A 57,671-nucleotide genomic window follows, 5' to 3' on the forward strand; every position below is an offset into this window, starting at 1 on the left:
GCGGCTCAAGTTTTGGGAGGTGGTCAAACACGCCGATTTTTCCACTTTAAGGCGGCTCAAGTTTTGGGAGGTGGTCAAAGACGGGCCGACACCTCGGCGACCGAATACTTCCGGTCAATCACCTGACGTACCGCTTCTTCTTTAAATTCAGGGGTAAAACGTTGAGTGCTCATGGGACCTCCTCCTATGCTCAAATCATAGGCGGGAAGTGCTTACGATTCCCGGGGCAGTCCAACGGCGGCTCTAATGGTGCGTCATTTTAAGATGTCGTCGGTGGTGGGGTTGTTCACAACGATAGCGGTACCGCACTGGAAACCGATCTTGGAATCGGCGGCGGTTCGACCGGGCACAGCGAAAGTTCGCCAGTTGGAAGCTTGGGGGAGGGATGGTGAAGAAATTAAGTAGGCGTTGGCTTCTGCTTGGTACTTGGTGGTGCGTGGCGGTCGCCGCTGTTGTAACTATCGGCGTAAAGATGGAGCGTAATGCAGAGGTACCTATGCCCGGAGAGCCTGGGAGGTCACAGCTCGAATCCCTTTTCAATACTGCAGCAACCGCCGTCGGCGGGAGCGCACTGAATGGTGGATCATACTTCCATCGCGGCGAGGCGGTCGGTGTGGATGGACACATATTGGCTAAATCGAAGACCTCGGCTTTTAAAATACTGACGGAGCAGTTTGTCGAAGATCATTGGGAAGTAAAAGATAACCAGCGGCAGGATGGCGAGATTGTCTACGTGAAGCTCTGTAAGGGTGGTATTGCCACTTTGCTTGATGGGCGAGGCGGTGTTGGTGGTGATTCGCTTTATCTGGGCGTGATTTGGGCACGCAATTCGAAGCATGTCGCTTGGTGCGAAAAATGAGGGAAAGGGCATGCGCGTTCAAGAGAATGAAATTTTTGCTACGCGTTACCCAAGCTTGACTCGTCGGCAACCGATGAGGAAATCTTTGAGTTTTACACCTTCGAGCTGCATACATTGGGTTGGATGCTATCGCCCCAAATTTCTGGGCGCCGTGAGATTCGATTTTGCGGGGATGGCGTTGGAGCCATCGTGAAGATTGAAGAGAATCCGGGGAAGGCCTATTACTTCGGTCTGGAATCCGGTAACCAAAAAAAGTCCTTGAGTTACCGCCGGGGGCCGGAGGTTCGCCGTGTTCGGGTGCCAAGGGTGATGAGCCTTCGGCGCCCAAGAAAAAAATGGGCGGGCGATTGACCACGTTGTCTGGTCTTCTAATGTTGACTTCTTTCCTCGGCTCTGCCCGAGTAGTCGCGACGGTTCGAACAACCGCACCCGCTTCTACGTCGTGCGGCAAGGCCTCAGACGGTGCCTATGTGCGTGTTTCCTTCGTATTCAGGGGTTACCATGTCGCGGTGGGAATTGGTGGAGCCTGACTTGTCGAGGGATCTCATCGCGATGGTTTTGCCATCGAGTTGAGGCCCAGAGTGGAGCAAGCGATGAAAGATTATTTTTTTGGCGGTAGTGGGTGGTGGTTCTTCGTCGTCTTCGGGTTGATTTGCCTGCTCGGGGGGATTCGCCAGATTATCGTGCGGAAAGGTCGGATACGTGGTCGTGGCGGCCACGTAACCAATTTCGAAGGGAAGGAGGCGGTAGCCCGGGGTGCGATCGCAGTCTTCATTGGTGCTGTCGTATTGCTTCTCTGCGCACTGGCACCTCACTAATGGGCTTTAGGCAGCTTGTCCGTTGTTTGGGGGGGCGGTTGCCTTTCGAACAGGGTATTGAAGTGAAAAAAAATCATAATATGAAATGGAGAATGAGCTTGCTGGCATTGTCCATTGCATGCTTACTTGGATCAGGTCACGCAGTTGCTATGGCCCGCACAACCGCACCCGCTGCAGGCATCGAGCCCTGGATGGTCGGCTACTGGAAGGTGTCAAAAAACGAGGACCCATTGCCACCCGATACCTTCGGCATCGAAGCGGACGGCACGTACATCATGCAGGGCGTCAATTGCCGGGCGGATATCCGGGGGAAGGCGCACGTGTTCGACGGGGAGATCTTCACCCGGCTTATCCTGCCCGGGAAAGGACCCATCGGGTTCATCCTCAAGCCCGACGGCCAAGGCAGCCTGACGTTCACCTCCACACGCACGCAACGCAATGCCACCTACAGCAAGCTTCCGGGAAATCCTTGTCCGAATGGCGTCGTTGGCCAGCCGGCGGGCGCCGCGACCCAGGAAGGCCACTGACAAGGCGCTGTCCAGGTCTTCCGACCTGTTGGGGTGGACCGGTTCGCGATCCCGAAGGGCGGCCGTTGCCGCCGTGCTGATGGGAGTTCTCTCTCTGGTCAGCGGCTGCGAGAGCGACCGGGCCATAGTCTGGCAGGCAGACGCGGTGTCACCAGACGGCGGATACACGGTGCATGCTGAAACCATCCAGCAAAGCGGGCCGGGAAATGCCTGGATATGGACAACGGTCAAGCTGACGCAGAAAGGACAGAAGACCGGTGTCGATATCCTCGGTCTTTCCCACGACCTGTTGCCTCGACCACCCGGGTATGCCGTTCAAATGAGATGGCTCGGGCCCCGTCGCCTCCGGTTGGCGTGGGCACCGGGAAGCAAGGTCAACTTCCAGGCCGTCAGGGCTATCACGGTGGACATTGAGGCGGGCCCAGGCGCTGGGAATTGAGCCACCATCCGTTCGCCTGACGATCGCAACTAGCCCTGCGGCAGCGCCACCGTCACGCGCAACCCGCCCTCCCTGCGGTTGCGCAGCGCGATGCTGCCACCATGGTCCAGCACGATGGCCCGCACGGTGGCCAGGCCCAGGCCGATGCCGCCGGTATCCCGGTTGCGGGAGGATTCGAGTCGGAAGAAGGGGGCGAACACCTGCTGTTGCATGGTCTCGGGAACGCCGGGGCCGTCGTCGTCCACTTCCAGCAGGCACTCGCCACGGCCGGCGCGAAGGCGAAGGCGGACGCGTTGGCCGTACTTCAGGCCGTTTTCGACGAGATTGACCACGGCGCGCCTCAGGCCGACGGGATCGCCATCAAGCGTGACGGGTGGGCCGGGCACGATCGACACGTCGTAGCCGACATCGACCAGATCGTCGGCCACGCTTTCCACCAGCAGGCGGAAATCCAGCGGTTGCCGTTGCGTGCCCAGTGACCGGTCGCGCATGAAGTCCAGCGCGGCGGCGATCATCGTTCGCATTTCGCGCAGGTCCGCGTCCACTTTTCCGCCCAGGGGCTCCGGCAGTCCATCCAGTCGAAAGGACAGGCGCGTGAGCGGCGTGCGCAGGTCGTGCGCGATGGCGGCGATCAGGTGCGTACGCTCGTGCAGCAGGCGATTCACGCGCGCCTGCATGGTGTTGAAGGCATCCACCGCGCGTTGCATTTCGGGCGGTCCCTCGCGCGGCACGGGGGGCGCGTTGGTATCCGCACCCAGGCGCTCGGCGGCCTCGGCGAAGCGGTGGATCGGCGCCGACAACGCGCGCGAAAACCACCAGGCCAGCGGCAGCAGGATCAACACGCCGGCACCCAGCAGCCAGAGCATGTCTTCCTGCAACAGATACGACGATGTCTCGCCCGGCACCCGGACGACGCGCCAGCGTCCGTCGGGCTGCTGCCATCCAACCACCGACGCGGCGCCTAGCGCCTTCCTCATGCCGCCGCGGTGGGGGTCGATGCGGGCGTCCGTCGCGTAGACGCGCAGGGCCTCTGGAAGCACGCCCAGAAGGGTGGCCAGTCGCGGCAAAAGATGCGACGAGAGTCGTGTGTCGGTGCTGTCGGGCGCCAGGGGAGCGTGGGCCTGCGTCTGTACATCCAGATCGACCGGTGGCGGCGGCATGAAATCCGCGCGGGCTGCCGGCGTGGCGCGGGGCGCACCGCGGTCCGCATGCGTGGGCTGGGTACCGGGGGTGTCCCCGTGGCCGATGTCCTCAGCCGGGGCGACCGGCATGTCGTCCATGCGCAGGGCCGTCGCCACGTCGAACAGGCTCACGGGGGGCGGGGCCATGGGCGGCTGCCAGGCCAGCAGGGCTATCCCGATCCCGGAGGCGACCAGCAGGGCGCACACGGTCAGCAGGAAGGTGCGTATGAAGATGGACGGTCCCGCCCTTCGGCTCACAATCGGATGACCTTCGGTAGCAGCATGTAGCCCTCGCTGCGTACGGTACGGATCATTTCTTCCTGCACCCTGTCGTTTAGCTTTCGGCGCAACCGGCTGATCTGGGTGTCGATGGCCCGGTCGTACACGTCCGCGCGCCCGCCATAGACCAGGTCGAGGAGCTGGTCACGGCTGAGGATCCGCTGCGGGTGTTCGACGAACGCGAGCAGCAGGGCGAATTCACCGTCGGAGAGGTTGATGAAGATGTTCGTCGGATCACGCAGGTCGCGGCGGGTGACGTCCAGCCGCCAGCCGGCGAAGCCGTAGGGCCGGGCTTCCTCGGCGTTTACCGCTTCGCCGCGGCTGGTACGACGGAGCAGGGCGCGCACGCGGGCCAGCAGTTCGCGTGGGTTGCATGGCTTGGCCAGGTAGTCGTCGGCACCCACCTCCAGGCCGATGATCCGATCGGTGTCGCTGCCCAGGGCGCTGAGGATGATCACCGGCGGGCCGTGGGCCGCGGCGAGGCGTCGCGCGGCGCTCAGGCCATCCTCCCCCGGCATCATCACGTCCAGCACGATGAGGTCGGGGCGCTCGCGCTCGATCGCCAGGGTCATGGCCGCGATGTTCTCGGCGGCGTCCACGCGGTAGCCGTGACTGCCGAGGAAGCCGGTGATGAGTTCTCGCAACTCGGGGTCGTCGTCGACGACCAGGATGAGGGGGTGCAGGTCCATGGGCATTAGATACCAGACGCGCGGGCAGGGCATTTGCCGACGGAGCAAAAGAGCCGACACACAACGACACATATCGGACACGTGCCGACATTCTCCCATGGCGCCGTCCGCTTAGCGTAATCCAGCGCAGCCATGAACCAGGGAAGACCATGACGCCGTCCACCGCACCCCCGTGTTCATCCGCTTACCGGAATCGCCGTCTTGCCGTTCCAGCCGCACGTTCTTGCCGAGCCGTTACCCATGGACGAGGGTATCGCCACTAATCGTCTGCTCGCCCGTCGTTTCTGGCAGGCCCTGGTCGAGCGGGACCCCAGCCGCTTGCAGACCTCCACCCTGATCGACGGATACGCCGGGGAACGCCTCCGCCTAGGCGTCTTTCGCCACCTGCCCCATGTGCTGACCGAGGCGGCGCTGTCGCACGATCACCGTCAGTCCGTGCTGCTCAGCCTGCAATTGGACGGTCAGGCCCACGTCGAACAATATGGGCGGCACGACGACCTGCGCGCCGGCGACTTCTGCCTCATCGACCTGTCGAAGACGTTCCGCCTGGATGTCGGCCGCTGCACCGTGCAGACGATCCATCTTCCGCTAGCCTTGCTACGCGATGCGATTCCCTCCGTGAGCGAGGTGGCCGCCATCGGGCTGCCCGGTCACCTGGCGTCGGTCGGCTTCCTGAGGGTGTTGTTCCAGGAACTGTTCGCTCACCCCGCGGGCCTGACGGAGCCGGTAGCCGACCGGCTGGCTGACGCCATCCCGCACATTCTTGCGGCGGCCCTGGCGTCGGTGGGAACCGGTGGCGACAGCGAGTCCCGGCTTCGCCAGTACCACAAGCGCCAGGTGCGTCAGTACGCGCGCGAGCACCTCACCGACCCCGAGCTGTGCATCGACATGATCGCCAAAGGGGTGGGCCTGTCATCCAGTCATCTATTCGACTTGTTTTCCGATGAAGACCTGACGCTCATGCGCTGGGTACGCCTGGAGCGCGTGATCCGCTGCCAGCGTGAACTGGCCGATCCGAGGTTGCGTCACCGAAGCATCGCGCAGATCGCCCATGCCTGGGGCTTTGGCGACATGACGAATTTCGGTCGGTGTTTTCGCGATTACGTCGGCATGTCGCCACGGCGATTCCGCCAGTCGGCCATGCTTGGCGACGTGTCGGCGCAAGACCTTACGGACGTCCAAACATTCAACCAATGGCCGAATGACGGGGAAGTTTTCGCCGAATAGGTGCATGTTCTTAACACTAGATTGATGTCGTGGCCATGCGCCACGCTAAGTTCGCACCGAATCACACGCCACGGTTACCGGGGGAAGAGCGCTTTGCCGAGCGCGGGCCCCGTGGCGTCGCTTACTAAAATTTTGGGGAGTTCCGACGTGAAGAATCCGACATCCATCCGGCTCAGCCGGATCAGCCTCGCCTTGGCGATGGCCCTGGGCAGCAGCATCGCCCTGGCCCAGTCGACCACGGGAAGCATCTTCGGCCAGGCGCCGACGGCCGAGGGCGAAACCGTCCAGGCCAAAAGCAGCTCTGGCGTCACCCGCGAGGTGACGGTCGGTAGCGATGGTCGCTATACCGTGGGCTCGCTGCCCCTGGGCACGTACACCGTCTCGCTGGTGCAGGGCGGCAAGGTCGTGGACACCCGTGCCGACATCACCCTGCGCGTGGGTTCGGGCACGGAGGTGTCGTTCGTTTCCGCGGGTAACGCCGCCGCCGCCACCAGCCTGGGCTCCGTGACGGTGTCCGCCAACACCATGCCGGCCATCGACGTTTCCAGCGTGGACGCGCGCACTGTCATCACGTCGCAGCAGTTGGCGAAACTCCCCCTGGCACGCAGCGCGGAAGCCATCGCCTTGCTGGCGCCCGGCGTGGTGCCCGGCTACAGCGGCTTCACCAGCGGCACGACCGGCACATCGCTGGTGTCGTTCTCGGGCTCGTCCGTCACCGAGAACGCCTACTACCTCAATGGATTCAACACCACCGATCCGCTCAGCGGCTTCGGCGGCATCAGCCTGCCGTACGGGGCGATCGACCAGCAGGAGATCCTCAGCGGCGGGTACGGGGCCGCCTACGGACGATCTGACGGCGGCGTGATCAGCCAGAGCGGCAAGCGTGGTACCAATGAATGGCACTTCGGCGCCCAGGTGCTGTGGACCCCGGCCTTCGCCCGCGGCACAAGCCCGGACAGCTACTACGTCACCGGCGCGAAGGACGGCGATATCTATCGTCGGTATTCGCAGAACAATTCGTGGGAGACCACCGAGAGCGCCTATGTGGGCGGCCCGCTGATCAAGGACAAGCTGTTCTTCTTCGCCGCCGTGGAAGGCGACAAGCGCTCGGGCAACAGCATCGGCCCGGTCACCTCGTCGTATAACACGCACTACCAGTACAACAACCCGAAGTGGTATGCGAAGGTCGACTGGAACATCAACGACAACAACATCCTCGAACTGACGGGTGCGTCGACGAAGACCTCGTACAAGGGCAACCTGTATAACTACGACTACGACACCAAGCAGACGAGTGGCCTGAACAGCTTCGATACCTCGACCAAGAACAGCGCCCAGGTATCCATCGCCAAGTACACCAGCTACATCACCGACGACATCACGCTGACCGCCATGTACGGCAAGCAGAAGATGACGTATTTCAGCCAGACGCCGGGCTACGATCCGACGCTGACGTATATCAGCGGTTCGGAGTTCGAGAATCCCGACATCACCGGTGGCAACTCCATCGTCAATTCACAGACGGTGCTTACCGCCAACAACCCCAACCATCGGGCCACCAGCAACAACCTGCGCCTGGATCTGTCGTGGAAGCTCGGCGACCACACGATCACGGCCGGTATCGATAACCTCGATTCGCACGACATCGACGACGGCCAGACGGGCAGCGCGTGGATCTACGCGTTCGGCGACCCGAACACGCCGATCAGCGGATCACCGTTCGTTGCCGCGCCCGGCACCGGCCCCGGTGGACAGACCGGCTACTACGTGTCCAAGTACCTCTACAGCACGTCCGCCTCGGTGCGTGTCAAGCAGCGCGCCCAGTACATCGAGGACAGCTGGCAGGTGGACGACCGCTGGCTGGTCAAGGTCGGCCTGCGCAACGACCAGTTCACGAACTACAACCCGGATGCCCAGGCCTACCTGCGCATGACCAAGCCGCAGTGGGCGCCGCGCCTCGGTTTCAGCTGGGACGTGCACGGCGACTCGACGCTGAAGGTGTACGCCAACGCCGGTCGCTATTACCTCGCCATGCCGGCGTCGGTGGCGCTGCGTGCGGCGGCGGGTTCGCTCTATACCAACGAGTACTACACCTACACCGGCATCGATGCCAACGGCAATCCGACGGGGCTCACCCAGTTGGCATCGGCAACGGGCGGCGCCGTATCGGCCAACAACGAGTACGGCCAGGCCCCCGATCCGAAGACGGTCGCCTCCAGCAACATTCGCTCGGAATACCAGGACGAATACCTGCTGGGCTTCACGCAGCAGATCAACCCCGACTACATCTGGGGTATGAAGGCCCAGGTGCGTAAGCTGCGCAACATCCTCGACGATATCTGCGACACCGGCACCATCGCGAACAAGGCGCAGGCGCTGGGCTACGATATCGACCCGAGCACGCTCAACGGCTGCTACCTGTCCAACCCCGGCCGGGTCAACACCTATCGCATCGTGAATCCGGCCGGTGGCTACTACAGCGTCGACGTGACGAAGGACGACTTCGGCATGCCGCACGCCAAGCGCAGCTATTACGGGCTGGAGACGTTCCTCGAGCATCCGTTCGACGGCACGTGGCAGGCCAAGATCGACTACGTCTACTCCAGGAGCTACGGCGACAGCGAAGGCCAGGTCCGGTCAGACATCGGCCAGTCCGACGTGTCGGCGACCGTGGACTGGGACTTCGGCAAGCTGATGGAGAACTCCAACGGCCTGCTGTCCAACGACCGCAAGCACCAGCTGAAGATCTACGGTTCGTGGCAGGTGGCGCCGGAATGGATGCTCTCGGGCAACATCGCGCTGCTTTCCGGCACGCCGAAGACCTGCCTGGGCTACTACGGCGCGGATGAAAGCAACCCGGTGGGCTACGGCAGCTACTACCACTACTGCGCTGGCATGCCGTCGGCACCGGGTGCCGCGGGACGCCAGCCGTGGCAGCACATCGTGTCCATCTCCGCGGAATATCGCCCGGTCTGGGCGGACAAGAAGCTGGGCTTCAACGTGATGATCTACAACATGTTGAACGAGTCGGTCGCGACGTCCACGTACGCCCTTTACGGCAACAGCAAGGCGCTCAACACCAACTACGACCGCATCAACTACTTCAGCACGCCGCGCTATGTCCGCTTCGGCATCAACTACGACTTCTGATCGTTCGACGGTTTAAGGCATTCCAACAATAAGCGCCGCGAGTCAGCCGACTCATCTCCTGCGGCGCGACGATCTCCCCAGATAAGGCTGCCGGGCTCCCACCCGGCGGCCTCTTTTTTTGCGTTTCCGCACGCTACACCGACCGCTTGGGCCGACGCTATTTCGGGGCAAGGCGGTCCAACGCGTGGATTCGCCGTCCGTTCGAGCGGGGCTCGCCCGATGAAGCAGGCCGTCATATCGAGTGCGCCACGGGCGACCGACGGCTCAATGCGACGACACGAAGGTCGAGCCCGGATGGGAGGGCGGCACCGCGAAGTCCGCTTTCATTCGCTTGGCTTCCGCCGTGGGTGGCAACCCAAACAGACGCTTGAATTCGCGGTTGAACTGCGACGCGCTTTCATATCCCACGGCGTGGCAGGCCGCCGCCGCGGTCATTCCCTCGCGGACCATGAGCAGGCGGGCCTGGTGCAGCCGGATCGATTTGAGATATTGCATCGGTGACGCACGCGTCACGGCCTTGAAGTGCGCGTGGAAGGAGGGCGCACTCATGTCGGCTTCCCGCGCCAGTTGCGCAACATCGAGGGGGAGGGCGTGGTCTTTGTGGATGCGGCGCAGCGCGCGCCCGATTCGTCCGAAATGACCTTGCTGTGCGAGGGCCGCGCGCACGTTCGGACCTTGGGGACCGGTGAGTGCGCGGTAGTAGAGCTCCCTGACGGCGGAGCGGCCGAGCACGGCGGCATCCATCGGGTGGCTCAGTACCCGCAGCAGGTGATGGACCGTTTGTCGCATGACGTCATCCATGGGGCTGGACACGAGGCTTTGCGGGCCACGGGCCGTCGGCGCACCGCCGGACTGCCCTATCTCGACCATGAGTTCGGCAGCGAGCGGAAAGTCCAGATGCAGGTACAGGGCGAGCAACGGCCGTTCGACGCTACCTTCGGACTGCATCGTGAAAGGGACCGGGGCGGCCACCGCCAGGTAGTGCTGTTCGTCGTAAAGGAACGTGGTGTCCCCGAAGTAGCCACGTTTCGCGCCTTGGCAAACGATCACGATGCCAGGGTCGTACAGCACCGGCGTATCGGCCAACGGGCGGTCGGAACGGAGCACCCGCACGTCATTGATCGCCGTGAGGTTGTATCCCTCATGAGGCGCCAGGGCGCGTAGCAATGCGACGTCGTCGGAATCGGATCTCATAGGATTGGGCAATGAGTAGCGGTTTTTCGGCATCATCGAAGCGCTTGCATCATCGCATTATTCAAGTCCCGCAAGCTCAGGAGAAGGCGATGGCATCCCGGAAAACGTTGCTCATTACCGGCGTCAGCAGCGGCTTTGGCCGCGCGCTGGCGCAGGAGGCGCTGGCTGTCGGCCATCGCGTCGTCGGTACGGTGCGGTCCGTCTCGGCTCAACGGGACGTCGACGCCTTGGGCGTGATAACCCGTGTGCTAGACGTAACCGATGTCGATGCGATTCCTCCCATGGTCGACGGGATCGAATCCGCGGTGGGGCCCCTGGACGTACTGGTCAATAACGCGGGCTACGGCCACGAGGGGCTGCTGGAGGAGTCGTCGCTCGACGATCTGCGACGGCAGTTCGACGTCAACGTGTTCGGTGCCGTCGCGATGATGAAGGCGGTGCTGCCCTGGATGCGGCCACGGCGCCGCGGGCATATCGTCAACATCACCTCCATGGGCGGCTTCATCACCATGCCGGGGATTGCCTACTATTGCGGCAGTAAGTTCGCGCTGGAGGGTATTTCCGAGGCCCTGGGGCAGGAGGTCGGGCCCTTGGGCATCCATGTCACCGCCGTGGCACCGGGATCATTCCGTACCGAATGGGCCGGGCGCTCGATGATGCGTACGCCGCGCAGCATCCACGATTACGACGCGGTTTTCGATCCTCTCCGCGAAGCACGCCGGGCCAAGAGCGGACGGCAGCTTGGCGACCCCGTGAAGGCGGCCCGGGCCATCCTGTCGCTTCTGGAGGTTCCCGCGCCCCCGGCCCACCTTTTGCTCGGTAGTGATGCATTTGGGCTGGTTCAAGGCAAACTCGAGGCCATGCAGGCCGATATCGCGGCATGGGAGGCGGTGACCCGTTCGACGGACGGATGACGGCGTGCCGCATCTCGCGCCATCGTGGATCGGTCAGCGCTCACATGCCGCAGCCATGGGTACGGCACCATCGGTTCCGCAACTCTCCATCGGACGCGGGCCAGAAGGCGCGGCACTTTCGCGGCACCCGTTCTGGGTCTATATATACAGATAAACTGTATATTGGTGAGCGGAAGCCTACCCATGGAGCAGGACGGCATGTCCCCGTCATTCAACAAGGCAATCATCCGTCGGTTCAACCAGGGCGTTATCGAACAAGGCGACCGCCGCATGTTCGACGAACTGGTGTCGCAGCGTTTCGTCAACCACAGTGCCCCGGCCGGAGCACCGGCTGACCGCGAAAGCCTATGGCATACCTTTCAGAACGTGCTCCGGCCTGCCTTCGGGCCGCTGACGGTGGTGATTCACGACCAGGTCGCCGAAGGAGACTTGGTCACGACGCGAAAAACGGTTAGCGGCGTCCATGTCGGCGTGCTGGCCGGCATCTCTGCGACGTTTCGCCAGGTCGATATTGAGGTGATCGATATCGTGCGGGTCGTCGATGGCCAATACACCGATCATTGGGGGGTGAATACCCTGCCTTCGGTGCTTGATTCGCTGCGTAAGACGGGTTGACGATCGACGGTAGCGCGCATATACAGGTTGCCTTCACGTTGCTGGAAGGGGCTGGATTTCGTGACCACATCGACCCTGGCGCCTGTGCGTCCTTCGGTGCCATGAGCACGGCGCGCAGACGGCGGGCCGCCGATACCGCGACGGATGAGGCGGCCGAAGAGGTCCGGGCAACCTTGAGCGCGTTCGTCAGGCACGTGCGTGGCGCCACGGGCTCGGTTCGTACGACACAAGGCGATACGTTGGAGGTTCTGGCTGCCCACAAGGGGATGTCCATCGCCGCGCTGGCGCGTGCGAGGGGGGTGAGACATCAAAGCATGCGCCTGGTCGTTGCCGACTTGATGTCTGAAGGCTTCGCGAAAAGCGCTCCTGATCCCTCCGACGCCCGTGCGCAACTCATCAGCATTACCGCGCTTGGACGGCGCAAGCTGGCATCCGGCCGCCGGGGGCGATCGGATTTCATTGCCGAGCGGATGAGCGAACGGCTTTCGCCGGGGGAGCAGCGGGAGTTGCTGGCGGGCATGGTTGTGTTGCGTAAACTGCTCTAGCGACCCACGTCGACAACGGGCGAGGTGGCCAGGCGAAGCACCCTGCCAAACCGCACGCGTACGTTACGCCTAGCGGCCGGCCCTGCCGTCGCAGAGGTTGTCGTGCATGCGCTTGAGATAACCCACCGCCGCGTGTCTTTCGTCAGCTGAAAATCCTGAGAAGCATCGTCTGCTGCCCTCCGCAAAGGCCTGCTGGGTTTGGGGAAGCAAAGCTATCGCGACCGGGGTCAAGGCGATGCGCTGCGCTCGACCGATCTCGGGATGGGGCGAGCGTACGATCAGGCCGTCCCTTACCAGGCGCGAGAGCATCTGAGCCATCGACGGTTGTTCGACGCCCAGCAGCCTGGCCAGCTAGGCTTGGGTGGTGGCTTGCCCATGGTTTAACGCCACAAGCACGTTCAGGCTGCCCAGGCCCAAACCCATGGGACAGTCTTGTTCGCCTGTCCCGCGACCTTCCATTTCTTTGTGCGATGTGGATAGCTCCACACTGTAGCAAGAGGATGATCGCTGAAAGCGCCATCTGATTCGCCACCTTCCGTGTTTTTTTCATGGGCAAGCGGTCTCCAGCGCTACCGAGCGATAGCCGCCTTCACGTGACAGACGCGGCTAACCCATCCGTCGTCGGGAAAGGCATCGGATACTTTCAGGTACGCGGCCGCGCTCTCCCGGTCGGCTGGCCGAGGAGGGGCGTCAGGTCGACGGTGCGATTGGCTTTGCTGGATCCGTCGGTGGTCGGGCGGTCTTCCATGCCGCGGCCGCTCCCCGGCGGCCGCGGCGTGCTCCTCAACGGCGGATCGCCGACGGCGTGTGTCGCCTCAGTGCCACGATGTTCGAGGCCTTGTAGAACGCGCGGTCCACGGCGGCATCGCCAAAGCGCTGGCTCACGGCATCCTGCACGCTGTTCGCCGTCACGCCTTCCCACTTGCCGGGCCGCAGCCACACCTTCACGTGATGCGCTTGGCTGGGGTCGGCGAACTTGCCGTCGCCGATGAATGCGTAGACGAAGTCGGCGATGGCCTTGCCGGTGACCTGGCTGGGTTGGGGGCCTTGGGCCTTCCACGTCTCAAACACCTTCTTCGCGGCATCGCGGATACGGCAAAGGGCTTCGTTTCCGGGCGGTTGGGTGAACACACTGGCGGCGCTGTCCGGCAGGCGAGCGCAATCCTTGAGCAGGTCGGTGGCGATCTCGATGAAGAACGGGTCGGGTACCACGACGCGCTCGCCCTCGTCCACGAGGAAGCCGTAGAGATGACGTTCGAAGGTATCGCCTGTCTTGAACACCGGGTGAGAGGCGAAGCTCCACTCGGCGAAGCGCGGCATGCCGATGCCGTCGCCCGGTAGCGGGAGACCGTGCAGACCCCACAGGATCAGGTCGCCGTAGTTGCTGTCGGAGAGCGTTTTCTGGCGAAGGTCGTCCTGGAATGCGTCGAGCACGGCCTTGTCGATGCTCAGCGGATCGGCGTTGACACGGGTGAGGAAACCCCGGGTAAGCACGGGCATCATCGAGCGGCTCTTAGGATCGCGGTTGACGCGTTCGAGCGCCATGGCGCGCATCGAGCGAAGTACCCAGTAGTCCTCCATGTTGCAACCGGTGACGCCGACCGCCGAGAACGCACGCTTCTGCTCTTCGCCGATGAACCACGGCGAGGTGCCGCTGACTTCGGGTGTGCATGTCGTGGTGGTGTATGACGTCACCAGGCGAGAAATGACGTCTTTCAGGGCGATCCCCACGGCCACCCAGCTCTCTTCGTTACGCTTGTAGCGCGGGTCGACGTCGACACGGCTCACGGCAAGGTCGTTGTGCCACTGGTTGAACCACGCCGCGAGTCCGTCGGTGGGCATCGGCGGCGCCTTGGAGCCGACCTTCGCAGCGAAGTGATATACCCCGCCTTGTGAGCCGATGGCGATCGACGGCTGGACCGGTCCGTCGCCATAGACAAGGCCGACGTAAAGGCTCGCGCAGATCGGCGACAGCGAGCCCGGCGGGCGGGACGTGGCGGCGCCGCCCTGTGCGCCAAAGCAGCTGAGGCGCACCGGCCATTCCACGTTCTGCGCGGCGGCGTGGGCCCATTGGCTCGATGCGGCCGAGACCGCCTTGAGGAGGAATTCGATGTACGGTGACATCAGGCTCGGCTGGAGCCCCATCTCCGGCGAGCGGATGACGATGATGGGCGCTTCCTTCGAACCCGTGGTGTCGTACTGGAAACGCACGACCGATAGCACGGGGTTCGCCAGGGACACCTTCGTCGGTTTGCCCGTGCTTTTCGCGTGCAGGTCGCGGACGTCGAACAGGCGAATGACGTCGATGCTCTTGCGGCGCAGCTCCGCGTCGCCGGGGTCGTCGCTTTGCAGGAAGATCGAAATGGCGCGTGCAAGCACGCCCTCGGCCGTGGCGTCCTCGCCCGGACGGTCGGCAGCGGCGGCACTGGCCTCCACGACCCGAATCTGCGGTGCGGCATACCGCGTCAGGGGCCACTCCAGCACGGGGCCGCGGGCGTCGACGGTGCCGCGCTCCACCAGCAGCACCGGTCGTCGCTGGGCCGCGGGTTTTTTCTGCTCGGCGGTGAGCAGGCCGTTCAATACGGTGTTGATCTCCTCGTCCATGAAGCCGAGGTAGACATCGATCAGGGGGTCCGACATGGCGTGTCTCGGTGGCACCGGCACATGCCGGTAAGCCAGCATCGCGAGGTGCACCCCCAACGCCGTATAGGCAAAGCACTGATTCGGAAGGGGCGGCGTGCGGGTCGTTGTCCCCGATCCGCCAAGGCGTCCGGTGTGCATCCGGACGCCGGCGCGATTAGCATGGCGGGGGCGTCGACCGGACGCCGGGAGGAGGACAGACGCGTGGCCCATCTCATATCGACGGACGTGCGGGCGTTCATTCCCGCCATGGACTTTGCCTTGTCCAAGCGCTTTTACGCTGCGCTGGGCTGGGAGACGCGCGACGTCGACCGGGGGCTAGCCCTCGTGCGCGTGGGCGACCGGCAGCACTTCTACGTGCAGGACTACTACCGCAAGGACTTCGCCGAAAACTGCATGCTGCATGTCACCGTGGAAAGCGTCGACGACTGGTATGCGCATCTTTCGACCGTGTTGGCCCACGACGACTTTCCCGGTGCGCGGGTCCAGCCGCCGTCGCACCAGCCCTACGGCGCGCGCGTGGTCTTCGTGCACGATCCGAGCGGGGTGCTGCTCCATTTGTGCGAGTGGGATTGACGCACAGCGGGGCCCACGACGGTGGGGGTGGGGAAGCGGCGTACGCAAGGGCGGGTCGCAGGAAATCGCGTCATGTGACGCTGTCATGTAAATGAAACAATTGAGTCACGGAAGCGAAATGGGGTTCACGCATCCTTCGCGCCGTTGGCCTGGGTTGAGATTTTTCGCATTCGCCCGGGGCACAGGGGACTACCAATCATTTCCATCGGAGAGATTTCCATGCGTTCCAAGTTGCTCACGGCGGCCATTGCCGCAGGACTGGGCGTGACGAGCTTCACGGCCATGGCTGCGACCAAGACCCAGCCGACGAAGGTGACGGTCGACGCCGCGACGCTCCAGCAGCTCCAGGCGCAGCTCGCTGCCCTCCAGGCCAAGGTGTCTGAACTGGAGAGCAAGCAGGAAGCCCAGGCCGACGCGCAGATCGAAACGGCCAAGGCCGTCAACGACGTGCAGGTCACCGCCTCCGACGCCGTGGCGGCCACCAAGAAGTCGTCCGATAAGCTGGCCTACAAAGGCGTGAACATCACGCTCGGCGGCTTCCTCGCCGCGGAAACGATCTACCGCACCCACCAGGAAGGTGCCGACATCGCGTCCAACTGGAATGGCATCCCGTACCGCAACTCGTCCGTCGGTCGCATGTCCGAAGGCCGCTTCAGCGCGCGCCAGAGCCGCGTCTCGATGCTTGCCCAGGGCGACGTGAGCCCGGATACGCACGTGGCCGGTTACATCGAGGCCGACTTCCTCGGTGGCGCCCAGACCGCGAACCAGAACGAATCCAACTCGTTCAACCCGCGCGAGCGCAACGTCTACATGACGGTCGACTGGGATAACCCGGGCCTACACCTGCTGGCCGGCCAGAGCTGGTCGATGCTGACGCTCAACGCCAAGGGCATCACCCCGCGCACCGAAGCGGCCCCGCCGCAGATCGACGCGCAGTACCTGCCCGGCTTCGCGTGGGCCCGCCAGACCCAGATCCGCCTGGTCAAGGATTTCGGCAAGCAATACTGGCTCGGCGTCTCGCTCGAGAACCCGCAGACCACCTTCTACGTGAGCCCCAACCAGGCCAAGGCGCCGGTTACGTCGATCTACAACACCCAGGCGGGCTCGGGCTACGACTCGGCCAACACGCTGTCGCTGAACCACATCCCCGACGTCATCGTGAAGTTCGCGGCGGATCCGGGCTTCGGCCACTACGAGATCTTCGGCCTTGGCCGCGCCTTCTACAACCGCTACAACTCGGGCGCCGGCAACAGCAACCACAACGTCTACGGCGGCGGTTTCGGTGTCGGCATGCTGCTCCCGCTGGTCGACAAGGTGCTCGACTTCCAGTTCACCGGCATGCAGGGTCGCGGCATCGGCCGCTACGGCTCGGCGCAGCTGCCGGACGTCACCTTCAAGCCCAACGGCGAGATCTCGCCGATCAAGGAAAACATGCTGCTGGCTGGCCTGACCTGGCATACCTCGCCGGACCTGGACATCTACGCGTTCGGCGGCCGTGAGCGTGAGCAGAAGCAGGATTACACCTACAACGGTGTCGCCCTGGGTTATGGCAACGCTGCCTACAACAATGCCGGCTGCAACATCGAAGGCGGCGCCTGCGTGGGTAACACCCGCCAGATCTGGAACGGCACGCTCGGCTTCTGGTGGAAGTTCTACCAGGGCAAGTTCGGCAAGGCTCAGTTCGGCGCGCAGTACTCGCACACCGTGCGCGAAGCCTTCGAAGGTGTGGGCGGCTCGCCGAAGGCGAAGGAAGACATGGTGTTCACCAGCTTCCGCTACTACCCCTTCTGATCGGTATCGTAAGGAGTTCGGCTCAAGGACGAACGAGGCGGTGGGCTTGTCCCACCGCCTTTTTCTTTTTCGGCGTTACCGGTTTCTGCGATGGGTTCCGGCGCCGTGGCGAGGGCGATATCGCGTCATCGCTGGCTGACGTCGGAGGACGGTGTCGACACATGCCGCCAGCCGCCCCCGAGGGCACGGATGAGGTCCACGCTCGCCTGCAGCTGGCGCGTACGCACGCGTTCGGCCGTGCGTTCGGCCTGCAGGGCGGCCGTCTGTGCGGTGACCACCTCGAGGTAGCTCACCACGCCCTCGTTGTAGCGGTTGGTCGCCAGCGCCTGCGACTGCTTGCCGGCGTCGGCTGCGGCCATTTCTTCCTTGGCCTCGCGGCCCAAGTCCTGCAGCAGCGACAGGTTGTCTTCCACCTGCTGGAAGGCCCGCAACACCACGGCGCGGTATTGCCCCGACGCGGCGGCGAATTCGGCCTTCGCCTCAGCGTCGCGACCTCGGCGCAGCCCGCCATCGAAGAGGTTCAACGCGGCGGCGGGGCCGAGACTCCAGAACGTGTTGCTGGCCGCGAGCAGGCCGCCATGGCCCATGTCCTGCCAGCCGAACGCGGCGCCCAGGCTGAGGGTGGGGAAAAAGGCCGCCCGGGCGACGCCGATGCCCGCGTTGGCCGCGAACACGCGGCGCTCGGCGGCGGCGATGTCCGGTCGGCGCTCGAGCAGTTCGGACGGCACCCCCAGCGGAATGGGCGGTAGCGTCATCGCCGTGGTTTTCGCGGGTAGCGAGAAACTCGAGGCCGGCACGCCGACCAGTGTGGCGATCGCGTGTTCGACGAGGGCGCGTTGCACGCGCAGTTCGGTGGCCTGGGCCTGGGCATCGGCGTATTGCGCGTTGGCGCGCGCCACGTCGAGGCCGGACGACACGCCGCCGTCCATCCGCTTCTGCGTGATCGAGCGGCCCTGCGCGTAAGCGCCGAGGGAGTCCTGCACGATGCGCGTTTCGACGTCCAGGCTGCGCAGTTTGATGTAGAGGTCGGCCAACTGCGCCTGCAGGCTCAGTCGTGCGGACGCGAGGTCCGCTTGCGCCGCCGCGCCCAGGGCTCGGCCCTGGGCCACTTCGTTGCGGATGCGGCCCCACAGGTCGAGTTCATAGCTGGCGCTGAGCCCGATCGTGCGCGTGTCGTATTCGTTCGGCTGGTTCGAACCGCGCAGCGGACGTTGGTCCGACTGGCGGTCGTGAGTCGGGCTCGCGTCGAGGTCGACGCGTGGCGCCTGCTGTGCGCCGAGCTGTTGCAGGTAGGCCTGCGCCTCGTCGCGTCGCGCCAGCGCCACCGCGATGTCGGGATTGTTCGCGTCGAGCTTGGACTCAAGGGTGTCCAGCGTATCGTCGCGATAGATGGTCCACCAAGGCGCGCGCTCCTCGGTGTCCTTCGGCGCGGCGAGCGCCCAGCCTTCCGGCAGCGCCGCGCCCTTGTAGGCGTCCGGCAGGGGGCCGACCGGCGGCTTGACGTAGGCGGGGGCGAGCGAGCAGCCGCCCAGGCCGAGGGCCAGCATCGCCCCCAGCGCACGGGGAGCGAACTTAGGCACGCTTGGCATGGGCGGCGTATTCCGGTTGGGGCGCGGCGAGGCGTACGAGGTCGCCCTGCGCGAGCGAGTCGGTCGGATGGTCGATGATGCGGTCGTCGGGGTGCAGGCCTTGGTCGATTTCCAGGGTGTCGCCGAGGTCCATCGCGATGTGCACGTCGCGCAGGATCACGCGGTTGTCCTTGCCCAGCACGGCGATCTGCGGCCCCTCGGCGCGGAACAGCAACGTGGTGGCCGGCACGGTCACCGTGTCGCCGGGCGCGTGCGTCGCCAGTTGCACCTGGGCGAAGTCGCCGGGAAGAAGGTCCTGGTGGGGGTTGTCCACTTCGAACTGGGCGAGCAGCGTCCCCGACGCGCGGTTGATCGCCCGCGAGGTACCGATCAGCGTGCCGTCCACGGTTTCGCCGCCGTGGCCGAGCACGAGCAGTTTCACCTTCATGCCCTGCACGATGGACGAGGCGTAGCCTTGGGGCACCTGGGTGTAGAGGCGCATCCTGCTCGTGTCGGCGATGGAGAACAGCGGCGCGCCACCGTCGTTGTTGGCCGTGATCAGGTCGCCGATGTCGGTGTTGCGCGCGGTGACGGTGCCATCGAAGGGGGCGGTGATCCGCTTGAACGACTCCAGTGCCGCGAGGCGGTCGACGTCGGCCTTGGCGGCGAGCACGTTGGCCCTGGCGGTTTCCGCCTCGCTGGCCTTTTCGTCGGCCTCCTGCTTGGACACCGAATGCGATTCGAGCAGGTTCTGCCAGCGCCGGGCCGTGATGTCGGCCAGGCGCACGCTCGCCTGGGCGCGGACGAGTTCGGCCTTGGCCTGTTCGAATTGCTGGTCGAGTTCGGGCGTGTCGATGAGCGCGAGCACCTGGCCCGCCTTCACCTTCTGGCCGATGTCGACGTTCCACTGCTTGAGATACCCACCGACCCGGGCGTGGATCGGCGTCGCGATCCAGGCGTCGAGGTGACCGGGCAGGGTGAGGCCTTGCGTGCGGCTGAGCGCCGAGGCGGATACCACCTGCACGCTGGGGGTCAGCTGGGCGTCGGTCCACGTGGTGAGGTCGCGCGACTCGACGGCGCGCAGCGAGAGGCCGGCGATGACCCCGACGGCGGCCAGCGCCGCGCCGATGGCGAGGGCCAGGCGAACACGGGGCGGTCGCCCCTGGGCGGGTACGGAGGCTTCATGCGACATGGGAGGGGTTTCCGATCAGGCGGTCTTCAGAAGGCGCGGGTGCGGTTCGGCCGTGGACGATGGCGAAGATCACCGGCACGAACAGCAGGGTGGCGAAGGTGGCGAAGAGCAGGCCGCCGATCACGGCGCGGCCCAGCGGCGAGTTCTGTTCCTGGGTGAGCGCCATCGGCAGCATGCCGATGATCATCGCCAGCGCCGTCATGCACACCGGGCGGAAGCGGGTGAAGCCGGCCTCCATCGCGGCCTTGAAGGCGTCGCCGTGTTCGTCCAGGCGCTCACGGCAGAAGCTCACCACGAGGATGGCGTTGGCCGTGGCCACGCCCATGCACATGATGGCGCCGGTCAGGGCGGGTACCGACAGACTCGTATGGGTCAGGAACAGCATCCACACGATGCCGGCCAGGGCCGCGGGCAGGGCGGTGATGATCACGAACGGATCGAGCCATGACTGGAAGTTCACCACGATGAGCAGGTAGATCAGCACCACCGCGCCAGCCAGGCCGAAGATCAGGCCGCTGAAGGCTTCGTTCATCGTGCCGACCTGGCCGCGCAGGCTCACCAGCGTGCCGGGCGGACGCTTCGCCGCGAAGTGGTCGAGCACGGTCTGCACGTCGGCCGCGACGCCACCGAGGTCGCGCCCCTGGATCGACGCGTAGATGTCGTACGACGGCATGATGTTGTAGTGCGACACCACGGCGTCGCTGGGGCCGCGGGTGAAGCTGGCGATGCCGCCGAGGATCTGCGTCGAACCGGTGCCCGCCGAGGTGACCGGCAAGGCCTTGAGGTCGGACATCGAATCCATGAGGTATTGCGGGGTGGACGCCACGATGGCGTAGGACACGCCGTTTTTCGGGTTCAGCCAGAACGCCGGGGCGACCTGCGAACTGCCGGCCAGCGAGGCGACCATGCTGTTGGTGACGTCGCGCTCGGTGATGCCCAGGCTATCCGCGCGCAGGCGGTCTACCTTGACGTTGAGCTGGGGATAGCTCGAGCTCTGTTGCAGGCGCACGTCCACGATGCCCCGGATCTGGCGCATCGCCTTGAGGATCGCTTCGGCATAGGCTTCGTTGGCCTTGCGGTTGCGACCGGCGATGGAGACGTCCAGCGGCGAGGGCGCGCCGAAGTTGAGGATCTGGCTGGTCATGTCCGCGGGCAGGAACGAGAACTGCGTACCCGGGAATTCGCGCGGCAGCACCTCGCGGAGCCGCTTCATGAAATCAGCGGCCGGACGATGGCCGTCCTTGAGCACGATCTGGATATCGCCGTCCTGCGACCCGATGGTGCCGCTGCTGCTGTAGACCAGGTTCACGCCGGACAGGGGCAACCCGATGTTGTCGATGATGGTATCCAGTTCACCCGGCGGGATCACCGCGCGGATCGCCCGCTCGATGTGATCGAACTCGGCGGCCGTCTCTTCCACGCGGGTGCCCATCGGAGCACGCACGTGCATCAGCAGCGAGTCGGCGTCCACGGTCGGGAAGAAGTCGCGGCCCAGGGTGGGCAGCAGCGCGAACGACGCCAGCACGAAGCCCAGGAAGCCGATGATGAAGCGCTTGCGATGGGCGAGCGCCAGGCCCAGCACGCCATAGTAGACGTCGCGCACACGGGTGAATCGGTGCTCGAAACCCATCTGGAAGGCGATGAGTCCCCGCACCAACGGGTTATGGCGCGTGCGGCCGTGCTGGTCGCCTTCGTGGTGGTTGATGAAAGCGTCTTCGGGATGATGGCCGGCGCCGCCTTCGACGTGGTGCGGCTTGAGCAGGAACATCGCCAGCGTCGGCACGAGGGTGCGCGACAGGATGAACGACGACACCATCGCGAAGATCACCGCCAGGGCCATCGGGCGGAACAGAAAGCCCGCGATGCCGTCGAGCATGAACATCGGCACGAACACGATGCAGATGCAAAGAAGCGAGACGAAGGCCGGGGTCACGATCTGCCTGGCGCCGTCCATGATGGCGTCCATCACGCCCTTGCCTTGCTCCAGGTGCCAGTTGATGTTCTCGATGGTCACCGTGGCGTCGTCCACGAGGATACCCACCGCGAGCGCCAGGCCGCCGAGCGTCATCACGTTGAGCGTCTGCCCGAACGCCGCCAGCAGCGCGATGGCCGACAGGATCGCCAGGGGTATCGACAGCGCGATGATCACCGTCGAGCGCCAGCTGCCGAGGAACAACAGGATCATCACCGAGGTGAGCACCGCGGCGATCACGCCCTCGCGCGCCACCGAGCTGACCGCCGATTTCACGAAGATCGACTGGTCGCCCAGCATGTTGACCTTCAACGACTTCGGTTGGGTTTCGGCGATGAGCGGCAGGAGTTTCTTGATGCCCGCCACCACGTCGAGGGTGGAGGCGTTGCCGTTCTTCAGGGCGGGCATCAGCACCGCGCGCTTGCCGTCCACGCGCACCACGTTGTTCTGCGGCGGTGCGCCGTCGCGCACGTGGGCCACATCGCCGATGGTGATGGTGGCGCCGTTGACCGTCTTGATCGGCAGGTCGTTCAGTTCGTCGATCGCCGTAGGGCTGTTGTTGAGCTGGACGTGGTATTCGTAGGTGCCGATCTTGGCGGTGCCCACGGGGATGATCTGGTTTTGCGCCGCCAGCGCGTTGGCCACGTCCTGCGCCGACAGGCCCTTGGCCGCGAGCGCCCGCGGGTTGAGGTCGAGCGTCACCTGCTTCTGCTTGCCACCGTAAGGCGTGGGAATCGCCACGCCCGGCACGGAGATGAGGGTGGGGCGCATGAAGTTCTGAGCGATGTCACGGATGGTCGCTTCCGACAGCACGGGGCTGGACAGCGCCATCTGCAGCACCGGCACGGTCGAGGCGTTGTAGTTGAGGATCAGCGGCGGCGTGATGCCCGGCGGCATCTGCTTGACCACGGTCTGCGAGATCGAGGTGACCTGCGCGGTGGCGGTGCGGATGTCCACCCCGGGCTGGAAGAAGATCTTGACGATGCCCACGCCCGGCAGCGACTGCGACTCGATGTGCTCGATGTCGTTGACCGACGTCGTCAGCTGGCGCTCGTAGTAATAGATGACGCGACCGGACATCTGGTCCGGCGGCAGCCCGTTATACGTCCACACCACGCTGATGACCGGGATGCCGATGTTCGGGAAGATGTCCGTCGGCGTGCGGACCGCGGCCAGCGGGCCGACGATGAGAATGAGCAGCGCCAGCACGATGAACGTGTAGGGACGCGACAGGGCGATGCGGACCAGCGCTAGCATGCGGGGGTCCCTGCGCCGGTCCACGGTAACGACGGGAGGACGGACCCAGGCCTGCGGGTGCGTCGTTGGGATGCGATCGCTTTCATCGGTGGAGCTACTCGGCTTGACGCGGGCAGAATCGCCCAGTGCCATTATTCCGACCGATTCTTGTGGGAATCTTTTGTGCCCCGTTCGGGGCGAGCGATCACGGCGACGGTGGGGCCGGCGTGACCGCGTCCAGGTGTATCCGCACCAGCAGGCCCTGGCCGGCGGGCGATTCGAGCAGTTCGATCGTGCCCTCGTGCAGTTCGACCGCACGCTGCACGATGCTCAGGCCAAGGCCATAGCCGGATTCTTTCGTGTCCACGCCGCGCTCGAAGCGGTGGAACGCCGCCTGGCGCAGGTCCGGCGGTATGCCGGGGCCATCGTCGCAGATGTCGATGACCGCGACGCCGCCTTCGCGCCGCAGGGCGATGTCCACGCGGCTTCGTTCGGGCGTGTAGCGCAGCGCGTTCTCGATCAGGTTGCGGAACATCGCGGTCAGGGCCACCTCGTGGCCGCTGACCGTGACCTGGGGCTCGTCGTGGGACAGGCTCAGCGAGATGTCCTTTTCGGCGATGGTCGGCGCGAGTTCTTCCACCACCTCGGTCGCGAGGGTGACGAGGTCGATCGGCACGCGCTGTTCGGCGGCCGCCCCGGCCTCCAGTCGGGCGATGGCGAGGATCTGCTCGATGCGCCGTCCCAGACGGCCGAGGCTGCGGCGGGCTTTCTCCAGCGTGAGCTGGGCCTCGGCCGGGTCGTCGGCGATGAGCGCGCTCTCCAGGTGGATCATCGTCGCCGCGAGAGGCGTGCGCAGTTCGTGCGCCACGTCGCCGGCAAACCGGTGTTCGCGCTCGAGCGCGTCCTCCAGGCGCTCCAACTGCTGGTTGAGCGTGACGATGAGTGGCTTGATCTCGTCCGGCGAGCGCTGGATCGACACCGGTTTACGGCTGCGCGGCGCTCGTTCGGCCAGCACCCGGGTGAGCGCGTCGAGGGGACGCAGCCCCTGTTTGACCGCGAGCCCGGCCAGGAGGGCCAGCAGGGGTAGGCCGATCACCAGGGGCAGGGCGTGTTCGAGGATCAACCCGCGTGTGATGTCCGCCCGGTTTTCCGACCGCTCGCCGATGCGGATGGTGAGGTTGAAGCGATTGGTCAGCGTGAAGAGACGCCAGGGCGAGCCGTCGTGTTCGATGTCGCTGAAGCCGCGCTCGCCCGGCGTCGGCGCCGGGAGGTCGGCCAGGTTGGCGGTGGCCGCGATCAGCGCGCCGTGCGGGTCGTAGGCCTGGAAGCCGACCTCCGGCTCGTAATTGCGCGGATGCACAGCGACTACCACGGTGCCGCGCTGGGCGTCCGTGGCCAGTTCGAGGGCGCGGTTGGCGTCCGCGCTCGTGTAGTCGTGGTGGCCGTAGGCGATGAGTGTGCCCAGCGTGCGGCCCGCCTGCGCGAGGCGGCCGTCGAGCAGGCGGTTCATCTCCTGCCGCTCGCGCTGGTAGCTGAGCGCGCCCAGGGGGATCAGCACCACCACCTGCACGGCGATGATGAGCCAGGTCAGGCGCGTGCGCAGGCTGTCGGAGGTCATTTCGGTTCCCGCGGCATCATGTAGCCGATACCTCGCACCGTGTGGATGACGTCGGCGCTGAGCTTGCGCCGCAACCAGTGCACGTGCACCTCGATGGCGTTGCGGTCGACCACCGTATCGAACCCGTAGACCGAGCCTTCCAGGCTTTCGCGGCGCACGATGCGCCCGGCCCGCTCCATCAGGATGCGCAGTACGGCGAACTCGCGGCGGGTCAGCGCGATGCGCTCGCCGCGGAACGTCACGTCGGTGGTGGCCAGATCGAGTACCAGGCCGCCGACCTCGACGCGGTTGTCGACCAGCCCCTGGGCCCGACGGGTGAGCGAGCGGATGCGGGCGGCAAGCTCGCCCAGGTGAAACGGCTTGACCAGGTAATCGTCCGCACCCAGGTCGAGGCCCTTGATCCTCGCCTCGGGCGCGTCGCGCGCGGTCATGACGAGGATCGGCGTTTTCACGCCGGATCGGCGGGCTTCCAGCAGCACCTCCAGCCCGTCCTTGCCGGGCAGGCCAAGGTCGAGAAGGACGAGGTCGAACGAGGCATCGGGAAGCGCGCTCGCGCCGCTGCGCCCGTCGGTAAGCCAGGTCACGGCATACGACTGATGCTCGAGGGCATGCTTGATGGCCTCGCCCAGTTCAATGTCGTCTTCGAGCAACAGGATATGCATGGGGTCAGGGCAGGGAGACGGGTGGGACCATGGCATGATCCCGACCCATGCTTTTCCGAACCTTTTGTGTCGGCGGGCGCAAAGTCTACCCGGCTCGCTGTCGCGCCGCGTCGCGCAAGGTGTGCGCGGTGTCCTCTGCAAAGGCGCCGCAGACAGGCAAACTAGCGGATGGGCGCGAGGCCGTGGGTTGGCCTTGCGCTCGGGAAACCCCACGCCGGACCGGAACGCATGCTCGACAACCTCCTGGAACTGACCATCTTCGCCCGCATCGTGGCGGCCGGCAGCCTGTCGGGCGCTGCCCGGGAACTCGACCTCTCGCTGGCGGTGGTGAGCAAGCGGCTGGCGACGCTGGAGGAGCGCCTGGGCGTGCGGCTGCTGCGGCGGACGACCCGGCGACAGTCGCTGACGCAGGAGGGGGAGGCGTTCCACGCCCGCTGCGTGCGCATCCTTGCCGAAGTGCAGGAAGCCGAGGCCGCCGTCTCGCGCACGCGGGACGCCGTCACCGGAGTGCTTCGCGTGACCGCGTCGCGCGCCTTCGGACGTCGCCGCATCGCGCCGTTGGCCGTGGCCTTCCGCGCCCTGCATCCCGAGGTCTGCGTGCAGTTGACGTTGAGCGAGGCGCTGGTCGACATCGTCGAGGACGGCATCGACGTGGCCATCCGGTTCGGCGCGCTGGCCGATTCCTCGCACGTGGCGCGTCGCCTGGCGCCGAATTACCGGGTGCTTTGCGCCGCACCGGCGTATCTGGCCCGGCGCGGCATGCCGCACGTGCCCGCCGACCTGTCGGCGCACGATTGCATCGTGTTCGGCGAGTACCCGACGCGGGAGTGGACGTTTCGGCAAGGTGACGGCGAGCTTGCCGTGCGGGTCCATCCGGCGTATGTCACCAACGACGGCGAAGCGGCCCATGAACTGGCCCTGGCGGGCGGTGGCATCGTGCAGAAGTCGATCTGGGACGTCGGCGACGACCTGGGCACGGGCCGTCTGGTCCGGGTGCTGCCGGGCCATGCCATTCCCGCCGCCCCGCTGCATGCGGTTTATGCCAGCGCGCAGCACCTCGCGCCCCGCGTGAAAGCCTTCGTCGACTTTTGTGCTGAAGCGCTCGAGGCCGAATGGCGCTGGAATACTGCGCCCTAACCATTTGATTTCACCGCGTCTTTGCAAGGCTTAGTTTTCGCCGAGCGATTTCCGTGCGTTCGGCGCGATGCGTCACCATGTGACGAAAAACGTCGAAACCCGGTCATGCACAAAAGCGGCAAAAAACGTCGGCTTGGGACGCCGCTCGCTCCGTCTTTTTTTGTTATCTAGTCAAATCAATAGGTTGCGTGTGGCACGGAGCCTGCACCGACGACGACATGCCAACTCGAGGAGGGAGATGACATGTCATTCTGGACATTCGGGACGCGCCGCACGCGTCCACGCGGCCGACCGCTGAACTGGGCGTTCGCCGACACGACGGACAGCGAGCGCGGCGTGAGCCGCCTGGCGCCGTCGGGCACGCATTACGCTTTGTCACGCGAGGCCTTCGACCTGTTGCTCGCCTTGCGCTCGGGCGACCACCACGAGGCGATGTTCCGCGCCTACCGTCTGCACCAGATGGCACGCGACAACGACTTCCCAGACACCCAGGAGATGGTCGAGGCGCTGGAGATCGCCCTGGTGTGCTGTGAAAGCTGCGAGGCGGCGCCCGTGCACAAGGCATGCGCCCAGGTCGTCCGCACGATGGTGCTAGACGGCCTCATCCATGAGATCCCCGCGCATGCCGTGGATGACGCGCCCCTGGGCGACATGGCATCGCCGTCGCTTCCGCATCGCCCCGCCTGAATTCGTACCTCCAGCCGCCGCCAAGAGGACTGACCATGCGCTTTTCCGTTCGTACCAAGATTTTCTCCGCCATGGGCGTCGCCCTGGGCCTGATGCTTTTCCTGGGGGCCGACGGCCTGCTGGGCACCAAGAAGACGTACGCGCTTGCCCAGGACATCTACGAGGCGAACGTGAAGTCGATCATCGACGTGAGTGAAACCCAGCGCGCGGTGGTCGACGCTCGCATCGCGTTGAACCACGCCATCGTCGATCCGTCCGTGCGCGACACGGGCGATCGCATCCGGGCCAACATTGCCCGGGAGGCTGCGTCGTGGTCGCGCTATTACCCCACGAAGGTCGATGCCGAGGATGAGCAGAAGGCCGCCGAGGCCTATATCGCCGAACGAAAGGCCACCATGCCGCTGGTCGAGAAGAGCGCGGCCCTGCTCGACGCGGGCAAGACCGCCGAAGCGCGCGACCTGTTGATCGGCAGCGTGGCGCCGGGACTGGGACGCATGGCCAGCCGCATGGACGACCTGGTGCAGATCAACACCAAACAGGCGCAGGAGGCCTCCGAGGCGGCCGGCGCCAGCTACGCGACGACGCGCAACATCTCCGTCGGCGTGCTGGCGGTCAGCGTGATCCTGTTGCTGACGATCGCGGCCTTCCTCGTGCGCGCCATCGTCACGCCGCTGGCGCGCGCTCGCGCGCTGGCCCAGGCTATCCGAGGTGGTCAGCTGAACAACACGACCGTGGTCTCGGGCAACGACGAGTTCACGGATACGCTCCAGGCCCTCGATGAAATGGACAAGCGCCTGGCGGGTATCGTCACCGACGTGCGCCACATCTCGCAGCAGGTGTCATCGTCGGCCGCCGATATCTCCCAGGGCAACGATGATCTCTCGCAGCGCACCCAGGAGCAGGCCAGTTCGCTGGAGGAAACAGCGGCGTCGATGGAAGAACTCGCCGCGACCGTGAAGCAGAACGCCGAAGGCGCCGAGCAGGCCCGGCAACTGTCGCAGCGCGTGCGCGGGGATGCCGACGCCGGCAGCCAGGTCGCCGCGGAAGCCACCGAAGCGATGCAGGCCATCACCCAGGCGAGCCGGCAGATCGGTGAGATCGTCACCCTGATCGACGAGATCGCGTTCCAGACCAACCTGCTGGCACTGAACGCGGCGGTCGAAGCCGCCCGGGCGGGCGACCAGGGCCGCGGTTTCGCCGTGGTGGCCACCGAGGTGCGCCACCTGGCCCAGCGCAGCGGTGCGGCGGCGAAAGACATCAAGGCGCTGGTGACCTCGACGGTCGAGCGGGTGGATACCGGTGCCACCCTGGTGGCGCGCACCGGCACGTCGCTCGACGCGATCGCCACGGGCGTGCGTTCGGTCAACGCCATCGTCGAGGAAATCGCCGCGGCGTGCCAGGAGCAGTCCACCGGCATCAACCAGGTCAACAACGCGGTCGTGACGCTGGACGATGTCACCCAGCAGAACGCGGCGCTGGTGGAGGAGGCCTCCGCGGCGAGCAAGAACGCGTCCGACCTCTCGCAGGAGCTGCTCCGCCAGGTCTCGTTTTTCACGGTGGTCGGCACGCCCGTCGCCACGGCGGCCGAACCCCGGGCGGTACGCGAACCCGCGCCGGAACCGGCTCCCATGGCCATGACCACGGCGCGTCGCGTGCCGGCGATGGCGGGCGACGATAGCGTCTGGCGCGAGTTCTGAAGGATTACGGTGCCGTTCTGGAATGCTATTCACTCGGACCTGCCGTGGCTTCGACGGGCGATCGCGGAGGACGCCCTCGCCCTGTCCGGCGCATTCGTCGATAAAGACCTGCAGGAAATCGGCTTTCGCGTGGCGCTGCTCCTGAGTCACGCGCGGGAGGCGGGTGCCGAGACGCTGGCCGAGGCGTCGGAAACGCTGCTGATCGAAGTCAACGGGGTGAGTGAACTGGGCAAGGACGACACTCTGTCCTGTTCCCTCGAGCGCGTGATCGCCGCCGCGGCATCCGTGGTGACCGCCGACGACGGGGCGCGCGCGAGGTAGGTGAGCCGCCCCACGACGGCGCATGGCGTCGAGGGGCCGATCGCCAGCGGTGCCGGTTGCCGTCGTATCGCCCATGCGATCGGTTGGCACGCCTTCGGCAAGTCGGGGTGTTCGGGTGCGTACCGGGGACGCGTCGGGACGACGCCCGGCGTGTGAAGATGCGTCCCTGCGTCCCTGCGTCGCCGCCGCCCAGAGTGTTTTGTGACTTGATCGTTCCACCGGGCTCGCTAAGCTAGCTCCAACCCAGGAGCCCGCCGAATGCCCCACGATCAAGCCGACATCGAAGCCCTGCGGTTGGCACGCCTCGACGCGCTCCAGGTGCTCGACTCCGGATCCGAGCCGCTCTTCGACGCGCTGGCGGAGGCCGCGGCGCTCGTGGCGGGCACCCCTATCGCTCTCATCACGCTGCTCGACGCGGAGCGGCAGTGGTTTAAGGCCAACATCGGGCTGGCGGATATCCCCCAGACCGCCCGCGACATCGCGTTCTGCGACCACACCATCCGCGACGACCAGATCCTCGAAGTGCCCGACGCCATCGAAGATCCGCGTTTCGCCAGCAATCCGTTGGTGACCGGCTCGCCACACATCCGTTTCTACGCCGGCATGCCCATCGTGCTCAGCGACGGTGTTCGCCTGGGTTCGCTGTGCGTGATCGATCACACCCGGCGCGAACTCACTCCCGTGCAGCGCAAGGCGCTCGAAGCCCTGGGTCGCGCCACCGGCGAAGCGCTCGAACAGCGCGCCATGGCGGTGGTGCGCGCCGAGACGCTGGAACGGGAAGCCGTGCGCGAACGCCAGCGGTCCGAGGCGATCGTAAAAATGCAGACCGCGCTCGCCGCGAGCGAGCGGTTTCTCGAGCGCACCGGACACGTCGCGGGCGTGGGCGGCTGGCAGTGGGATTTGCGCACCGACATGCTGATCTGGTCCGCCCAGACCTGCCGCATCCACGATCGTCCCATCGGCCACCAGCCCACCCTAGACGAAGCGATCGGCTACTACGCCCCCGATGCCCAGGTCACCCTGCGTGAGGTCATCGAACGCTGCCGCAGCACGGGCACCGGATGGGATCTCGAGTTGCCCCTGCGCACGGCGAGCGGGCGTGACATCTGGGTGCACGCCCAGGGCGATGCGATCCGCGAGGGCGATGAGCTCGTGGGCTTCATCGGTGCCTTGCAGGACGTCACGGTGCGACGCCAGGCGGTGGAGGCGCTCGAAACCAGCGAGCGTCGTTTCCGTACATTGTTTCAGCACAGCCTGGGGTTTATCTGCACGCACGACGCCCAGGGCATCCTGATGTCGGTCAATCCCGCCGCGGCCCGGGCGCTGGGTTATGCCACGGCCGAAGTGCTCGGCATGCCCTTTACCCACTTCATGCGCCCCGAGCGCGCGCCGGATTTTCGTACCTATCTCGAGCGGGTCACGACCATGGGGCACGATTCGGGCCTGATGGAACTGGTCGCCAAGGATGGGCGCGTGGTGGTGTGGCAATACCATAACGTTCTCGACAACGACGGGGCTGAGCCCTACGTGCTGGGTCACGCCCAGGACATCACCGAACAGCGGCGCCAGGAAAAGCGCCTCAAGGAGTCGTCGTTCCGTGATCCGCTCACCGGCTGCGGCAACCGGCGCATGCTCGAGCGGATGACCGATAAGCTGCCTGACGATGCGATATGGGGCTGCATCGCCATCGACCTGGACCGCTTCAAGACGATCAACGACACCTTCGGCCACCAGCGTGGCGACGAGGTGCTGGTGCAGATGGCGCAGTTCCTGCATCGTCGTTGCGGGCTCGGCGACGTCGTCGTTCGTCTGGGCGGCGACGAGTTCCTCCTGGTGCTCGAGGCGGGCGATGCGCCGTATCTCGCTCAGGTGATGGCGCATCTTGAGCGCGACCGCGACGAGGCGCCGATCGCGTTCTCGATGGGAGCGGCGACCCGCAAGAACGCCGAGTCGCTGGAACGAACCGTGGCGCGGGCTGACGAACAACTGTATCGCTCACGGGCGGACCGCGAGTCGTTCCCTTAACGGGAGCCCCATCGTCTGTGCGCGGGGTGGTTCAGGATTCGCCCGCGCGGCCGATACGTTGGCATGCACGTATTCGGCCCAACCTGCGACGCCCTGATCTCCACCGTGCCTTCACCTGATACGCTGAGCCAGGCGAATCGGCTCGTGGAGGCCTTGGTGTCGGACCAGTGGGATGCATGCGCCATCCATAGCGACGTGGCGCTCGCCAGCGTGACGTCGGAGCGCGATCGCCTCGCGATGTTGCGTAGTCTCCAGCTATGGGAGGCTATCGATCCGCCGGAGCTGGATCGCATCACGCGCCTGGTTGCTCAGGTCTTCGACGTGCCGACGGTGCTGGTTTCGTTGGTCGGGCAGGATGAGCAGCGCTTCATCTCGAAAACCGGATTCGAAGCCCGGGGTACGGAGCGTGAGGTTTCGATCTGCTCTTACGCCATCCAACAAACCGACGTCTTCGAGGTGCAAGAGCTGCGCGAAGACGATCGTTTTGCTCAAAACCGCTTGGTGACCGGCGGCCCGCTGCTTCGCTTCTACGCAGGCGCACCGCTGATCACCGCCTCGGGCCATGCGATCGGCACGTTGTGCCTGATCGATTACGTACCGCGCTGCCTCTCCGAAGAACAGCGCCAGCAGTTGCAGACGTTCGCCCGCCTGGTGATGGACCAGATCGCGCTGCGCCAGAGGGTTGGCCGCCGCGACCCGGTCACCGGCCTGTTCAACCGGCAGCAGTTCAACGCCGACCTGGCGGTGCTGGCCGAGACGAAGTTTACCGACACGCGCAATCTGGTGCTGATCGATGCCATGGACCTTCCCATGGCCTACCGCCTGGCGCAGGCGCTGGGCATGGGGCCGGTCGAGGCCGTGATCCGGACCGTCGCGCAACGCCTGGAAGACATCGTCGCGCCGCATGCCCAGCTCTACCACGTGGCGGTGTCGCGCTTCGCCTTCATGCTTCCTGCGCTCGAACCGGCCGACATGATGTCGTTGCTCGCCTCGGTGGAGGAGGCGGTCGCGACGCTCGTCGAGGCGCAGGGTATTCCGTTGCAGCCGGTGAGCTACGGCGGCATCGTGCCGTTTCGCGCCGACGACACCGACGACGCCCTGCGCAAGGCGATGAGCGCGGTGCAGCAGGCGACGCTTTACCGCAAGCCCTGGCAGTGGTACGACAAGGCCTATGACGTGGCTTGCCGTCGGCAGTACCGTCTCGCCACCGACGTGGCGGCGGGTATCGACAAGCGGCAGTTTCGCGTGGTTTACCAGCCGAAGGTGCGCCTTGGCGATGGTCGCATCATGGGCGCCGAAGCCCTGCTGCGCTGGACGCATCCCGAACTCGGCGAGGTATCGCCCGCCGAGTTCATTCCGCCTGTCGCGCGAACACCCGTCATGCAGGCACTGACCGACTGGGTGATCGATGACGTGTGCCGGCAACAGGCGGAATGGGTGGCGGCGGGCTTTGGCATGCCGGTCTCGATCAACGTCGAAGCGTCCGACTTCGCCGATGGGCGATTGCTCGACCGCATCCTCGAGCCGTGCGTGCGACATGCGGTGGAGCCCGGTTTCATGGAGCTGGAGATCACCGAGGGCGAATGGCTCGCGGGGGCCGACGAAGTGCTGCATCAGTTGGCGAAGCTGCGCCAGGCCGGCATCAAGATCGCGATCGACGATTTCGGCACGGGTTACAGCAATTTCTCGTATCTCTATGACATTCCCATCGACACGCTCAAGCTGGACCAGCGGCTGACGCGCGGGTTCATGCGCAACGAACGCCAGATGGCCGTCCTGCATGGCGTCATCCGCCTGTGTGGGCGTATCGGCTTGTCTGTGGTGGCCGAGGGAATCGAGCGGGTGGAAGAGCACGCCAGCCTGCTGCGCTTCGACTGTGAGTTCGGCCAGGGCTTTCTCTATTCCGCGCCCGTCGTGCCTGAGCAGTTCGTCCAGTGGATGCATCAGGGCGGATGCGTGCCGGTCACGCCGTCGCGCGCCGTCGCGCGTTAAATCGCCTCATTTCGTCTTACCGAATCGTCGGGCCCGCCAGGGCTAGCGGCGCTCGCCCGTAAGGCGAGCGCCCTTGGTGCGCTATTCCGGTATTTCTTTATGTAAATAAAAAAACATTAAAAAATATCACTTGAAGTTTTCTAAGTCTAGATGGTTCAGGGGTTTCATTGGATGGCAAGGGCACGGCGCGCCTTCGTGCCGTGAGTGCCGCCGGTCCATCACGTATGTGACGAAACTAATTCACCGTTTTTGCATAAATGTCTAAAGGTCGTGAATGGTGCGCCGATACCGTCTTCAGGACGGGGATACCTCGGCTTCCCGGCGTGACCGCCTTCCACGCGTTGGCTCGCAAGGCTGCTCCGGTATCGGGGCAAGGCGCATGAGGCGCCGACAGATTGACTGTCCTTCACCAGCGCGGGGCGTTCCCCCGGGCGCCAACGGGATCGTGCTATGGAATTTCTCAGACTTGCGTCGCGCAATAAGTTGATCTTCGGCGGCTTCACCCTGATCGCGGGCATCGTTGCCGCGCTGGTGATTGTGGTCTATGTCTGTCTAGGCTCCATGCAGCAGAGCAGCCTCATGGACGTGCACACCAACGAAGTGCTTCGTGTCGAGGCGCGCCTGTTGACCGCGCTGGTCAACATCGAGACCGGGCAGCGGGGTTACCTGCTCAGTGGCAAGGAGGCGTCCCTGGAGCCTCTGCGCCTGGGCCAGAAGGACTACCAGACGGCACTGGGTAGCCTGCGCCAGCTGACCGCGGATAATCCCGTGCAGCAGCGGCGCCTGGATACCCTCGATGCGGGTTACAAGGGCTGGCTCGCCGACGCGATCGACCCCACGCTGGCGCTGCAGAAGCAGGCGGCCGTGGGCGCGTCGAGTAACGAGGCCGTGGCCCTCGAGCGACAGGGCAAGGGCAAGGCGGGCATGGACGCCATGCGCGCCGTGCTCAACGACTTCGCCACCATGGAGCGCTCATTGCTGGAAGCGCGCTCGACCCAGGCGGCGGCCACCCGCAGTCGTGCCATCGGCGTACTGCTCGGTGGTGGTGTCCTTGCCGTTGCGCTCATTCTGGGCGTGGCGACCGTGCTGGTGCGCAGCATTCTGACCCCGCTGCGTGACGCCTCCGCCGTGGCTGCGCGCATCGCCACCGGTCAACTGGGCACGGCGTTCGCCGTCACCCGTGGCGATGACCTTGGCCGCATGCTCAACGCGCTCAAGGAGATGGACGACAACCTCGCCCGCATCGTCGGTGCCGTGCGCGAGAACGCATCGCAGGTCGAAAGCGCGGCGCGTGATATTTCCGCAGGCAACGACGATCTGTCCAACCGTACGCAGGAACAGGCCTCGTCGCTCGAAGAAACGGCCGCCTCGATGGAAGAGATGGCCGCGGCCGTGAAGCAGAACGCCGAAGGCGCGTCGCTCGCCCGCAAGATTTCCCATGAGCTGCGTGACGATGCGCGTAGCGGTGGCCTCGTCGCCAAAGACGCGGTCGATGCGATGGGCCAGATCACCGAGGCCAGCCGGAACATCGGCGAAATCGCGGTACTCATCGACGAGATTGCCTTCCAGACCAATCTGCTCGCACTCAACGCGGCGGTCGAAGCGGCTCGCGCGGGCGAGCAGGGCAGGGGATTCGCCGTGGTGGCCGCCGAGGTGCGCAACCTCGCCCAGCGCAGCGCGAGCGCGGCGAAGGACATCAAGTCGCTCATCGGCGAAACCGTCGAGCGCGTCACCAACGGTGCCGACCTGGTCGAACGCACCGGCAAGGCCCTGGCCGATATCCAGCAGGGTGTCGTGCGCGTCGCCGACATCGTCAGCGAGATCGCGGCGGCCTCCGAGCAACAGTCCGCCGGTGTCGAACAGGTCAACGGTGCCGTGTCGGCCCTGGACGAAGTGACCCAGCAGAACGCCGCGCTGGTCGAAGAAGCGAGTGCCGCGAGTCGCCAGGCGCTGGAGCTGGCTCGCGAACTCATGACCCAGGTCGCGTTCTTCAAGGTCGGCGAGGCGGTCAACGGCGCAAGCCCGGCCCCGGCGGTGGCGAAGGCGCGACCCGTGACGCCGGCTCATCGGCCGACGTTCGCCGCCGGCATGGCCTGAAGCGCCAACCACGTCTCCCGCTTTGGCGGGAGGCGTGTCGCCGCCGGACCGGGCCTGCGCCTAACCCTTCCAGGCGTGCGTGTGCGCGAACCGCGTCGGCCGTAGCGAAAGGTATTGCACCACGCGTGGAACGCTCGCGCGATTCGGGCTGCTGCCGTGGGGCAGCAGGTGGTGCCAGATGATCATGTCGCCGCGTTTCGCGGCGATCGGTGTCAGCGTCAGCGTGCGACGGGCATGGTCCTGGGCGCTGACCCCGGGCGGCACGGTCGCCAGCCAGTCCTTGAGATGGCGATGGAAACCCGGTACGCAGCTGAACGCGCCTTGGTGTTCGCCGACGTCGGCGAGATAAAGGATGCCCTGGACATCGAGCGGGTGCGGCTCGGCGAGCGTCGTGTCCCAATGCAGGTGGGGTCCGGGAAAGGGCCAGCCCGGGCGCTCGGGTGGATTGAATCCGGCCTGGTCGAGCGTCACCCACAGATCGTCGCGGCCCCACAACTGGGCGTGCGCCTTGTGGATGCGCGGCGCGAGCCGGTTCGCGGCCAGGGCGGGGTGCCGTAGCAGGGGCACCCAGATGGAATGGCCGCGCGACGCCCCGTACCAGCTTTCCGGATCGTCGGGCGTGGCGCCCAGGTGATCGTATACCGCGCGCTCGGACGCCTGCGCCGCCGCCTCGTCGATGGCCTGACGGAGGATGACGTAACCGTTCTCATGCCAGTGAGCCAGATCGTCGTCGGTGAGCCCGGCGACCCGGTCGATATCCCGCACGATCGAACCGACCGCTTCGCCCTTCAGCGCACGCCTGAGTCGATCGCGCGATGCCGCGTCGCTCCGAGCCGCGACCCAGGCTTCGAACGCGGCGTATGTCGGGCGCTGGTGATGCAGGTAGCGCAGCGTTTCAAGCACGTTGAGCCCGAGGCCGGCGAGCAGTGTCTTCTCGAGGTCGTGGGGCAGGGGTGCGACCGAGCCGGGCGCGAGATGTGCCGACCAGTAGGTGCGAAGGGCACCGATGCCGAGGAGGCTTTCGGCATCGTCGGACACCCCGTCCATGGCGTCAGCCATGGGCCAGCTCAGGCCACAACCGCTTCAGGCCGTCGTCGACCGTGCGGCGAGGGTGGAGTGTCCAGCGGCTTTCCATGCAGCGCAGCACCGCCACGCGAAGCGCACCCAGCGCACCCATGGCCAGGTAGCGTGCATCGATGCGGCTCAGTCGCGGCAGGCGGGCCGTCAGGGCACCGGCGAGTTCGGTCTCCCAGGCCTCCATGTTCAGCAGTTGGCGAGCGCGCAGCAGCGGCGTGTCGTGCACGAGCGTGCCGACCGATACCAGGTCGGTGGCGGGGAGGGCATCGACCAGGGCGAGAACGCCCTCGCGGAGTATGGCGCGCGGCGAGAGCCGGGGGTTCGCCTCCCTGATTCCGTGGACCAGGCGGTCCCTGGCGGCATCCATCCACGCGAAGACCACCTCTTCCTTGCCGGCGAAGTAGTTGAAGAAGGTGCGCCGCGAGACGCCCGCCGCGGCGGCGATGTCGTCGACCGATACCATGTCGTAGCCCTGTCGAGCGAACAGCACCAGGCTGGCGTCGACGAGCCGGGCTCGGACGGCCTGCTTGTTTTCTTCACGACGGCCGCGTGGTGGCGTTGGCGTGCGCATGGGCGAAGCTTACCAATCCTCCCGGGATAGTCGGCGGTTTCTAAAAAAATGCATCAAGTGCAATAATGGTCCAGGGGTTCAACCGGTGATGGAGATACGCTTGGTAGCGTTCCTGGGTGTGTTGGTGAAGCGGAGCCTCGTCGCCCTGACGGTCGTGGCGCTGGCGCTGGCGGCCGCCTGGCTCGGCCTGGTGGTGTGGTTCCACATGCCGAAACGGGCGTTTCTCAACGTCATCGCCACGACCGTTTTCGGCACCCTTTGCGCGGCGTCACTGCTGCCGTCGCGCCTGGGTTTCGTGGAGCCGATACGCATGGCCGCGGCCGTGGGCGCGGCGCTCATCCTCGTCTATTGGGCGAGCCTGCGCCCTTCGGCCGACCGTACCTGGGCCCCGGACGTGGCGCGCACGCTCCAGGCGACCGTCGACGGCTCGCACGTCCGCCTGACCAACGTGCGCGATTTCGAATGGACCGGCCCGGAGCGTGCCACGGAGCGTTGGGTGGAGCGCGATTACGACCTTGACCGCCTTCGCGGCGTCGACCTGGCGCTGTCATACTGGATGGGCCCGGCTATCGCGCACACCCTCGTCAGCTTCGAATTCGACGACGGACGCCACCTGGTGTTTTCGGCGGAAATCCGTCGCGAAAAGGGGGAATCGTTTTCGGCGTTCGGTGGTTTCGTGCGTCGTTTCGAGTCCATCCTAGTGGCATCCGAGGAAGACGACATCTTCCGGGTGCGCACCAACTGGCGCGGCGAGACGATGCACCTGTATCGCTTGCGCATGCCTCCCCAGGCGGCGCGGGCGTTGTTCCTGGCCTACCTCGACCGGGCGGAACGGCTCGATCGCGATCCCGCGTTCTACAACACGCTCACCAGCAATTGCACCACGGTCATCTTCGACCTGATGCGCACGATCAGCCCCGGGCTTCCCGCGGACCCCCGCATCCTGCTTTCCGGTTACGTCGATCGCTATGCCTTCGACGAAGGGGGGCTGGTACCGGGCTACCCGTTCGATGTCTTGCGGCGCCAGGGCGACATCACCCAGCGGGCTCGTCAGGCCGGCCCGGGCAGCGACTTCTCGCGCGCCATCCGCGACGGCGTGCCGGGCATGGAATCGACGCGCGATGCGCGGTAGCAAAGGCGTCGTACGCAGCCTGCTGCTCGGCGTGGTGGTGGCGTCCAGCGGTTGCGCCATGGTCAAGGTCGGCGACGTGTCGCCGCGCGAATACATCGCCCAGCGCCGTGGCGACATTCTCTCCAGTCGCCACCTCAGCGACCAGACGAGCGAGACGCTCGCCATGGCGGGCCTCGATGCCGCCGCGTGCGAGCACTCGTCGCCGCCGCCTTGCATCTTCATGGCAAAACAGTCTCCCTGGCAGGGGCGGTTTCACCGGCTTACTCTACGTCTAAACGCTGCTACCGGCTGGGAAGGGGATATGGCTCATACGGAGCTGGCTTAAGAATTTTGTCGACCCGCTTCCGATTGTAGAAGGCTTGTTCTTATTCAGGATTAATCTGAACGGTTTCGTGCAATTTTCGTTTGAACTGCGGCATTTCTCGCCATGCCTCCAAAGCAAGGTTAGTCAATTGTCGACCACTTATTCCAGTGGCAGTGGAGAGGCTGGCTGGACAATGCGTAAGCCAATATCTCCGTACTCGTTATCAACGACTTTCTCAATGTTGAAGTCTACCCCTGGGAATCTGGCTTTTATCTGAAATGACCAAGCCTCCTTGAATATCGACAGTAACTGATTGATCAAGGGAGCATCGGCATCCCACTCATCACCAGCTACCTCGGAAATGAACTCCCCAAGCAGAATGATGTTCATCCAAGACTGCGCTTCCTGCAGAGAAGCATATCCTTGGAGAGCTTCCGCTCTTATTCCTTCCGATCCGATGTCATCTCTGTCAAAGAAGATATATCCGTCCACATTCTGCAATGTCGGAACAACGTATTTCATCCAATAGACCAGTCGGAAAATTTCCACGCTCAGCCTTCTTCAGTTTTTTGTGGCGGCGGCGCCTGCGGTGGAGAGGACGGAATTTCATCGGCCCGGGGGGGCCTGACCTTGCCCGCTCCTCCATGCTCTGTTCCATCCGGCGCAATATTTGGTTCCCATTCCTTTACATTAGGGCGAGGAATGTTTCCGTGGGGCTTGCCTGTAGGACGGTACTGCTTTCCCTGGGTGGGCTTCCCGGATGGGTATGTCGTATAGCCGCCTTTCCCATCAAGGACGGAGTGCGGAGCTCCACCGGCTTGCGGTAAGGGCGGTGGGGGCTTGGACCGGCTCTCCACAATATGGTCATAAACTGATTTGGCCGTATCGCCTATGGCATTTTGAATCTTTCCGCATGCTTCCACACACACTCCTGCCGCCACAAGTGCAGCAGCGCCTACGTATATTACTCCTGCGCTGACAGCGACTCCGCCCTCGATAATACAGGCGTCTTCCGCACAGCGACCGTCAGGATCCGTCCTGTTGATCGGGTTATTCTGCGTGTATGCGTAGCGACTGAATGTGTAGATACTTCCTGCCTCTGGGCTGACAGGATCAGTGCTTAGGAAGCGCCCGGCGGTGGGTTCGTAGTACCTGGCCTGCATGTACACCAGTCCCGAATCGGGATCGCCGACATGTCCGGTATACCCTGGCCCAGCGGCGGGAGCTCCCATTACCTGGCCCCCATAGGGTCTGTAGTCCGTCGTCGTCAGGAGATTTCCTGCCGCATCGGCCGTTGCCAGTACCGTACCTTGAGGATTGGTGTAGTAGTAGGTAACCGTTTCGGCTGCCGCCGCTGTTCGGGCTGCCATCGCCAGGTAGGGAACGAGAATGACAAGCAACAGGCGTAAAAGACGGGTCACAAGCGTCCGCTGATTCATACGTATCCCCTCCTCATACCCAAGCCGAACAGCCGGGAGGCTGTCAGGCGGCCGCCGTGCTTGAGGTGCGCCGCATCCTCAACGATAACATCGACCGGATCGGGGACGTACCATGACGCTGGCCGACGTCGCGTCGCTCAGGCGACGCGTATCGCCTCATGCACCACGACGCGGTTGCGGCCGAGGGCTTTCGCTTCGTAAAGCGCGACGTCCGCGTCGCGCAGCAGGCGATCGAGGGTGGGCCAATCGCGCCCCTGGGTGGAGGCGATCCCGACGCTCAGGGTCACCGGATGGGTGGGCTGGCCGTCGAAATCCTGCGGCAGGGCGCCGATAGTGGCACGCACCACGTCCATGAAGCGCCGTGCTTCGATCGCGCTGACGTGCGGAAGGAGCATGAGGAACTCCTCCCCACCGTATCGGCCAACGACGCAGGCGGGCATCCCATCGCCTTCACGCGCGAGCGCCCTGGCGACCTGCTCAAGGCAGCGGTCACCGGCCAGGTGCCCGTAGCGGTCGTTGTAGAGCTTGAAATGATCGATGTCGATAAGAGCGATGCACAGGCCACGGGCGTGGCGCGCCGGCTCGTATTCCCGTGACAGCCAGCGGAACAGGCCGCGCCGGTTGAGCAGGCCGGTCAGCGGATCGTGCAGCGCGGCGTGCTGGAGCCCGCGACGCAGCGAGCGCAGCTGTCCTTCGATCGTCAGCTGGTACCACGCGATGAGCGTGCCGCGCATCGTGAAGACCAGGAGCACGGTCGCCATCGCGTAAAGGGCGAGCACCGGTTGCGCCTGCGTGAAGGCGAACGCCGCCAGGCTCGCCGCGATGCTGAGCGCGAGGGGGCGCAGGCTCACCGAAAGGCGTCGCTGCGCCGCGCTCGGCCTGAAACCGCGCATCCAGACCGTACGCCGTCGTGCCAGCATGATGCCGAGCATGGCTGTCGGTGCCGAGAGCAACACCTCGGGCAGGTAGGACTCCGACGCGAGCACGAAGCGGTTATGCACGGACGCGGCGGCAGCGTCGATGATCATGAAGGCGGTCAGCACCGCGTAGAAGCGGCGCTCGTCGGCGCGTCGCGTGCCGAGCAGCCGGATGCCCACGAAGATCACCACGAACAGGTCGAGCACGTCGAAGAACAGCATCAGCCGCTCAGGCGGTGTCGCGTCCGAGGCCAGCATCTGTCGCGTCGACAGGTAGAAGAGCCCGGCCGCGAGGGTACCCACGGCGACATCCGCGACGGAGGCCCATCGTAACAAGGGCGTCGCCGGATCGTAGGCCGCGGCCGACACGAAGAAGAGGCTCGACAGGCAAAACCAGAATGTCGGATCTGCCATCACCAGGGTGCCTTCGTGGTGCACCAGGCTGTCGGCGAACAGCAGGATAAAGGCGGTGCCCTTGGCGAGCAGCCCGCCCAGCAGCAAAAGCCAGAGCGGCCGGTTGTGGGTCACGGCCAACATCGCGCGGCGGGCGCAGAGCAGGGCCGTGACGCCGAGCACCGCCAGAACGAACGCGTAGCTCCAGGTCATCCGGCGCGGGAATGGCAAAAGCATGGTCCCGGCGTGGGCCGCAACCAGCACGGAGTAGAACGCGGGGGTCCAGCGCTGGATACGCATGAGGCCTCACGATGCCTCTTGAAAGGACGGAACCATCATAGTCGGCGACGCGGCCCGGTTCTTGAATAGCCATGGATAACGCATCGTGCCCCGGGGCGAGCTTGCGTTTTCGGCCACCGGGTGCCTATATGACCGGAAATCCAAGGGCAATTCCAATGAAGGGTACGTCGTGCATGGGGTGTGGTAACGCGGCGGAGGTGGCCCAACGGATCACGATGGCCTTCCAGCCCATCGTCGACGTGACGTCGCAAACCGTGTTCGCCCACGAAGCGCTGGTGCGGGGCGTGCATGGCGAGACGGCGGGCGAGGTGCTCGCCACGGTCGCCCACGACAACCGCTATGCCTTCGACCAGGCGTGTCGCATCGTGGCCATTCGCACGGCGGCGCAGATCATGCCGCCCTCGTTGCTGTCGATCAATTTCCTGCCCAATGCCGTGTACAACCCCGAGCATTGCCTGCAGGCGACGTTCGCCGCCGCGAAAGCGGCCGACTGGCCGCTGGACCGGGTGATCTTCGAGGTGACCGAACACGAGGAAATCGTCGATCACGATCACCTGGTCGCCATCCTGTCGGCCTATAAGGCCCATGGGTTTTTCACCGCCATCGATGACTTCGGCGCCGGCTTTGCGGGCATGAACCTGCTGGCGGATTTCCAGCCCGACCTGCTCAAGCTGGATATCGGTCTGGTTCGCGACGTGGACACGAGTCGGCCGCGGCAGGTGATCGTGCGGCACCTGGTCGAGCTGTGCGATGACCTGGGCATCCGGGTGATCGCCGAAGGCATCGAACGCGAGGACGAATACCGGGCGCTCCTCGACCTGGGCATCGTCCTGCAGCAGGGGTTCCTGTTCGCCCGGCCGGCGACAGCGTCTCTTCCGCCGATACGCTGGCCTGCGTGAGCGGCCCGAACGAAGGCTGAATCGGCCCTCTTGAAGGGGCGTCACGCGACCCTATCTGCGCTTTGCCGGCATTCCGATGCCGGCCAGCCTGTATCCCAGGCGAGCACTCATTCCATGTCCTTGCACTTTGGAGAATCTGGTATGCGTACTCTCTTTGACATCTCTCCGCTGCACCGCACCGCCTCCGGCCTCGATCGCGTGTTCGATCTGCTGGAAGCCAGCGCCCAGGCCCAGGGCGACAACTACCCGCCGTTCGACGCGATCCGGCTGGACGACGACCAGTTCCGGCTTACCCTGGCCGTGCCCGGGTTCGCGGACGACGAGATCGCAGTGACCTCCCACCAGGACACGCTGATCGTCAGCGGCGAGCGCAAGAGCGAACCGAAGGGCGAATTCCTCCATCGCGGTATCCCCGCCCGGGTGTTCAGCCGCCGCTTCCAGCTGGCCGAGCACACCAAGGTGACCGGCGCCAGCCTCGCCAACGGCCTGCTGTCGATCGAGCTGCGGCGTGAGGTGCCCGAGGCGCTCAAGCCCCGGGTCATCCCCATCAGCGCCGACACCGCGACACGCCCATCCACGGTGCGTCAGTTGCAGAACGACGCCGCGTGAGGAGGGTGCCACGCCCGCCCGGTGTTTCCGGGCGGGCGTGATCGATCGGTGGTTACTCGCCACTCCACGGCAGCCTTGCGCCGTCGACCGCGGGCAACCCGAGCTCATTCTGGAACGCCTCATCCACGTCGCAGTAGGACTTCGACGCGTCGATGCGGCGGTCGAAGACAAAGCTGGCCGGCGGGATACCCGGATCGCCGCGGTCATCGAGGCGCAGCCGGTAAAGGTCAAAGTGTACCGGCCGGGTGTCCGCGTAAGAGTCGCCGACATCGCGCGTGGCGATAGCCAGCATCAGCGGCGCCGGCTTGGGCAGGTGGAACAGCCGCACGCCGTGCAGCGTACAGTCCGCGCCGCCGCTGACCTGGAGCACGACTTGTTCATGCGTTTTCTTTGGATCGTTCGCATCTGCCTCGAAGACCGGCACCACCGAGAGCGGTATCTTTTGGTTTCCGCCGAGGGCATCGGCGTAGATCGACAGTGCGATGTAGCCATGGGCATTGTTGTTGTCGCGCCACCCGGAGACCACGGTAAAGGCTAGCCCTTGCCAGGTGACATGACTGATGCCTGGGCCGAAGGGAATGACGGTGGCATTGTCGATGACGCGCGCGTGCGACGTGAGCGCGGCGAGCGACAGGCTGAGGGCAATCCAGGCGTGGCGAATCATGGTCGGGCGTCCAGGCGGCGGTAGGTTGCATCCTAGGGGGTCGTGATGGCCATCGGCAGACTTCTTTGGGGCGACATGCAGGCAGGTCGGCGCGACCTGCCTGGGTCCGTCATGGCTAACGGCGGTTACACCTGGGCCTGTCCGCCATCGACGAACAGTTCCGTGCCGTTGACGAAACTCGCGTCGTCCGACGCGAGGAACACCGCCGCGCGGGCGATCTCGATGGGTTCACCCACCCGGCCCATCGGCACCTGCGAGGCGAGATAGTCGAGCAGACCCTGCTGCTGCGCCGCGTCCGGGCCGACCAGATCGACCAGGCCCGGCGTGCGGGTGGCGCCCGGGCTCAGCGTGTTGAAGCGGATGCGACGGGTCTTGTCGACGTCGAGGATCCAGTTGCGCACGAATGCTCGCACGGCCGCCTTCGTGGCGGCGTAGACGCTGAAGGCGGGCGTGCCGCTGCTGGCGGCCGTGGAGCCAGTGAGGATCACCGACGCGCCATCGGCGAGCAGGGGGAGCGCGGTCTGCACGGTAAACAGCGTGCCCTTGACGTTGCGGTTGAACGTGTCGTCGAAGTGCTGCTCCGTGATGGCGCCCAGCGGCAACATGGCGCCGCCGCCGGCATTGACGAACAGCACGTCGATACGGCCCTCGTCCGTGGCGATCCGATCGACGAATCGTTCCAGGTCGTCCAGCCGCGAGGAGTCCACCTGCACGCCGATGGCCTGCGGGCCGATGCTCGCGGCCGCGGCGCTCAGTTCCGTTTTGCGCCGGCCTGTGATGTAGACGCGCGCGCCTTCGAGGGCAAACTGACGGGCGGTTTCCAGGCCGATGCCGGTGCTGCCGCCGGTAACGATCGCGATCTTGTTTTCGAGCTTGCGTGACATGGTGTGCCTCATGCGTTTATGGAATGGACACAGCGTATCGACGGGCTCGATGCAACGAAATAGAATCAATTGAAAGGCATCGTTGCAGAAATGAAATGTCTCGACTTCCTGATTTCGAGGGGCTTGCGCTGTTCGCGAAGGTGGCGGAGTGCCGATCGTTCGCGGCCGCCGCGCGCGAGCTCGATCTGTCGGTGCCCACCTTGTCGCGGGCCGTTGCACGGCTGGAAAAGAGGCTGGGTGCCCGGGTGTTCAACCGCACCTCGCGCCAGCTGGCGCTCACGCCGTTCGGTTCGACCCTGCTTGAGCATGCGACCCAGCTCTACCGCGATGCCGAGGCCGCCGAGGCGCTTGCCCGCGAGCAGTCCGCCTCGCCACGCGGCGTGGTCCGGCTCGCGGTGCCGATGGCGTTCGGCATGCGTTGGGTGGCGCCGGCACTGCCTGGCTTGCTGACGCACTATCCGGATATCACGATCGACCTGCACCTCTCCGATGCCGCTGTGGACATCGTCGGCGAAGGGTTTGACGCCGCCTTGCGGATCGCCGCGCTGCCGGACTCGTCGCTGGCCGCCCGGCGGTTGTGTGCCATGGCCCGTTTTACGGTCGCCGCACCGGCTTATGTGGCGCGTCATGGCATGCCGGGCCACCCGAACGATCTCGATCCGGCGCACTGCCTCGCGTACGCCTTTCGCGCCGGTAGCGACGTGTGGCGATTCCGCAACGGCACCCACGAAGCGGTGGTGCATCCCCAGGGGCGCCTGCGGGTCACTAATTCGGAAGCGTTGCTGCCGTACCTGCTCGCGGGAGAGGCGGTGGCCGAACTGCCGGAATTCATGGCCGCCGAGTATCTGCGCGACGGTCGGCTGGTGGAGATCCTGCCTGGGTGGGAGCAGCCGGGGGGCGGACTGTACTTCGTCACCCCCACCACGCGACACCGGCCAGCCAAGGTCGAGGCGGTGGCATCGTATTTCGCCGACGTGTTGGGCGACCCGCCATGGCGGTGGCATGGCAGGTCGGCGGGGCGGCCGCGCCCCTGAGACGGCAGCCGTGGGCACCGGCCTGCGCCGGTCGACGGGCCGTCCCGACGCAGACCGCCCCACAGCGATGCAGTCCGTGTTTGCGAGACTGCGGCGTCGAAGGGCGAGGGTTCAGGGGGGAGAAGCCGGCGGCGTCGATGGCCCATGGTGCCGCGCACCCGACCGTCAGGCCGGCCTCGCCGCCCCGCGACGCCATCTGTCACGTGGTCTTATCCCGCGTGTTCGTGATGCTCGAGGGCGCGGGCACGCCAGTTCATCAGCGGCGTGGTAGTGATGCCATGCACGAGGATGCTCAAGGCGACCACGGTGATGACGGTCGTGGCGAGGACCCCGCCGTCGTCGCCGATCACGCCGTGGGTGAGGGCGAAGGCGAGATAGTTGAGACTGCCCAGGCCGCGAATGCCGAACCAGCCCAGCAACAGGCGCCGTTGCCAGGGCAGGCCTTCGCCGATCGTGCCAAGCCAGACCGCGGCGGGCCGGATCACGACGAACAGCACGGCGGCCACCACCACCCCGGTGGCGCTGAAGGCCGGCCAGGCCGCCACGCCGACCATGAAGACCAGGGCGCCGCCGATCAGCCGCTCCATCGTGTCGCCGAACGATAACGCGTCCGACAACATCCAACCGACCGTGTGGCCGGGGTGTTCCGCATCAGCGGTGCTGCGTTCGTTGGGACGCACCAGCAGTTCGGCGGGGGCGATGACGTCGTCATCGTCGTTCGGGCGGGCGTGGCGTCGCGTCACGGTGAGTTCCACCCGACGCAGGCCGACACCTGCGGCGAATGCCGCGAGAAACCCCGACGCGTGGATCAGTTCGGCGCCGCCGTAGGCCAGGCCCATGATGCCCAGGGCGAGGAAGTCGCTGGGCGCCACCTCGCGCGCCGCGTGACGCATATGCGTACCGGCACAGCCGATCAGCCAGCCGATCAGCAAGCCGATGCCGAGACCCCCCAGCCATTCCCAGAGCAGGTCGACGGTGAACCAGTGGACCCAGACATCCATCTGGCTACCGGAGCCCATCAGGGCCAGGGCAAGCAGCAGGAAGGGAAGGGCCGTGCCGTCGTTCAGCCCCGCCTCCCCGGAGAGCGCCACGCGCATGGCGTCATCGTCCCGGGCGTCGTCGACCGAGACCAGGCTGGCGAGCACGGGATCGGTGGGCGACAGGATGGCGGCGAGGGCCAGGGCGGCCGGCCAGGCCCATCCTGCCCACCCATGCATGAGCGTGACGAGCCCCGCGATGGTGAGCAGCATGGCCGGCACGGCCAGGCGCAGCGAGGTCAGCCACCCCCTGTGTCGCCATGGAATGCGCAGCTTGAGCCCAGTGATGAACAGGGACACGACCAAGCCGACCTCCGTGACGGCCCTGAGCCAGCTGGCGCTTTCCGTGGTGAAGCGCAGGTGGGCCAGGCCCAGCACGGCCGGCCCCATGATGACGCCGGCGGTCAGGTAGATCGCGAAGGACGTGATCGGGCCACGCCGGATCCATCCGGCAGCCGTGGAGGTGCCTGCCAGAAGAATACTGAGGAAGATAATCCAGCCGACGTAACCCATCCGGCGATCATCGACAACACGTCATGAATGTGCTGAGAAAACCGCTGAACGCCGCGATCGTGATCAAGCAACGCTGCCGTACGGACGGACTGGCGAAGAAACCCACTGGGAGCCTTCGCAAAATGCAGCCCAAGCGCGCCAGGCCGAGGAGCTGACCCGCCTGACGCGCCGGGCGGCAATCCGGGGCCCACTGCCAAGTGATTTACCCTCGGAACCGGGATCATACTCCCCTGGGAGCGTGACCGGCCAATGGCAGATAAACGATCACTCAACTTTCTTTACTTATTTCATTGAATCAAAGACTTAACGAAATTTTTTCAAGTTGCTTCTATCACTTCACCCGGGCGAACACCGTGTTCATCCACGCTGTCGGAGACGGCTGTGGCGGTAGCTGTAAGCGAAGTAGATGACGATGCCCAGCAAGGTCCACACGCCCATCAACACCCAGTTGCGCACACCCATCGACCACAGCAGGAAGATGCAGCTGATGACGCCGAGCGCGCAGGTGACGGGCGCGAACGGCACCCGGAACGAGCGCGGTATCTCGGGCGCCGTCTTGCGCAGGATCAACACGCCGATGCACACCGCGCTGAACGCCACGAGCGTGCCCATCGAGGTGAGGTCACCGAGCAGGTTGAGCGGGAACACGGCCGCCAGCGCCGCGATGCCGACGCCGGTGATCAGCGTGTTGATGTGAGGCGTGCGGTATGTCGGATGGATGGTGGTGAACATCTTCGGCATGAGGCCATCCCGGCCCATGATCATGAAGATGCGCGGCTGCGCGATGATCATCACCAGCACCACCGACGACAGGCCGATGAGCGCGCCGACTTCGACGACGCCACGCAGCCAGCCCAATTCGGGATGGTTGCGGATCGCCGTGACCACGGGTTCGGACGTGCCCAGCTCACCGAACGGCACGAGGCCGGTGAGCACCGCGGCCATGGCGATGTAGAGCACCGTGCAGATCGCCAGCGAGGCGAGCGTGCCGATCGGCATGTCGCGCTGCGGGTTTTTCGATTCCTGTGCCGCTGTCGACGTGGCCTCGAAGCCGATGTAGGCGAAGAACACCATGGATGCGCCGCGCAGGATGCCCGACCAGCCGTACTTGTCGCCGCCCTGGTTGGCGGGGATGAACGGATGCCAGTTGGCGGTATCGATGTGGCGCGCGCCGACCACGATCACCACGATGATGAGCGCCGTTTTCAGCAAGACCATCGCCATGTTGAGTCCGGCCGACTCGCGGATGCCGACGTAGCAGAGCCAGGTAAGCGCCAGGGTGATGCCGACGGCGGGCAGGTTGAATAGCGCACCGGTCGTCACGAGGTGCCCGTCGACGAAATCGAGCGGGGCATTGGTGAGCGCGGGAGGGATGTGGATGCCGACGTGGTCGAGCAGGCTCACGAAGTAGCCGGTCCAGCTCACCGCGACGGCCGAGGCGGATACGCCGTATTCGAGGATCAGGTTCCAGCCTATGAACCAGGCGGCACCTTCGCCGAGCGTGGCGTAGGCGTAGGAGTAGGCACTCCCGGACACGGGAATCAGCGAGGCGAACTCCGCGTAGCACAGCGCCGTGAACACGCTGCAGATCGCCGCGAGAATGAAGGACAGGATGATCGCCGGGCCGGCATGCTCCGCCGCCGCGACGCCGGTAATGACGAAGATGCCGCCGCCGATGACCGCGCCGATGCCCAGCGCCGTGAGACCCCATGGGCCGAGGGTGCGTCGCAACGCGGGACCGTGCGCGTCGTCGGCTTCGGCTTGGGGGGCTTTCTTGGCGAGTAGCTGCTTGAGCATGGACGGCCTGGCATGACGGAAGCGGAAGGAAAACGGTTCAAACGCGAAGGCCGGCGGACGTCCCGCCGGCCTTCGCGAGGGGTGTCGAATCAGCCCAACGACTTGCGCAGCTTGCTGTGCGCGTACCCGTAGCCGAAGTAGATCAGCTGGCCGATGACGATCCAGCCCACCATGAGGCGCCAGTGCTCCTCGAATGCCTGCCAGAACAGGTAGAGACAGGCCAGGGTGCCGAGGATGGTGATCGGCCACACCATCGGCACCCGGAAGCTGCGCTTCAGCTTGGGGCGCTTGTAGCGGAGGATGAGCACGCCCATGCACACCGTCGCGAAGGCGAGCAGGGTGCCCATGGAAACCAGTTCGCCCAGCACGCTCACCGGGAACAGGCCCGCCATCGCGGCGGCGGCGACGCCTACGATCACGGTGCCCACGTGCGGGGTGTGGAACTTCGTATGCACCTTGGCCATGGTCGGCGGTAGCAGGCCGTCGCGCGCCATCGAAAAGAAGATGCGTGGCAGGCCCATCAGCATCACCAGGATCACCGACGACAGGCCGGTGATCGCGCCCAGCACCACGATGGCCTTGAGCCAGGACAACTGCGGGTAGAGGCCCAGCGCGGTCGCGACCGGTTCGGGCGTGTTGAGCATGCGGAACGGCGCGATGCCGGTCAGCACCAGCGACACCGCGATGTAGAGCACCGTGCAGATGGCGAGCGAGCCCAGGATGCCGATGGGCATGTCGCGCTGGGGGTTTTTCGCTTCACCGGCGGCCGTGGACACCGCATCGAAGCCCACGTAGGAGAAGAACACGATGGTCGCGGCGCGGAAGATGCCGCCCCAGCCGAAGGTGCCTTCGCCTTCCGCCGGGGGGATGAACGGATGCCAGTTCGCCGGATTGACCAGGCGGATGGCGAACGCGAGGAACAGCAGGATCACGGTGACCTTGATCGCCACGATGATCGAGTTGACGAAGGCCGACTGCGTGATGCCTACGTAGCACAGGCCCGAGAGCGCGGCGACGATGATGACGGCAGGCAGGTTGATCAGCGTGCCGGTGGCCTGGATGTGCCCTTCGACGAACTGGAACGGTGCCGACGAAAGGGCGGCCGGGAGCGTCACGTCTGAACCGATCATCTGCCCGACCAGGCCCAGCAGTTCGTTGAAATACCCCGACCAGCCGGCGGCGACGGTCGCCGCGGCGAAGAGGTATTCGAGCACGAGGTTCCAGCCGACGAACCAGGCGACGTATTCGCCGAGGGTGGCGTAGGAGTAAGAGTAGGCGCTGCCGGAGACCGGGAGCATCGCTGCGAATTCCGCGTAGCACAGGCCCGCGAGCGCGCAGGCGAAGCCGGCGATGAGGAAGCTGATCACCAGCGCCGGGCCCGCGTGCAGCGCGGCGGCCTGGCCGGTGATGACGAAGATACCCGCGCCGATGACGGCGCCGATGCCCAGCAGGATCAGGTGCCGCGCGGTGAGGACGCGCTTGAGCTCGCCTCCGTGCGCGCCGGTGCCGATGTGCTCACCAGCGTCCACATGCGGCGCGGCCTCGATCGGGTGCGTCGCAAACAAGTGTTTCAACATGTTTCTCCCCTACTACCGAATGGGTGCTTTCTTATATGGACCGCCGCGTGAGTCACGGAGGACACGCCGCTGCCCTGAAGCGCTGGCACGGCACCATAGCCCAGCGGGGCGCGGCCGTACAAGTTGCAATGCGAGGCGCGCCAACACATTGCACGGGGCGGGCAGGGCGTCGACCATGACTTGCGGCGGTTGTGCATGGGCGGATCGGAATGCTTCAGAACAGCATGTTCAGTGCGACCTGCGGCGTGACGTCGGCCGACTGGTTGCGTCCGGCGAGCGTGAACTGGACGCCAGCGATGAGCCCGATGCTGGTGTTGAAGTGGTATTCCACCGCCGGCGCGAGACTGAACGCCTCGGACGGGGCGTGGCGCACGGATGTGCGGTCGTCGCCATGCACCCGCACGATGCCCTGGCGGCTCCCGATGGCCTCCCCGACCAGCACCCATCGTGGATCGAGGGCGTATTCGGCGGCCAGCGTGGCTTGCCAGGCCGAGCCTGCGTGGACGTGGCCACGGAATCCCCGGACGGTGCCATATACGCTGGTGCCGCGCACGCGGATGGCCGGTGGCGTCGGGCTCCACAGGAGCTGGCCCCGCCAGCGCAGGGCGCGGCCGCCATCGAGCCAGTAGAGTCGCTGGGCGCCGAACGTGATGCTCGAACGGGCCGCGCCGGTGCCAGTGGCATTCAGCGGCTGGGTGTCGAGCCGGTGGTGTCGCCCCGTGGGCACATTGCGCGCGACGGCGACGGCGGTGACCCAACCGGTGCCGTCGGCGGCGGGCGCGGTCAGCCGCTGTTGCAGGCGCAGTCCTGTATCGGCCAGGCGCAGCCCGTCGGTATGGCGTCCGCGTTCACTGGTGCGCACGGCGGCGGGTGTCAGCTGGATGGCGAGTCGTTCGGTGATGCCGTAGGTCATGGGAAGCACGACCTGCCACTGGCGCGACGGAGGGTTGGCATCCTTGCGATGTCGGGCGTTGTCGTAGACGCCGTGGGTCCGGGTGTGGATGAGATACGGCTGGATGTTGAAGATGCCGGTGGGCAGCGTGTTGACCGCCGGCGTGACCAGCGGGCCGGTGAAGTTCGCCGTGGGCGTGGCGCTCACCGGGACCGATGCCAGCGCGATGGCGGCCGCCATCGCCGGCACGGCCCGGACGACGTGATCAGTGGGCATGCGCATGTCCTTGCGTGGCGCAGCGGAGGCTGCGGGTAGGGCGACTCGCGTCGTTGCGTGTCGGAATCCATCCTAGGCAGGGCAATGCGCACAGGAACATCGGAATCGTCTGAAAAGATCGTGCGAAGATGGCGGCCCCGAATCAGGCAAACCACGCATGACGCTTCCGCATCCCCTGGCCGATGCGTTTCACCGCTATGCCGAGCGGTGGTCCGACGAGGCCGACATTCACGCGTTCGCGCGTTGGTTGCACGACGTGCCGCGGCCATTCCACCGCGAGACGCTGGCAGGACATTTCACCGGATCCGCGTGGCTGGTGAGCGATGATGGCGAGCGCGTTCTCCTGATGCACCATCGCAAGCTCGGACGTTGGCTTCAGCCCGGCGGGCACGCCGACGGCGACGATGATCTTTCGCGCGTGGCGCTGCGTGAGGCCGAAGAAGAAACCGGGCTGGTCGATCTGGAGGTTTTGCCGGGGATCTTCGACCTCGACCGGCACCGTATCCCGGCGCGGGGCCACGAGCCGGCGCACTGGCACTACGACGTGCGTTACGTCGTGGTGGCACGTGGCGCGGAGACCTTCGTCGCCAATGAGGAGTCGCTCGCCCTGGCCTGGCATCCGGTGAGGGATCTCGCGACCGCTCCCGACACGGACGAGTCATTGCGCCGCATGGCCGTCAAGTGGCTCGCCCGATGAGTCAGCGATCGCAGCGGGCGAGGGGTGCCGTTGCCCGCCGCAGGCCGGCTCCTACTCCTTGGGTCGTCGGTTTGTCGCGTCAGCCGTATTTTTCCGGCGCGGGATGCACGGTGCCGCATGCAGGGCAGGTGCGTGCCTCCAGCGAGCGATAGAAACGCTCGAACACCGGCGGGAAGTCGTGTTCGATGCTTTGCAGCGGGAAATAGGCCTCGAACAACTTCGTATTGCAGGCCGGACAGAACCACAGCAGGCCGTCACGCTCGCCGGCCGTCCGGCGGCGCTCGACCACCAATCCTATAGAGTCGGGCAGCCGTTGCGGCGAGTGGGGTACGCGCGGCGGGAGGTAAAACACTTCGCCCGCGCGGATCGGAATATCACGTGCCACGCCCTCGTCCTGCACCTTGAGCACCATCTCGCCTTCGAGTTGATAGAAGAACTCAGGGCCCTCGTCGTAGTGATAATCGGTGCGCGCGTTGGGGCCGCCGACGACCATGACGATGAAGTCGCCGTCGACGATGCATTTATTGCCGACCGGTGGCTTGAGCAGGGCACGGTGTTCGTCGATCCAGCGTTGGAGATCGAGGGGAGGCAGGAGGCTCATGAGGGGTGTTCGCGCGTCGTTTGGCCGATCATACTCCCCTGAGGCCGGCCCGCGCCGGGCCCACCGGGTACTTCCCGGCGGGGCGGTTCGTGGCGTAAAACGGCTCTCCCTTTCCCCTGGCGAATCGACGATGGCGTCGTTGTACCACGACCGCATGCCCATTCCCCCGCCGCGTATGCCCCCCGCCGGGCGTCGCGAGGCGGCGGTGGTCATCGTGGGTGGAGGGTTCGCCGGCCTGAATACCGCGCTCGGCCTCGCCGCACGCGGTCAACGCGACGTGGTGCTGCTGGAATCCCGCACGATCGGCTTCGGCGCCTCGGGTCGCAACGGTGGCTTCGTGTTCGCGGGCTACTCGCTGGGTGAAAAGGCCTTGCTGGATAAAGCCGGCGAGGCGAAAGCGGCTCGCCTTTACCGTCGTACGGTCGAGGCGGTGGATCTGATCCGCGAGCGCATCCGTTCCCTTGCAATCGACTGCGACTGCGTCGACGCCGGTGTGGTGTGGGCAAACTGGTTTCGCGACGCGCGGGTGCTGCGCGATCGGCAGCGCCTGCTGGCCGAGCATTATGGGGCCGACTGGGAATGGCTTCCCGCCGATGCCTTGCAGGCGTTCGTGCGCAGCCGCCGCTACCACGACGGCCTCTACGAGCGAAACGCGATGCACATCGACCCGCTCGCCTACGCGCGTGGCCTTGCGCGCGTCGCCGACGCGGCCGGCGTCAGCATCCACGAGCAATCCCGCGTGAGGATGCTGGAGCGGCGCGGGCCGCGCTGGGTGGTGAGGGTGGGCGACGCCGAGATCGAGACGCCCCAGGTCGTCCTGGCATGTGGTGGTTACCTCGCGGGTCTGGATCACCGGATCGACCGGGCGGTGCTTCCGATCGCGACCTACGTGATGGTGACGGAGCCCCTGGGCGATCGCCTCGGCGACTGCCTGCGAACCCGCGCGGCCATTTATGACACCCGCTTCGCCTTCGACTATTACCGGCCGCTGGCCGATACACGGTTGCTATGGGGTGGACGCATTTCGATTCGCGATCGCTCGCCGCGTGCCGTCCAGGCGCTGCTGAGCAAGGACCTCGCGCGGGTGTTTCCCGCGTTGAAAGGTGTGCGGGTGGCGAAGGCGTGGTCGGGCCTGATGAGCTACGCACGCCATGAGATGCCGCAGGTCGGCACCCACGGCAACGGACTGTGGTATGCGCAGGCCTTCGGCGGTCATGGCCTGGCGCCTACGTGCGCCGCGGGTGAGGCGTTGGCGGAGGCGATCGTGTCCGATGCGTCGGCCATCGGCGATTACGCTGACTTCGGGCTGGCGCCCGTGCACCGGCCGTTGGGTTACCTCGCGGCCCAGGGCACGTACTGGAAACACCAGTTGGCGGACTGGATGACGTCACGGATGGAAGGCTGAGCACAGGGCCAGCCAAGCGACATGGCGCTTGCCGAAGGGTGCGCGCCGACCGTATCGGCGTCTACCGCGCCGCCCGATCAAGCCACACCGCCATCCCCTGTGCATTCAGCCGGATGTCGACCTCCAGCAGGGCCACGACCGACTCCGGTGCCAACGTCACGCCATGTCCCTGGGCCCGGTCGACGTAGAGCGCGGCGAATTCGTCGGCGATTCGCCGTTCGCGATCGGGATCGCCTGCGTGCCGTCGGCCGATCGCCACCATCGCATCGATCTGCTCGTGGAGATCCTGGGCGAGCCGCGCCACATCCTCGACCCGGTCGTAGTGCGTGAGGTACATCGCCTCCGGTGCGTAGCGCAGCATGCGGTCGATGGATGCGTGAGCCTCGTCCGGGTCGAATTGCACCGGCGAGGTCGTCGGAATGATGAAGGGCCCCCGCGCGGTATCGAGTTCGCGGTAGGACAGCCCGAAGACATCGCCGGTAAAGAACGCGTTGGCGCGCTCGTCATGGATGGCGATGTGATGCTTCGCGTGGCCCGGCGTATCCAGGCAGAGCAGGGCTCGCCCGGCAAGATCGATGGCGAAGCCGTCGGACGCTTCCACCACGCGGTCGCTCGCGACCGGCGTGATGTCGCCATAGTCGCGCCGCATCGCGGCCTCGCCATAGACCGCCGTCGCGCCCGCGACGAGCGCGGCGGGGTCGATCATGTGTCGGGCTCCGCGCGGATGCACCGCGAGCCGCGCGTTCGGGAGATGCGTCATCAGTTCGCCCGCGCCGCCGGCGTGATCCAGATGGACATGGGTGAGGATGACCCAGTCGACGTCGCACGTGCGGAGCCCGGCGGTGCGGAGCGCCTGGAGAAACCGCGGCACCGAATGCGCGGTGCCGCTGTCGATGAATGCTCCGCGCCCCCGTTCGACGACGAGGTAGGCGGCGTCGAACGCCGGGCGGCCGAAGCCGGTATCGATGGTATGGATGCCGTGCATGGGTCGAGGGTAGTCCTGGTCGATCCGGCTTGCATCGCCTGCGTGACGCGCGCGACCGACGACATCGTGTCGAGGGTCGCGCGCGCCGAGCGCGCTTACAGGGCTTCGAATACGCCGGCGGCGCCCATGCCCGTGCCAATGCACATCGTGACCATGCCGTATTTCTGCTTGCGGCGGCGCAGGCCATGGATGAGCGTGGCGGCACGGACGGCGCCGGTAGCGCCCAGCGGGTGGCCCAGCGCGATGGCGCCGCCGAGCGGGTTTACCTTGGCCGGATCGAGGCCGAGATCGCGGATCACCGCGAGGGCCTGGGCGGCGAACGCTTCGTTCAGTTCGATCCAGTCGAGCTGGTCGACGCTCAGGCCGGTCTGCTTCAGGGCCTTGGGAATGGCTTCCTTCGGGCCGATGCCCATGATGTCGGGCGCCACGCCCGCCACCGAGAAGCCGACGAAGCGCGCCAGCGGGGTCAGGCCGTAGTCCTTGATGGCCTTCTCGCTCGCCAGCAGCAGGGCGCCTGCGCCGTCGGACATCTGCGAGGAGTTGCCCGCCGTCACCGAACCACCGAACTGGCCGTTGCGGAACACCGGCCGCAGCTTGCCCAGCACGTCGAGCGACGTGTCGGCGCGCGGGCCTTCGTCAATCGAGATGATGCGACGGTCTTCCTTCACCGTGCGGTTCTTGAGATCCGGATAGCGATCGTCGAGCTGGAACGGCGTGATCTCGTCGGCGAACTCGCCCGCCTGGATCGCCGCGAGCGCGCGCTGGTGCGACTGCAGGGCGAAGGCGTCCTGGTCGTCACGGCTGACCTTCCAGCGTTCGGCCACCTTTTCGGCGGTGATACCCATACCGAAGGCAATGGCGCGGTTTTCGTCGTTTTCAAAGATGGCCGGGTTCATCGCCACCTTGTGGCCCATCATCGGCACCATGCTCATCGACTCGGTGCCGCCGGCGAGCATGAGGTCGGCCTCGCCCAGGCGGATCCGGTCGGCGGCCATCGCGATGGCCTGCACGCCGGACGAGCAGAAGCGGTTGATGGTAACGCCCGGTACCTGCTCGGGCAGGCCGGCCAGCAGCACGCCGATGCGCGCCACGTTCATGCCTTGCTCGGCCTCGGGCATGGCGCAGCCGATGATGGCGTCGCCGATCATGGCCGGGTCGATGCCCGGGGCCTGTTCGATCACGGCACGGATGACGTGCGCGAGCAGGTCGTCGGGACGGGTGTTGCGGAACACGCCGCGCGGCGCCTTGCCCACCGGGGTGCGGGTGGCGGCGACGATGTAGGCGTCTTGCACTTGCTTGCTCATGGGGTGGTTCCTTTAAGGGGGCAGGTCGGATGCGTCAGAGCGCGAGGCGCGTCAGTTACGCAGCGGCCTGCCCGTCGTCATCGTGTGGGCGATGCGGGCCTGGGTCTTATCGGTCTGCGCCAGTTCGACGAAGTGGCGGCGCTCGAGGGCGAGCAACCAGGCTTCATCCACGGCGGAGCCGCGTTCGATGCGGCCCCCGCAAAGCGTGTCGGCGATGCGGCCGGCGATCTCGATGTCATGCGCCGACGCGAAATAGCCCTCGGCCAGGTTTGCCAGCGATGCCTTGAACGTGGCCGTGCCGGTATCGCCGGCGGCCGGGATCGCACGCGCCGGCAAGGGCGGACGGTAGCCCGCCTCCGCCATCGCACGGGCCTGGGCCTTGGCGACGTGGAGCAGTTCGTAGGCGTTGAAGACCACGATGTCGTCCTTGCGCAACAGGCCGAGCGACTTGGCCTCCAGGGCGCTGCCGGAGACCTTGGCCATCGCCACGGTCTCGAACACCTTCTTGAGCGATTCAAACGGGTCGTCGGGGTTGGCCTGGGCCGCGCGCACGGCGAGCTCTTTCAGGCCACCACCGGCCGGCAGCAGGCCTACGCCGGCCTCGACGAGGCCGATGTAGCTCTCCAGCGCGGCGACAGTGCGAGCCGAGTGCATCTGAAACTCACAACCGCCGCCGAGGGCGAGGCCGCGCACGGCGGCCACGACCGGCACCAGCG

Annotated in this window: 49 protein-coding genes and 1 pseudogene (1 of these 50 running past the window's edge); 23 read left to right on the plus strand and 27 right to left on the minus strand. The window is 65.6% G+C overall.

The features are described 5' to 3' along the window. Positions 1-77: 77 nt before the first annotated feature. Positions 78-173 (minus strand): annotated as a pseudogene (locus PI246_RS17835) (transposase); the annotation flags it as partial. Between the two features lie 212 nt (positions 174-385). Between PI246_RS17835 and PI246_RS17840 the strand changes: the two are divergent. Next, positions 386-859, plus strand: a complete 474-nt coding sequence (locus PI246_RS17840; protein WP_320552674.1) for a hypothetical protein — start codon at positions 386-388, stop codon at positions 857-859. Positions 860-1,314: 455 nt separating this feature from the next. On the opposite strand, the gene PI246_RS17845 is transcribed toward PI246_RS17840, so the two are convergent. Then, on the minus strand, positions 1,315-1,578 hold the full coding sequence (locus tag PI246_RS17845; RefSeq protein WP_320552675.1) for a hypothetical protein: 264 nt from the start codon (positions 1,576-1,578) through the stop codon (positions 1,315-1,317). 248 nt (positions 1,579-1,826) lie between these two features. On the opposite strand from PI246_RS17845, the gene PI246_RS17850 reads away from it, so the two are divergent. Then, positions 1,827-2,204, plus strand: a complete 378-nt coding sequence (locus PI246_RS17850) for a hypothetical protein (protein WP_320552676.1) — start codon at positions 1,827-1,829, stop codon at positions 2,202-2,204. Positions 2,205-2,672: 468 nt separating this feature from the next. Here PI246_RS17850 and PI246_RS17855 read toward each other — a convergent pair whose 3' ends face one another. Continuing rightward, the gene (locus PI246_RS17855; protein WP_320552677.1) at positions 2,673-4,082 is read right to left on the minus strand and encodes an ATP-binding protein; all 1,410 of its coding nucleotides are present in this window, start codon (positions 4,080-4,082) and stop codon (positions 2,673-2,675) included. Next, entirely contained in the window at positions 4,079-4,792 is a 714-nt protein-coding gene (locus PI246_RS17860) for a response regulator transcription factor (RefSeq protein ID WP_320552678.1), read from the minus strand. The genes PI246_RS17855 and PI246_RS17860 overlap by 4 nt, the downstream gene beginning before the upstream one ends. A 240-nt stretch (positions 4,793-5,032) precedes the next feature. On the opposite strand from PI246_RS17860, the gene PI246_RS17865 reads away from it, so the two are divergent. After that, on the plus strand, positions 5,033-6,019 hold the full coding sequence (locus PI246_RS17865; RefSeq protein ID WP_320552679.1) for a helix-turn-helix domain-containing protein: 987 nt from the start codon (positions 5,033-5,035) through the stop codon (positions 6,017-6,019). 147 nt (positions 6,020-6,166) lie between these two features. Next, positions 6,167-9,169, plus strand: a complete 3,003-nt coding sequence (locus tag PI246_RS17870) for a TonB-dependent receptor domain-containing protein (RefSeq protein WP_320552680.1) — start codon at positions 6,167-6,169, stop codon at positions 9,167-9,169. 264 nt (positions 9,170-9,433) lie between these two features. Here PI246_RS17870 and PI246_RS17875 read toward each other — a convergent pair whose 3' ends face one another. Next, positions 9,434-10,399, minus strand: coding sequence for an AraC family transcriptional regulator (locus tag PI246_RS17875; RefSeq protein ID WP_320552681.1), 966 nt, complete (start codon positions 10,397-10,399; stop codon positions 9,434-9,436). Between PI246_RS17875 and PI246_RS17880 the strand changes: the two genes are divergently transcribed. The 3 genes from PI246_RS17880 (at position 10,375) to PI246_RS17890 (ending at position 12,437) form a co-directional block, all read left to right on the plus strand. Next, positions 10,375-11,277, plus strand: a complete 903-nt coding sequence (locus tag PI246_RS17880) for an oxidoreductase (RefSeq protein WP_320552682.1) — start codon at positions 10,375-10,377, stop codon at positions 11,275-11,277. The two genes, PI246_RS17875 and PI246_RS17880, sit on opposite strands and share 25 nt — an antisense overlap. Before the next feature lie 183 nt (positions 11,278-11,460). After that, positions 11,461-11,892 carry an ester cyclase gene (locus PI246_RS17885; protein WP_320552683.1) on the plus strand — a complete coding sequence of 144 codons (432 nt, stop codon included), beginning with the start codon at positions 11,461-11,463 and terminating at the stop codon, positions 11,890-11,892. After that, positions 11,889-12,437 carry a MarR family winged helix-turn-helix transcriptional regulator gene (locus PI246_RS17890; RefSeq protein ID WP_320552684.1) on the plus strand — a complete coding sequence of 183 codons (549 nt, stop codon included), beginning with the start codon at positions 11,889-11,891 and terminating at the stop codon, positions 12,435-12,437. Before PI246_RS17885 ends, PI246_RS17890 begins: the two co-directional genes overlap by 4 nt. Positions 12,438-12,506: 69 nt before the next feature. Here PI246_RS17890 and PI246_RS18530 read toward each other — a convergent pair whose 3' ends face one another. Together PI246_RS18530 and PI246_RS17895 are read right to left on the minus strand one after the other, a co-directional pair. After that, positions 12,507-12,788 carry a MarR family winged helix-turn-helix transcriptional regulator gene (locus PI246_RS18530; protein WP_369335416.1) on the minus strand — a complete coding sequence of 94 codons (282 nt, stop codon included), beginning with the start codon at positions 12,786-12,788 and terminating at the stop codon, positions 12,507-12,509. 432 nt (positions 12,789-13,220) lie between these two features. Further along, the gene (locus tag PI246_RS17895; RefSeq protein ID WP_320552685.1) at positions 13,221-15,077 is read right to left on the minus strand and encodes a hypothetical protein; all 1,857 of its coding nucleotides are present in this window, start codon (positions 15,075-15,077) and stop codon (positions 13,221-13,223) included. A gap of 204 nt (positions 15,078-15,281) precedes the next feature. On the opposite strand from PI246_RS17895, the gene PI246_RS17900 reads away from it, so the two are divergent. Together PI246_RS17900 and PI246_RS17905 are read left to right on the plus strand one after the other, a co-directional pair. Next, positions 15,282-15,653, plus strand: coding sequence for a VOC family protein (locus PI246_RS17900; RefSeq protein WP_320552686.1), 372 nt, complete (start codon positions 15,282-15,284; stop codon positions 15,651-15,653). Between the two features lie 219 nt (positions 15,654-15,872). Next, complete coding sequence (locus tag PI246_RS17905; protein ID WP_320552687.1) at positions 15,873-17,444, plus strand: hypothetical protein; 1,572 nt, start codon at positions 15,873-15,875, stop codon at positions 17,442-17,444. A gap of 125 nt (positions 17,445-17,569) precedes the next feature. Here PI246_RS17905 and PI246_RS17910 read toward each other — a convergent pair whose 3' ends face one another. The 5 genes from PI246_RS17910 to PI246_RS17930 form a co-directional block, all read right to left on the minus strand. Continuing rightward, positions 17,570-19,033: an efflux transporter outer membrane subunit gene (locus PI246_RS17910; protein WP_320552688.1), complete on the minus strand. Its 1,464-nt coding sequence runs from the start codon at positions 19,031-19,033 to the stop codon at positions 17,570-17,572. Continuing rightward, a complete protein-coding gene (locus PI246_RS17915) occupies positions 19,017-20,204 on the minus strand; it encodes an efflux RND transporter periplasmic adaptor subunit (protein ID WP_320552689.1) in 1,188 nt (395 codons plus the stop codon). Before PI246_RS17915 ends, PI246_RS17910 begins: the two co-directional genes overlap by 17 nt. Further along, on the minus strand, positions 20,194-23,433 hold the full coding sequence (locus PI246_RS17920; protein ID WP_320552690.1) for an efflux RND transporter permease subunit: 3,240 nt from the start codon (positions 23,431-23,433) through the stop codon (positions 20,194-20,196). The genes PI246_RS17915 and PI246_RS17920 overlap by 11 nt, the downstream gene beginning before the upstream one ends. Before the next feature lie 184 nt (positions 23,434-23,617). Further along, positions 23,618-25,030 (minus strand): sensor histidine kinase, encoded by a 1,413-nt coding sequence (locus PI246_RS17925; protein ID WP_320552691.1) that lies wholly within the window; start codon positions 25,028-25,030, stop codon positions 23,618-23,620. Further along, the gene (locus tag PI246_RS17930) at positions 25,027-25,692 is read right to left on the minus strand and encodes a response regulator transcription factor (protein WP_320552692.1); all 666 of its coding nucleotides are present in this window, start codon (positions 25,690-25,692) and stop codon (positions 25,027-25,029) included. The genes PI246_RS17925 and PI246_RS17930 overlap by 4 nt, the downstream gene beginning before the upstream one ends. 228 nt (positions 25,693-25,920) lie before the next feature. Between PI246_RS17930 and PI246_RS17935 the strand changes: the two genes are divergently transcribed. The 7 genes from PI246_RS17935 (at position 25,921) to PI246_RS17965 (ending at position 35,648) form a co-directional block, all read left to right on the plus strand. Further along, positions 25,921-26,829: a LysR family transcriptional regulator gene (locus tag PI246_RS17935; RefSeq protein WP_320552693.1), complete on the plus strand. Its 909-nt coding sequence runs from the start codon at positions 25,921-25,923 to the stop codon at positions 26,827-26,829. Positions 26,830-27,072: 243 nt separating this feature from the next. After that, positions 27,073-27,516, plus strand: coding sequence for a hypothetical protein (locus PI246_RS17940; RefSeq protein WP_320552694.1), 444 nt, complete (start codon positions 27,073-27,075; stop codon positions 27,514-27,516). A 35-nt stretch (positions 27,517-27,551) separates the two neighbouring features. Then, complete coding sequence (locus PI246_RS17945; protein WP_320552695.1) at positions 27,552-29,213, plus strand: methyl-accepting chemotaxis protein; 1,662 nt, start codon at positions 27,552-27,554, stop codon at positions 29,211-29,213. 9 nt (positions 29,214-29,222) lie between these two features. After that, a complete protein-coding gene (locus PI246_RS17950) occupies positions 29,223-29,534 on the plus strand; it encodes a hypothetical protein (RefSeq protein ID WP_320552696.1) in 312 nt (103 codons plus the stop codon). 258 nt (positions 29,535-29,792) lie between these two features. After that, positions 29,793-31,559 carry a sensor domain-containing diguanylate cyclase gene (locus tag PI246_RS17955; protein ID WP_320552697.1) on the plus strand — a complete coding sequence of 589 codons (1,767 nt, stop codon included), beginning with the start codon at positions 29,793-29,795 and terminating at the stop codon, positions 31,557-31,559. A gap of 63 nt (positions 31,560-31,622) precedes the next feature. Continuing rightward, the gene (locus PI246_RS17960; protein WP_320552698.1) at positions 31,623-33,551 is read left to right on the plus strand and encodes a putative bifunctional diguanylate cyclase/phosphodiesterase; all 1,929 of its coding nucleotides are present in this window, start codon (positions 31,623-31,625) and stop codon (positions 33,549-33,551) included. A 450-nt stretch (positions 33,552-34,001) separates the two neighbouring features. Then, complete coding sequence (locus tag PI246_RS17965) at positions 34,002-35,648, plus strand: methyl-accepting chemotaxis protein (protein WP_320552699.1); 1,647 nt, start codon at positions 34,002-34,004, stop codon at positions 35,646-35,648. Between the two features lie 60 nt (positions 35,649-35,708). Here PI246_RS17965 and PI246_RS17970 read toward each other — a convergent pair whose 3' ends face one another. Beyond that, positions 35,709-36,707, minus strand: a complete 999-nt coding sequence (locus PI246_RS17970) for a phytanoyl-CoA dioxygenase family protein (RefSeq protein ID WP_320552700.1) — start codon at positions 36,705-36,707, stop codon at positions 35,709-35,711. Then, entirely contained in the window at positions 36,700-37,296 is a 597-nt protein-coding gene (locus tag PI246_RS17975; RefSeq protein ID WP_320552701.1) for a TetR/AcrR family transcriptional regulator, read from the minus strand. Before PI246_RS17975 ends, PI246_RS17970 begins: the two co-directional genes overlap by 8 nt. Positions 37,297-37,501: 205 nt before the next feature. Between PI246_RS17975 and PI246_RS17980 the strand changes: the two genes are divergently transcribed. Together PI246_RS17980 and PI246_RS17985 are read left to right on the plus strand one after the other, a co-directional pair. Continuing rightward, positions 37,502-38,428, plus strand: a complete 927-nt coding sequence (locus PI246_RS17980; protein WP_407069840.1) for an Lnb N-terminal periplasmic domain-containing protein — start codon at positions 37,502-37,504, stop codon at positions 38,426-38,428. Beyond that, a complete protein-coding gene (locus PI246_RS17985) occupies positions 38,418-38,753 on the plus strand; it encodes a hypothetical protein (RefSeq protein ID WP_320552703.1) in 336 nt (111 codons plus the stop codon). The genes PI246_RS17980 and PI246_RS17985 overlap by 11 nt, the downstream gene beginning before the upstream one ends. Positions 38,754-38,891: 138 nt before the next feature. Here the strand turns inward: PI246_RS17985 and PI246_RS17990 are convergent, their stop codons facing one another. The 3 genes from PI246_RS17990 to PI246_RS18000 all read right to left on the minus strand — a co-directional run bounded on the left by PI246_RS17990 (position 38,892) and on the right by PI246_RS18000 (position 41,781). Continuing rightward, positions 38,892-39,281, minus strand: coding sequence for a hypothetical protein (locus PI246_RS17990; RefSeq protein ID WP_320552704.1), 390 nt, complete (start codon positions 39,279-39,281; stop codon positions 38,892-38,894). Positions 39,282-39,283: 2 nt separating this feature from the next. Further along, positions 39,284-40,171: an RHS repeat-associated core domain-containing protein gene (locus PI246_RS17995; RefSeq protein ID WP_320552705.1), complete on the minus strand. Its 888-nt coding sequence runs from the start codon at positions 40,169-40,171 to the stop codon at positions 39,284-39,286. A gap of 137 nt (positions 40,172-40,308) precedes the next feature. Continuing rightward, the gene (locus PI246_RS18000) at positions 40,309-41,781 is read right to left on the minus strand and encodes a GGDEF domain-containing protein (RefSeq protein WP_320552706.1); all 1,473 of its coding nucleotides are present in this window, start codon (positions 41,779-41,781) and stop codon (positions 40,309-40,311) included. 155 nt (positions 41,782-41,936) lie between these two features. On the opposite strand from PI246_RS18000, the gene PI246_RS18005 reads away from it, so the two are divergent. Together PI246_RS18005 and PI246_RS18010 are read left to right on the plus strand one after the other, a co-directional pair. Then, entirely contained in the window at positions 41,937-42,680 is a 744-nt protein-coding gene (locus PI246_RS18005) for an EAL domain-containing protein (RefSeq protein WP_320552707.1), read from the plus strand. 141 nt (positions 42,681-42,821) lie between these two features. Then, on the plus strand, positions 42,822-43,289 hold the full coding sequence (locus PI246_RS18010; protein WP_320552708.1) for an Hsp20 family protein: 468 nt from the start codon (positions 42,822-42,824) through the stop codon (positions 43,287-43,289). A gap of 52 nt (positions 43,290-43,341) precedes the next feature. On the opposite strand, the gene PI246_RS18015 is transcribed toward PI246_RS18010, so the two are convergent. After that, on the minus strand, positions 43,342-43,953 hold the full coding sequence (locus tag PI246_RS18015) for a hypothetical protein (RefSeq protein WP_320552709.1): 612 nt from the start codon (positions 43,951-43,953) through the stop codon (positions 43,342-43,344). Between the two features lie 125 nt (positions 43,954-44,078). After that, the gene (locus PI246_RS18020; protein WP_320552710.1) at positions 44,079-44,837 is read right to left on the minus strand and encodes an SDR family oxidoreductase; all 759 of its coding nucleotides are present in this window, start codon (positions 44,835-44,837) and stop codon (positions 44,079-44,081) included. Positions 44,838-44,932: 95 nt separating this feature from the next. On the opposite strand from PI246_RS18020, the gene PI246_RS18025 reads away from it, so the two are divergent. Then, a complete protein-coding gene (locus PI246_RS18025; protein ID WP_320552711.1) occupies positions 44,933-45,871 on the plus strand; it encodes a LysR family transcriptional regulator in 939 nt (312 codons plus the stop codon). Positions 45,872-46,080: 209 nt separating this feature from the next. Here PI246_RS18025 and PI246_RS18030 read toward each other — a convergent pair whose 3' ends face one another. The 4 genes from PI246_RS18030 to PI246_RS18045 form a co-directional block, all read right to left on the minus strand. Next, entirely contained in the window at positions 46,081-47,421 is a 1,341-nt protein-coding gene (locus tag PI246_RS18030) for a cation:proton antiporter domain-containing protein (protein ID WP_320552712.1), read from the minus strand. A 357-nt stretch (positions 47,422-47,778) separates the two neighbouring features. Then, positions 47,779-49,218: an amino acid permease gene (locus PI246_RS18035; RefSeq protein WP_320552713.1), complete on the minus strand. Its 1,440-nt coding sequence runs from the start codon at positions 49,216-49,218 to the stop codon at positions 47,779-47,781. 89 nt (positions 49,219-49,307) lie between these two features. Then, on the minus strand, positions 49,308-50,795 hold the full coding sequence (locus PI246_RS18040; protein ID WP_320552714.1) for an amino acid permease: 1,488 nt from the start codon (positions 50,793-50,795) through the stop codon (positions 49,308-49,310). 214 nt (positions 50,796-51,009) lie between these two features. Continuing rightward, positions 51,010-51,963: a transporter gene (locus PI246_RS18045; RefSeq protein ID WP_320552715.1), complete on the minus strand. Its 954-nt coding sequence runs from the start codon at positions 51,961-51,963 to the stop codon at positions 51,010-51,012. A gap of 157 nt (positions 51,964-52,120) precedes the next feature. Between PI246_RS18045 and PI246_RS18050 the strand changes: the two genes are divergently transcribed. Next, positions 52,121-52,660 carry an NUDIX hydrolase gene (locus tag PI246_RS18050; protein WP_320552716.1) on the plus strand — a complete coding sequence of 180 codons (540 nt, stop codon included), beginning with the start codon at positions 52,121-52,123 and terminating at the stop codon, positions 52,658-52,660. 79 nt (positions 52,661-52,739) lie between these two features. Here PI246_RS18050 and PI246_RS18055 read toward each other — a convergent pair whose 3' ends face one another. Then, a complete protein-coding gene (locus PI246_RS18055; RefSeq protein ID WP_320552717.1) occupies positions 52,740-53,261 on the minus strand; it encodes a 3-hydroxyanthranilate 3,4-dioxygenase in 522 nt (173 codons plus the stop codon). Between the two features lie 130 nt (positions 53,262-53,391). On the opposite strand from PI246_RS18055, the gene PI246_RS18060 reads away from it, so the two are divergent. After that, on the plus strand, positions 53,392-54,666 hold the full coding sequence (locus PI246_RS18060; protein ID WP_320552718.1) for an NAD(P)/FAD-dependent oxidoreductase: 1,275 nt from the start codon (positions 53,392-53,394) through the stop codon (positions 54,664-54,666). A 61-nt stretch (positions 54,667-54,727) separates the two neighbouring features. Here the strand turns inward: PI246_RS18060 and PI246_RS18065 are convergent, their stop codons facing one another. The 3 genes from PI246_RS18065 to PI246_RS18075 form a co-directional block, all read right to left on the minus strand. Then, positions 54,728-55,651, minus strand: coding sequence for an MBL fold metallo-hydrolase (locus PI246_RS18065; protein ID WP_320552719.1), 924 nt, complete (start codon positions 55,649-55,651; stop codon positions 54,728-54,730). 95 nt (positions 55,652-55,746) lie between these two features. Beyond that, complete coding sequence (locus PI246_RS18070) at positions 55,747-56,955, minus strand: acetyl-CoA C-acyltransferase (protein WP_320552720.1); 1,209 nt, start codon at positions 56,953-56,955, stop codon at positions 55,747-55,749. A 51-nt stretch (positions 56,956-57,006) separates the two neighbouring features. Next, a protein-coding gene (locus PI246_RS18075) for a 3-hydroxyacyl-CoA dehydrogenase/enoyl-CoA hydratase family protein (protein WP_320552721.1) crosses the window boundary here: on the minus strand, positions 57,007-57,671 show its 3' portion. 1,702 nt of this gene lie beyond the right edge of the window; 665 of the gene's 2,367 nt are visible here — the last part of the coding sequence; the start codon falls outside the window, past its right edge; it ends in the stop codon at positions 57,007-57,009.

Source organism: Luteibacter sahnii, assembly GCF_034063545.1.
Classification (GTDB): Bacteria; Pseudomonadota; Gammaproteobacteria; order Xanthomonadales; family Rhodanobacteraceae; genus Luteibacter; species Luteibacter sahnii.

Excerpts from the sequence above, each read along its gene's own strand:
- PI246_RS17920 (WP_320552690.1), bottom strand. The coding sequence starts at position 23,433 with ATGCTAGCGCTGGTCCGCATCGCCCTGTCGCGTCCCTACACGTTCATC.
- PI246_RS17940 (WP_320552694.1), top strand. The coding sequence starts at position 27,073 with ATGTCATTCTGGACATTCGGGACGCGCCGCACGCGTCCACGCGGCCGA.
- PI246_RS17960 (WP_320552698.1), top strand. The coding sequence starts at position 31,623 with ATGCACGTATTCGGCCCAACCTGCGACGCCCTGATCTCCACCGTGCCT.
- PI246_RS17995 (WP_320552705.1), bottom strand. The coding sequence starts at position 40,171 with ATGAATCAGCGGACGCTTGTGACCCGTCTTTTACGCCTGTTGCTTGTC.
- PI246_RS17910 (WP_320552688.1), bottom strand. The coding sequence starts at position 19,033 with ATGCCAAGCGTGCCTAAGTTCGCTCCCCGTGCGCTGGGGGCGATGCTG.
- PI246_RS17980 (WP_407069840.1), top strand. The coding sequence starts at position 37,502 with ATGCCGAAACGGGCGTTTCTCAACGTCATCGCCACGACCGTTTTCGGC.
- PI246_RS18005 (WP_320552707.1), top strand. The coding sequence starts at position 41,937 with ATGAAGGGTACGTCGTGCATGGGGTGTGGTAACGCGGCGGAGGTGGCC.
- PI246_RS18045 (WP_320552715.1), bottom strand. The coding sequence starts at position 51,963 with ATGCCCACTGATCACGTCGTCCGGGCCGTGCCGGCGATGGCGGCCGCC.
- PI246_RS17850 (WP_320552676.1), top strand. The coding sequence starts at position 1,827 with ATGGCCCGCACAACCGCACCCGCTGCAGGCATCGAGCCCTGGATGGTC.
- PI246_RS18015 (WP_320552709.1), bottom strand. The coding sequence starts at position 43,953 with ATGATTCGCCACGCCTGGATTGCCCTCAGCCTGTCGCTCGCCGCGCTC.
- PI246_RS17885 (WP_320552683.1), top strand. The coding sequence starts at position 11,461 with ATGGAGCAGGACGGCATGTCCCCGTCATTCAACAAGGCAATCATCCGT.
- PI246_RS17860 (WP_320552678.1), bottom strand. The coding sequence starts at position 4,792 with ATGGACCTGCACCCCCTCATCCTGGTCGTCGACGACGACCCCGAGTTG.
- PI246_RS17895 (WP_320552685.1), bottom strand. The coding sequence starts at position 15,077 with ATGTCGGACCCCCTGATCGATGTCTACCTCGGCTTCATGGACGAGGAG.
- PI246_RS18020 (WP_320552710.1), bottom strand. The coding sequence starts at position 44,837 with ATGTCACGCAAGCTCGAAAACAAGATCGCGATCGTTACCGGCGGCAGC.
- PI246_RS17955 (WP_320552697.1), top strand. The coding sequence starts at position 29,793 with ATGCCCCACGATCAAGCCGACATCGAAGCCCTGCGGTTGGCACGCCTC.
- PI246_RS17925 (WP_320552691.1), bottom strand. The coding sequence starts at position 25,030 with ATGACCTCCGACAGCCTGCGCACGCGCCTGACCTGGCTCATCATCGCC.
- PI246_RS18040 (WP_320552714.1), bottom strand. The coding sequence starts at position 50,795 with ATGTTGAAACACTTGTTTGCGACGCACCCGATCGAGGCCGCGCCGCAT.
- PI246_RS17875 (WP_320552681.1), bottom strand. The coding sequence starts at position 10,399 with ATGATGCCGAAAAACCGCTACTCATTGCCCAATCCTATGAGATCCGAT.
- PI246_RS18030 (WP_320552712.1), bottom strand. The coding sequence starts at position 47,421 with ATGGGTTACGTCGGCTGGATTATCTTCCTCAGTATTCTTCTGGCAGGC.
- PI246_RS18055 (WP_320552717.1), bottom strand. The coding sequence starts at position 53,261 with ATGAGCCTCCTGCCTCCCCTCGATCTCCAACGCTGGATCGACGAACAC.
- PI246_RS17985 (WP_320552703.1), top strand. The coding sequence starts at position 38,418 with ATGCGCGGTAGCAAAGGCGTCGTACGCAGCCTGCTGCTCGGCGTGGTG.
- PI246_RS17935 (WP_320552693.1), top strand. The coding sequence starts at position 25,921 with ATGCTCGACAACCTCCTGGAACTGACCATCTTCGCCCGCATCGTGGCG.
- PI246_RS17905 (WP_320552687.1), top strand. The coding sequence starts at position 15,873 with ATGCGTTCCAAGTTGCTCACGGCGGCCATTGCCGCAGGACTGGGCGTG.
- PI246_RS17970 (WP_320552700.1), bottom strand. The coding sequence starts at position 36,707 with ATGGCTGACGCCATGGACGGGGTGTCCGACGATGCCGAAAGCCTCCTC.
- PI246_RS18070 (WP_320552720.1), bottom strand. The coding sequence starts at position 56,955 with ATGAGCAAGCAAGTGCAAGACGCCTACATCGTCGCCGCCACCCGCACC.
- PI246_RS18050 (WP_320552716.1), top strand. The coding sequence starts at position 52,121 with ATGACGCTTCCGCATCCCCTGGCCGATGCGTTTCACCGCTATGCCGAG.
- PI246_RS18065 (WP_320552719.1), bottom strand. The coding sequence starts at position 55,651 with ATGCACGGCATCCATACCATCGATACCGGCTTCGGCCGCCCGGCGTTC.
- PI246_RS17915 (WP_320552689.1), bottom strand. The coding sequence starts at position 20,204 with ATGTCGCATGAAGCCTCCGTACCCGCCCAGGGGCGACCGCCCCGTGTT.
- PI246_RS17930 (WP_320552692.1), bottom strand. The coding sequence starts at position 25,692 with ATGCATATCCTGTTGCTCGAAGACGACATTGAACTGGGCGAGGCCATC.
- PI246_RS18035 (WP_320552713.1), bottom strand. The coding sequence starts at position 49,218 with ATGCTCAAGCAGCTACTCGCCAAGAAAGCCCCCCAAGCCGAAGCCGAC.
- PI246_RS18025 (WP_320552711.1), top strand. The coding sequence starts at position 44,933 with ATGTCTCGACTTCCTGATTTCGAGGGGCTTGCGCTGTTCGCGAAGGTG.
- PI246_RS17975 (WP_320552701.1), bottom strand. The coding sequence starts at position 37,296 with ATGCGCACGCCAACGCCACCACGCGGCCGTCGTGAAGAAAACAAGCAG.
- PI246_RS18060 (WP_320552718.1), top strand. The coding sequence starts at position 53,392 with ATGGCGTCGTTGTACCACGACCGCATGCCCATTCCCCCGCCGCGTATG.
- PI246_RS17945 (WP_320552695.1), top strand. The coding sequence starts at position 27,552 with ATGCGCTTTTCCGTTCGTACCAAGATTTTCTCCGCCATGGGCGTCGCC.
- PI246_RS17880 (WP_320552682.1), top strand. The coding sequence starts at position 10,375 with ATGAGTAGCGGTTTTTCGGCATCATCGAAGCGCTTGCATCATCGCATT.
- PI246_RS18010 (WP_320552708.1), top strand. The coding sequence starts at position 42,822 with ATGCGTACTCTCTTTGACATCTCTCCGCTGCACCGCACCGCCTCCGGC.
- PI246_RS17840 (WP_320552674.1), top strand. The coding sequence starts at position 386 with ATGGTGAAGAAATTAAGTAGGCGTTGGCTTCTGCTTGGTACTTGGTGG.
- PI246_RS17865 (WP_320552679.1), top strand. The coding sequence starts at position 5,033 with ATGGACGAGGGTATCGCCACTAATCGTCTGCTCGCCCGTCGTTTCTGG.
- PI246_RS17965 (WP_320552699.1), top strand. The coding sequence starts at position 34,002 with ATGGAATTTCTCAGACTTGCGTCGCGCAATAAGTTGATCTTCGGCGGC.
- PI246_RS18000 (WP_320552706.1), bottom strand. The coding sequence starts at position 41,781 with ATGCGTATCCAGCGCTGGACCCCCGCGTTCTACTCCGTGCTGGTTGCG.